55 protein-coding genes and 1 tRNA gene (1 of these 56 running past the window's edge) are annotated in these 57,671 nt (G+C 28.0%); 40 read left to right on the plus strand and 16 right to left on the minus strand.

Annotated elements, in window-relative coordinates:
* Positions 1-178: 178 nt before the first annotated feature.
* The 20 genes from Q0984_RS03820 to idsA all read left to right on the plus strand — a co-directional run bounded on the left by Q0984_RS03820 (position 179) and on the right by idsA (position 18,371).
* Entirely contained in the window at positions 179-5,539 is a 5,361-nt protein-coding gene (locus Q0984_RS03820) for an Ig-like domain repeat protein (RefSeq protein ID WP_299523832.1), read from the plus strand.
* Between the two features lie 207 nt (positions 5,540-5,746).
* Positions 5,747-5,831 (plus strand) — tRNA-Ser (locus tag Q0984_RS03825).
* Between the two features lie 196 nt (positions 5,832-6,027).
* On the plus strand, positions 6,028-6,471 hold the full coding sequence (locus tag Q0984_RS03830; RefSeq protein ID WP_019265279.1) for a 30S ribosomal protein S13: 444 nt from the start codon (positions 6,028-6,030) through the stop codon (positions 6,469-6,471).
* A gap of 92 nt (positions 6,472-6,563) precedes the next feature.
* A complete protein-coding gene (locus tag Q0984_RS03835; RefSeq protein ID WP_299523836.1) occupies positions 6,564-7,100 on the plus strand; it encodes a 30S ribosomal protein S4 in 537 nt (178 codons plus the stop codon).
* 11 nt (positions 7,101-7,111) lie between these two features.
* Positions 7,112-7,504 carry a 30S ribosomal protein S11 gene (locus Q0984_RS03840; RefSeq protein ID WP_299523839.1) on the plus strand — a complete coding sequence of 131 codons (393 nt, stop codon included), beginning with the start codon at positions 7,112-7,114 and terminating at the stop codon, positions 7,502-7,504.
* Positions 7,505-7,516: 12 nt separating this feature from the next.
* Positions 7,517-8,341: a DNA-directed RNA polymerase subunit D gene (locus tag Q0984_RS03845; protein WP_299523842.1), complete on the plus strand. Its 825-nt coding sequence runs from the start codon at positions 7,517-7,519 to the stop codon at positions 8,339-8,341.
* A complete protein-coding gene (locus tag Q0984_RS03850) occupies positions 8,341-8,706 on the plus strand; it encodes a 50S ribosomal protein L18e (RefSeq protein WP_299523845.1) in 366 nt (121 codons plus the stop codon). The genes Q0984_RS03845 and Q0984_RS03850 overlap by 1 nt, the downstream gene beginning before the upstream one ends.
* A gap of 18 nt (positions 8,707-8,724) precedes the next feature.
* Positions 8,725-9,147: a 50S ribosomal protein L13 gene (locus Q0984_RS03855; RefSeq protein WP_299523848.1), complete on the plus strand. Its 423-nt coding sequence runs from the start codon at positions 8,725-8,727 to the stop codon at positions 9,145-9,147.
* Between the two features lie 18 nt (positions 9,148-9,165).
* Positions 9,166-9,567, plus strand: coding sequence for a 30S ribosomal protein S9 (locus Q0984_RS03860; RefSeq protein WP_299523851.1), 402 nt, complete (start codon positions 9,166-9,168; stop codon positions 9,565-9,567).
* Between the two features lie 53 nt (positions 9,568-9,620).
* Positions 9,621-9,791, plus strand: coding sequence for a DNA-directed RNA polymerase subunit N (locus tag Q0984_RS03865; protein ID WP_299523854.1), 171 nt, complete (start codon positions 9,621-9,623; stop codon positions 9,789-9,791).
* 68 nt (positions 9,792-9,859) lie between these two features.
* Positions 9,860-10,057 (plus strand): DNA-directed RNA polymerase subunit K, encoded by a 198-nt coding sequence (locus Q0984_RS03870; RefSeq protein ID WP_299523857.1) that lies wholly within the window; start codon positions 9,860-9,862, stop codon positions 10,055-10,057.
* Between the two features lie 140 nt (positions 10,058-10,197).
* Positions 10,198-11,442, plus strand: coding sequence for a phosphopyruvate hydratase (eno, locus tag Q0984_RS03875; protein WP_299523859.1), 1,245 nt, complete (start codon positions 10,198-10,200; stop codon positions 11,440-11,442).
* Between the two features lie 27 nt (positions 11,443-11,469).
* A complete protein-coding gene (locus Q0984_RS03880; protein WP_299523862.1) occupies positions 11,470-11,664 on the plus strand; it encodes a 4Fe-4S dicluster domain-containing protein in 195 nt (64 codons plus the stop codon).
* Between the two features lie 53 nt (positions 11,665-11,717).
* Positions 11,718-12,314: a 30S ribosomal protein S2 gene (rpsB, locus tag Q0984_RS03885; RefSeq protein ID WP_299523864.1), complete on the plus strand. Its 597-nt coding sequence runs from the start codon at positions 11,718-11,720 to the stop codon at positions 12,312-12,314.
* Between the two features lie 13 nt (positions 12,315-12,327).
* A complete protein-coding gene (locus Q0984_RS03890) occupies positions 12,328-13,176 on the plus strand; it encodes an MEMO1 family protein (RefSeq protein ID WP_299523867.1) in 849 nt (282 codons plus the stop codon).
* An 11-nt stretch (positions 13,177-13,187) separates the two neighbouring features.
* Positions 13,188-14,150 (plus strand): mevalonate kinase, encoded by a 963-nt coding sequence (mvk, locus tag Q0984_RS03895; RefSeq protein WP_299523870.1) that lies wholly within the window; start codon positions 13,188-13,190, stop codon positions 14,148-14,150.
* A 5-nt stretch (positions 14,151-14,155) separates the two neighbouring features.
* Entirely contained in the window at positions 14,156-14,953 is a 798-nt protein-coding gene (locus Q0984_RS03900) for an isopentenyl phosphate kinase (RefSeq protein WP_299523873.1), read from the plus strand.
* A 6-nt stretch (positions 14,954-14,959) separates the two neighbouring features.
* Positions 14,960-16,006, plus strand: coding sequence for a type 2 isopentenyl-diphosphate Delta-isomerase (gene fni / locus Q0984_RS03905; RefSeq protein ID WP_299523876.1), 1,047 nt, complete (start codon positions 14,960-14,962; stop codon positions 16,004-16,006).
* Between the two features lie 6 nt (positions 16,007-16,012).
* Complete coding sequence (locus Q0984_RS03910) at positions 16,013-17,377, plus strand: RNase J family beta-CASP ribonuclease (RefSeq protein ID WP_299523879.1); 1,365 nt, start codon at positions 16,013-16,015, stop codon at positions 17,375-17,377.
* A gap of 1 nt (position 17,378) precedes the next feature.
* Positions 17,379-18,371 carry a short chain isoprenyl diphosphate synthase IdsA gene (idsA, locus tag Q0984_RS03915; RefSeq protein ID WP_299523882.1) on the plus strand — a complete coding sequence of 331 codons (993 nt, stop codon included), beginning with the start codon at positions 17,379-17,381 and terminating at the stop codon, positions 18,369-18,371.
* A 28-nt stretch (positions 18,372-18,399) separates the two neighbouring features.
* Here idsA and Q0984_RS03920 read toward each other — a convergent pair whose 3' ends face one another.
* Entirely contained in the window at positions 18,400-19,179 is a 780-nt protein-coding gene (locus Q0984_RS03920) for a TrmB family transcriptional regulator (RefSeq protein WP_299523885.1), read from the minus strand.
* A gap of 118 nt (positions 19,180-19,297) precedes the next feature.
* On the opposite strand from Q0984_RS03920, the gene hcp reads away from it, so the two are divergent.
* Positions 19,298-20,593, plus strand: a complete 1,296-nt coding sequence (gene hcp, locus Q0984_RS03925; protein ID WP_299523888.1) for a hydroxylamine reductase — start codon at positions 19,298-19,300, stop codon at positions 20,591-20,593.
* Positions 20,594-20,923 carry a cupin domain-containing protein gene (locus Q0984_RS03930; RefSeq protein WP_299523890.1) on the plus strand — a complete coding sequence of 110 codons (330 nt, stop codon included), beginning with the start codon at positions 20,594-20,596 and terminating at the stop codon, positions 20,921-20,923. It begins immediately after the preceding gene.
* A gap of 16 nt (positions 20,924-20,939) precedes the next feature.
* Here Q0984_RS03930 and Q0984_RS03935 read toward each other — a convergent pair whose 3' ends face one another.
* Genes Q0984_RS03935 through Q0984_RS03950 form a run of 4 tightly spaced genes read right to left on the minus strand, consistent with a single transcriptional unit; the run spans position 20,940 to position 24,913 of the window.
* Complete coding sequence (locus Q0984_RS03935; protein WP_299523893.1) at positions 20,940-21,758, minus strand: class I SAM-dependent methyltransferase; 819 nt, start codon at positions 21,756-21,758, stop codon at positions 20,940-20,942.
* Between the two features lie 11 nt (positions 21,759-21,769).
* Complete coding sequence (locus Q0984_RS03940; protein WP_299523896.1) at positions 21,770-22,855, minus strand: lipopolysaccharide assembly protein LapB; 1,086 nt, start codon at positions 22,853-22,855, stop codon at positions 21,770-21,772.
* Between the two features lie 15 nt (positions 22,856-22,870).
* Positions 22,871-23,899 (minus strand): aldo/keto reductase, encoded by a 1,029-nt coding sequence (locus Q0984_RS03945; protein WP_299523899.1) that lies wholly within the window; start codon positions 23,897-23,899, stop codon positions 22,871-22,873.
* A 9-nt stretch (positions 23,900-23,908) separates the two neighbouring features.
* Positions 23,909-24,913 carry a tetratricopeptide repeat protein gene (locus Q0984_RS03950; protein ID WP_299523902.1) on the minus strand — a complete coding sequence of 335 codons (1,005 nt, stop codon included), beginning with the start codon at positions 24,911-24,913 and terminating at the stop codon, positions 23,909-23,911.
* 127 nt (positions 24,914-25,040) lie between these two features.
* On the opposite strand from Q0984_RS03950, the gene Q0984_RS03955 reads away from it, so the two are divergent.
* Positions 25,041-26,708 (plus strand): glutamate--tRNA ligase, encoded by a 1,668-nt coding sequence (locus Q0984_RS03955; protein ID WP_299523905.1) that lies wholly within the window; start codon positions 25,041-25,043, stop codon positions 26,706-26,708.
* Between the two features lie 9 nt (positions 26,709-26,717).
* Positions 26,718-27,176: a hypothetical protein gene (locus Q0984_RS03960; RefSeq protein WP_299523908.1), complete on the plus strand. Its 459-nt coding sequence runs from the start codon at positions 26,718-26,720 to the stop codon at positions 27,174-27,176.
* 29 nt (positions 27,177-27,205) lie between these two features.
* Here the strand turns inward: Q0984_RS03960 and Q0984_RS03965 are convergent, their stop codons facing one another.
* Positions 27,206-28,933 (minus strand): ATPase, encoded by a 1,728-nt coding sequence (locus Q0984_RS03965; protein WP_299523911.1) that lies wholly within the window; start codon positions 28,931-28,933, stop codon positions 27,206-27,208.
* Positions 28,934-29,100: 167 nt separating this feature from the next.
* Here Q0984_RS03965 and Q0984_RS03970 point away from each other — a divergent pair, with 167 nt between their 5' ends.
* From Q0984_RS03970 to Q0984_RS03985, 4 genes are read left to right on the plus strand one after another with little or no spacing between them, the layout of a single operon-like run.
* Positions 29,101-30,336 carry an LL-diaminopimelate aminotransferase gene (locus tag Q0984_RS03970; RefSeq protein ID WP_299523914.1) on the plus strand — a complete coding sequence of 412 codons (1,236 nt, stop codon included), beginning with the start codon at positions 29,101-29,103 and terminating at the stop codon, positions 30,334-30,336.
* Between the two features lie 9 nt (positions 30,337-30,345).
* The gene (locus tag Q0984_RS03975; RefSeq protein ID WP_299523917.1) at positions 30,346-31,041 is read left to right on the plus strand and encodes a DUF6882 domain-containing protein; all 696 of its coding nucleotides are present in this window, start codon (positions 30,346-30,348) and stop codon (positions 31,039-31,041) included.
* Between the two features lie 5 nt (positions 31,042-31,046).
* On the plus strand, positions 31,047-31,631 hold the full coding sequence (locus Q0984_RS03980; RefSeq protein ID WP_299523920.1) for a DUF6891 domain-containing protein: 585 nt from the start codon (positions 31,047-31,049) through the stop codon (positions 31,629-31,631).
* Positions 31,632-31,640: 9 nt separating this feature from the next.
* Positions 31,641-32,225: a hypothetical protein gene (locus tag Q0984_RS03985; protein WP_299523923.1), complete on the plus strand. Its 585-nt coding sequence runs from the start codon at positions 31,641-31,643 to the stop codon at positions 32,223-32,225.
* A 101-nt stretch (positions 32,226-32,326) separates the two neighbouring features.
* Here Q0984_RS03985 and Q0984_RS03990 read toward each other — a convergent pair whose 3' ends face one another.
* From Q0984_RS03990 to Q0984_RS04010, 5 genes are all read right to left on the minus strand, one after another.
* Positions 32,327-33,709: an MFS transporter gene (locus Q0984_RS03990; RefSeq protein ID WP_299523926.1), complete on the minus strand. Its 1,383-nt coding sequence runs from the start codon at positions 33,707-33,709 to the stop codon at positions 32,327-32,329.
* A 32-nt stretch (positions 33,710-33,741) separates the two neighbouring features.
* Positions 33,742-35,133 carry an MFS transporter gene (locus Q0984_RS03995; protein WP_365907042.1) on the minus strand — a complete coding sequence of 464 codons (1,392 nt, stop codon included), beginning with the start codon at positions 35,131-35,133 and terminating at the stop codon, positions 33,742-33,744.
* 104 nt (positions 35,134-35,237) lie between these two features.
* Positions 35,238-35,840 (minus strand): hypothetical protein, encoded by a 603-nt coding sequence (locus Q0984_RS04000; RefSeq protein ID WP_299523932.1) that lies wholly within the window; start codon positions 35,838-35,840, stop codon positions 35,238-35,240.
* Between the two features lie 2 nt (positions 35,841-35,842).
* Positions 35,843-37,591, minus strand: coding sequence for a glycosyltransferase (locus tag Q0984_RS04005; protein WP_299523935.1), 1,749 nt, complete (start codon positions 37,589-37,591; stop codon positions 35,843-35,845).
* A 10-nt stretch (positions 37,592-37,601) separates the two neighbouring features.
* Positions 37,602-39,899, minus strand: coding sequence for a response regulator (locus Q0984_RS04010; protein WP_299523937.1), 2,298 nt, complete (start codon positions 39,897-39,899; stop codon positions 37,602-37,604).
* A 550-nt stretch (positions 39,900-40,449) separates the two neighbouring features.
* Here Q0984_RS04010 and Q0984_RS04015 point away from each other — a divergent pair.
* Both Q0984_RS04015 and Q0984_RS04020 read left to right on the plus strand, forming a co-directional pair.
* Positions 40,450-41,472, plus strand: a complete 1,023-nt coding sequence (locus tag Q0984_RS04015) for an adenylosuccinate synthetase (RefSeq protein ID WP_299523939.1) — start codon at positions 40,450-40,452, stop codon at positions 41,470-41,472.
* A gap of 120 nt (positions 41,473-41,592) precedes the next feature.
* Complete coding sequence (locus Q0984_RS04020) at positions 41,593-42,540, plus strand: ABC transporter substrate-binding protein (protein WP_299523941.1); 948 nt, start codon at positions 41,593-41,595, stop codon at positions 42,538-42,540.
* A 185-nt stretch (positions 42,541-42,725) separates the two neighbouring features.
* On the opposite strand, the gene Q0984_RS04025 is transcribed toward Q0984_RS04020, so the two are convergent.
* Together Q0984_RS04025 and acs are read right to left on the minus strand one after the other, a co-directional pair.
* Entirely contained in the window at positions 42,726-42,974 is a 249-nt protein-coding gene (locus tag Q0984_RS04025; protein WP_299523942.1) for a hypothetical protein, read from the minus strand.
* A 256-nt stretch (positions 42,975-43,230) separates the two neighbouring features.
* Entirely contained in the window at positions 43,231-45,327 is a 2,097-nt protein-coding gene (gene acs, locus Q0984_RS04030; RefSeq protein WP_299523943.1) for an acetate--CoA ligase alpha subunit, read from the minus strand.
* A gap of 355 nt (positions 45,328-45,682) precedes the next feature.
* On the opposite strand from acs, the gene Q0984_RS04035 reads away from it, so the two are divergent.
* Positions 45,683-46,603, plus strand: coding sequence for a DUF2121 domain-containing protein (locus tag Q0984_RS04035; protein ID WP_299523945.1), 921 nt, complete (start codon positions 45,683-45,685; stop codon positions 46,601-46,603).
* 14 nt (positions 46,604-46,617) lie between these two features.
* On the plus strand, positions 46,618-47,541 hold the full coding sequence (locus Q0984_RS04040) for an MBL fold metallo-hydrolase (protein ID WP_299523947.1): 924 nt from the start codon (positions 46,618-46,620) through the stop codon (positions 47,539-47,541).
* On the opposite strand, the gene aroC is transcribed toward Q0984_RS04040, so the two are convergent.
* Complete coding sequence (gene aroC / locus Q0984_RS04045; RefSeq protein ID WP_299523950.1) at positions 47,538-48,632, minus strand: chorismate synthase; 1,095 nt, start codon at positions 48,630-48,632, stop codon at positions 47,538-47,540. The genes Q0984_RS04040 and aroC overlap by 4 nt on opposite strands.
* A gap of 79 nt (positions 48,633-48,711) precedes the next feature.
* Here aroC and Q0984_RS04050 point away from each other — a divergent pair, with 79 nt between their 5' ends.
* The 5 genes from Q0984_RS04050 (at position 48,712) to xth (ending at position 53,768) form a co-directional block, all read left to right on the plus strand.
* Positions 48,712-49,422: an endonuclease III domain-containing protein gene (locus tag Q0984_RS04050; RefSeq protein ID WP_299523952.1), complete on the plus strand. Its 711-nt coding sequence runs from the start codon at positions 48,712-48,714 to the stop codon at positions 49,420-49,422.
* Positions 49,423-49,467: 45 nt separating this feature from the next.
* Positions 49,468-50,469 (plus strand): porphobilinogen synthase, encoded by a 1,002-nt coding sequence (gene hemB, locus Q0984_RS04055; protein WP_299523955.1) that lies wholly within the window; start codon positions 49,468-49,470, stop codon positions 50,467-50,469.
* 9 nt (positions 50,470-50,478) lie between these two features.
* Complete coding sequence (locus Q0984_RS04060; RefSeq protein ID WP_299523958.1) at positions 50,479-51,363, plus strand: triphosphoribosyl-dephospho-CoA synthase; 885 nt, start codon at positions 50,479-50,481, stop codon at positions 51,361-51,363.
* Positions 51,364-51,449: 86 nt separating this feature from the next.
* The gene (locus tag Q0984_RS04065; RefSeq protein ID WP_299523961.1) at positions 51,450-52,994 is read left to right on the plus strand and encodes a phenylalanine--tRNA ligase subunit alpha; all 1,545 of its coding nucleotides are present in this window, start codon (positions 51,450-51,452) and stop codon (positions 52,992-52,994) included.
* Complete coding sequence (gene xth, locus Q0984_RS04070) at positions 52,995-53,768, plus strand: exodeoxyribonuclease III (protein ID WP_299523964.1); 774 nt, start codon at positions 52,995-52,997, stop codon at positions 53,766-53,768. It abuts the gene before it with no gap.
* Here xth and Q0984_RS04075 read toward each other — a convergent pair.
* Complete coding sequence (locus Q0984_RS04075; protein WP_299523967.1) at positions 53,763-54,464, minus strand: TIGR02253 family HAD-type hydrolase; 702 nt, start codon at positions 54,462-54,464, stop codon at positions 53,763-53,765. The genes xth and Q0984_RS04075 overlap by 6 nt on opposite strands.
* 38 nt (positions 54,465-54,502) lie before the next feature.
* Complete coding sequence (locus Q0984_RS04080; RefSeq protein WP_299523969.1) at positions 54,503-55,186, minus strand: DNA polymerase domain-containing protein; 684 nt, start codon at positions 55,184-55,186, stop codon at positions 54,503-54,505.
* A 224-nt stretch (positions 55,187-55,410) separates the two neighbouring features.
* On the opposite strand from Q0984_RS04080, the gene Q0984_RS04085 reads away from it, so the two are divergent.
* The 3 genes from Q0984_RS04085 to Q0984_RS04095 all read left to right on the plus strand — a co-directional run.
* Entirely contained in the window at positions 55,411-55,758 is a 348-nt protein-coding gene (locus tag Q0984_RS04085) for a hypothetical protein (RefSeq protein ID WP_299523971.1), read from the plus strand.
* Between the two features lie 78 nt (positions 55,759-55,836).
* Positions 55,837-57,228: a hypothetical protein gene (locus Q0984_RS04090; protein ID WP_299523973.1), complete on the plus strand. Its 1,392-nt coding sequence runs from the start codon at positions 55,837-55,839 to the stop codon at positions 57,226-57,228.
* A 1-nt stretch (position 57,229) separates the two neighbouring features.
* Positions 57,230-57,671 carry the beginning of an ATP-binding cassette domain-containing protein gene (locus tag Q0984_RS04095; protein WP_299523975.1) on the plus strand. It continues 497 nt past the right edge of the window, so the window shows 442 of its 939 coding nt (coding positions 1-442); the start codon lies at positions 57,230-57,232; the stop codon falls past the right edge of the window.

Genomic DNA, 57,671 nt, shown 5'->3' on the forward strand with positions numbered 1-57,671 from the left:
TTTTTAGACTATCAAATGCAAAATTGGACCGAAAAACACATAAAAATCAAATAAGCCTATAAAATTTTACAGACTCTATTTAAATAATACTTATCTTGGTCATGTTGGATTTAACAATGGTGTAGCTATTGTAAGTGCTCCATTTACTGAAAATGGAAAATATGTTCTTTGGGGGTCATTGATTTCATCTGACATGATTCCTGTAAATGGAACTGTAATAATTGATTCAGATCCATTAAAAAATTATGATGTTTATGTTTCTGAAAATGGTAGTGATGAAAAAGGTGATGGTTCTTTAAATAATCCATTTGCTACTATATTGAAAGCATATAATTATGCACTTTCTAAGAATACAGTAACAATTTCCATTTATGTTCTTGGAACATTGAAAGGTACCGGAAATGTTAATTTAAATTTAAAATCTGACTGTAATGTTAATATTATTGGATATGACTCTGAAAATTCAAAAATAAAATTAGATGGAACTTCATTTTTAAGTATTAATGTAAATTTACTTAAATATTTTAAATTAATTAATTTAACTATATTTGGTAACAGTGATTCTGATAACTCTGTAATTTCTATTAATGGTTTTTCAACATATGTTGATAACTGTAAGTTTATTGGACTTGATAATGTTATTTTTGGATTAAGAACTTCTAAAATTATATTAAATAACTCTAAATTTTATAATAATGATGCTGCATTTATTAATTCTGATTTTAAAGAAGATATATTTATTTGTAATTCTGAATTTATAAACAATTCTTATTCTGATGCATCATTTATTTATGGTGGTAAAAATATCTATGTAGAAAATACCGTATTTGATAATAATGTTGGTGAAACTTTATTTGATGTTGGAAGGGGTAAATCTTTAAACTTTACTTTTATAAATACTATATTTTCTAATAATGACTTGCCAATGAATGTAGGTTATAATTCTAATTTATTAATTACAAATTCTTCATTTAGAAATAATGTAAGAGATATTTCAATTAATACTAAAAAATCAACTAATACATTATTAACTATAATAATAAATGACTCTAATTTCTACCAAAGTGGAGGATTTAAAATTGATAAAACATATGGAAAATCAGTAATAACTATTGATAATTCTTCATTTATAAAAATGACAGATGCAATTATATTAGATAATGATAATGTTAAAGTTACGAACTCCATATTTTTAGATGATATCTGTGGTGTTAATATAACTACTGGTAGTATATTTGCTTCTAGTTTTTATAATACTGAAGTAAATGCTATTTCAGGAAATATTACGTTAAATAATAATTATTGGAATAGTATTGAACCTTCAATTAATATTTTAAATGGTGCTAATGTGGAGTGTAATTCTTGGTATGTTCCACAATTAAATTATACTCAAATTGACTCTTTGTATAATATTACCTTAAAATTATATTATTTTGATGGTAAAAATTATTCATTAGCTGATTTAAACAATGTAAACTTGTTGGATGAATATGTTAGATTTACTTCTAATATTGGTAAATTATCACCAGAATATGTTAAATTTGATTCTAATATTATAAATTCAATATTTACTCCAAGTAAAGGTACTCAGGTTATAACTGCTACTTTTGATGATGGTTTAAAATTAAAAGTAGATATTCCATTTGAATTAGGTCCTAATGAAGTCATTGTTCATGATTGGGAAGAATTAAAAGAATACTGTGAAAGAACGGATAAAAATTGGATTATTTATTTAAATGATGGTGCATATACTCCAAGTGAATATATTGGAGATCAAATTGTATTTAAAAATAATGTAACTATTATTGGAAATCCTGGTTCTTATATTGGATGTCCTGATGGTAGTGAAGTTTTCCAAATTAATTATGTTCCTTTAATTAGTAAAATGGCTGATAATGTTGGTATTAAATTAATTGATGTTAACTTTAGAAATTTATATGTGTCTGTTGGTCCTGATGCAAAGATACTTGAAATGAGTAGTAATGTTCCTAATTTAATCCAAAATTGTACTGTTCGTGATGTTGTTAGTGATACAGGTCATGGATGTGTATTTTATCTTGAAACTGGTTATGTGGATGTGGTTGATTCTTCATTCTATAATTGTACTACTAACTTTGGTGTTTTAAGTAATTATAATCCGACTGATGTTTATAAAGTTCACATGAAAGTTATAAATTGTACTTTCTTAGATAATTATGCTACTGTAGAACCTGGTGCAATTAATAATTGTGGTCAATTAATTGTAATTAATTCAACATTTACTAATAACTCTGCATTCTGGTGGGCTGGTGCTATACATACTCATTCAGAAGCTAACTCTACTTTAATTAATTCTACATTTACCAATAATGTTGCAGGATGGAATGGTGGTGCATTATACACTTACAGTTACTTACAAATTTATAACTGTACTTTCACTGGGAATAATTGTACAACTAATAATGGTGGTGGAGCTATAGGTGCTTGTGATTATGGTTCAGCATATTATATTACAATCTATGATTCTGCATTTATAAACAATACTAATATTTGTTGGGAAAGAGGTGGAGACTCTCCTGATGGTGTAGGTAGAGGTGGAGCTATTTCTGTTATGGATGCGGGTAGTTTAAAAATATATAATACGTTATTTGTTGGAAATCTTGCAGCTATTGGTCAAGCAATATGTGCATATTATATAGCAGGATATGGAGATTCACCAGATATTGTATTAATTAATAATACATTTATTAATCATACAGGTACATCTGACACTGTAATTATTAGTTTAGGTCCAGATATATCTACAGGAGCTACTTTAATAAATAATACTTATATTAATGATCGTATATGTCTTAAAGACTTTAAAATAAGTTCTGAAATTAATGAAATTAATGTTGGGGAAGAAATTACAATTGATGTTTCACTTATTTTAGAAACTCCAAGACATTATGATAAAGATTTATTAGATAAAACTGTATTTTCAGTATATGTGAATAATAAGTTATATGCTACTATTCCAGCTAATTCAACTAAATTTACATTTAAATCTAATCAAGAAGGTAAATATGTAATTACAATAGTCCCAAGTTTCTATAATGGTACTTCTAATAATTTAACAGTTACAGTTACTAAATTACTTGATGAAATTTGGGTGGATGTAAATGGTAATGATAATAATAGGGGATCTGAAGATTCTCCATTTGCAACTATTGAAAAAGCATTAAAATTAGCTAATAAAAATGCAATTATTCATTTAAATCAAGGAATTCATAATATTAACAATCAATTGGTTATTAATAATGATGTAACTATTGTTGGTGAAAATAGTAATGTAATTATTAATTCAAATAGTAATGATATATTAATTGTTAATAAAGCTATTTTGAATTTAATTAATTTGACTTTTGAGAAAATTTCTTCTAGTGAATCTTTAATAAGGTCATATGGTGATTTGAATGTTGATAATTGTATTTTCACACATTTAAATGGTAAATCAATGATTGATATTAAAGGTGGTAAAGTAAATATTAAAAATACTGAAATTACTTATAATAAATATGTTGCATTATTTGATAATAGTGGTGATTTAAATGTATCTTACTCTAGTATTATTGAAAATAATGTTTTAGTTACTGTTATGTCTGTAGGTTCAAAACATTTAGATTATAATTGGTGGGGAACTAATAATCCTTCTGAAGAAGGTATTAATTATTGGGTTATAATGAATGTTGTTCCATCAAAAGATACATTATATATTGGAGAAATTATTACTCTAACTGTTGACTTTAAACATTATATGGATAAATTAGGAAATATTCATGAATTAAATAGTGGATTCGATGATTTTGTTAAATTTAAAGCTAGTAATGGTAATTTAAGTGATGATATTGTGTCTACAATTAATGGTAAAGTCATGGTGCAATATACTGGTGTTTTAGAAGGTATGGATACTATTTTAATATCTTCAAGAAATCAAACTTCTGTTGTAAATGTAAATGTTATTAAAACAGTTGGCACTGTAATTTCAATTATTTGTAGTGATATCACTGTTGGTGAACAAGAAGTAATTCTTGTTGTATTAAATGAAAATAATGCAACAGGAAATGTAACTTTGCTTATCAATGATGTGTTAAAAGTAGTTAATATTGTAAATGGTGTAGGTAAAGTAATAATTTCTAATTTAAGTTCTGGTACATATATAGTTAAAGCAACATACAATGGAGATTATAAATATTTACCATGTTCTAACAGTGTATCATTTAAAGTAAATAAAGTTTCAACTTCTGTTGATGTAAAAATTAGTGATATTATAGTTGGTGAAGATGAATTAATTAATATAATTTTACCTAATGATGTAAATGGTATAGCTACCGTTGATGTAAATGGTAGAAATTATAATGTTGCAGTTGTTAATGGTAAAGGGTTATTAACTATTTCTAATTTGCCTGCAGGTAATTATAATATTAAAGTTAAATATTTGGGGGATAATAAATATTATTTTTGTGAAAATACTGCTAAATTCAGTGTATCTAAAATTCAATCAGATATATTTATTGAAGTTGAAGATGTTATGATTGGTCAAAAAGCTATAATTAATGTTATTTTACCAGATTATGCTACAGGTAAAGTATCTATTACTGTTGATGGTAAAGAATATATTGTTAATTCTAGATATGGTGTAGCTACTTTAACATTAAACAATTTAAGTGTTGGTAAACATACTATTAAAGCAATTTATTTAGGTGACAATAAATATAATGTTGCTCAAAATACAACTACATTCACTGTTAAAGGTATGGAGATTAAATTAGTTGTTGATGATCTTATTAAATACTTTGGTGGATCTCAAAGGCTTATTGCTCATTTAGTTGATGATAATGGTAATCCATTAGCTAATGCAATTGTTGTATTTTATATTAATGGAAATTATTATAATAGAACTACTGATGCTAATGGTGATGCATCTATGGCTATTAATTTAGTTCCAGGAACTTATGATGTATCTACATCATATAAAGATATTACTGTTAAATCTAAGGTTAATGTTAAATCTACTATTATGGGTGAAGACACAACATTATACTTCCGTAATGGAACTCAATATGTAGCTAAATTCTTAGATTCAAATGGTAATCCATTAGTCAATAAAGAAGTTAAATTTAATATTAATGGAGTATTTTATTATAAAACTACTGATAAAGATGGTTTTGCTAGATTAAGAATTAATTTAGATCCTAATGAGTATATTATAACTGCATATAATCCAGTTACTGGTGAAGAAAAATCAAATAAAGTTACTGTATTAACTCGTTTAATAGCAAGTGATTTAAACATGAAATATCATGATGGAAGCAAGTTTAAAATTACTCTTGTAGATGGTCATGGTAAAGTGATTGTTGGTCAAAATGTAACATTTAATGTAAATGGTGTATTTTATCAAAGAACTACTGATGCTAATGGTGTAGCTAGTTTAAATATTAATTTAATAGCTGGAAAGTATATTATTACTTCTACATATGGTGATGCTTGGGCATCAAATAAAATTACAATATCTTCATAAGTAAATGATTATTAATCATTTACTTTTCTTTTTTTAGAAATTTTTATATAATTTAATTTAAATAACTACTATTTTCTTGAAAATTTAAAAATAAAATCAATACATTTATATAGGTGAAAAATTAGATATATGGTTATCATGTTGATTAGTGTTTAACATGATGGGCTAAGTATTTATTTTATACTTGGTGCTATTTTAAGCAATAATGCCGAGATAGTCTAGCCTGGTAAGGCGCGAGACTGGAAATCTCGTGGGAGCTTTTCCCTCCTGGGTTCAAATCCCAGTCTCGGCGTTTATTAGTTTTTAACATACGATTTTTTAATTATTTTTTTCCACAATTATTAAATTATTTGTTAAACTGATATTTTTGCACTCTTAGTTGAAATACTAAGTTTTAAATTGTTGAAAGAACTGTGTTTTGAAATCAAAACATTCGAATCTATTACTTTTGCGTCTCGTAGATTCGCTCTATAAATGGAGGTTATTTAATGGAAGACGACTTTAAGCACTTGGTGCGTATTTCTAGAAAGGATGTAGATGGTAATAAAACCATTGAACAAGCTTTAACCGAAATTAAAGGTGTTGGAATATCTTTATCCACAACTATGTGCCGTACTTTAGATTTAGATTCTGAAGCACAAATAGGTTATATTGCTGATGAAGATGTTTTAAAAATTGAAGAAATTTTAGAAAACCCACAAAAATTTAACATTCCTGATTGGATGTTAAATCGTAGGGAAGATTATGAAACTGGTAAAAATATTCATTTAATTGAATCTGATCTTGACATGACTTTAAGAGATGATTTGAACAGGATGAAGAAAACCAGAAGTTACAAAGGTAGAAGACACGAAGCAGGATTACCTGTTAGAGGTCAAAGAACTAAATCTACTTTCAGGAACAGTTCTTCAGTTGGTGTAAAACGTTCATAAGCATGAGAACTTTTTTTATAATTAATATTACTCAATAAATTTTTTCATAATGATAGTATTAATTTAATTATTTTTATAAAGGAGATGTTTTAATGGGACAACCTAGAAAATCAAGGAAAAAGTATAATACACCGCCACATCCTTGGAATGCAGAAAGAATCAAAAATGAAAATAAATTAATGACTAAATACGGCTTAAAAAATAAAAAAGAAATTTGGAAAGCTGATACATTAGTTAGAAGATACAGTAGGGAAGCAAGGTACCTACTTGGGTTCGATATGGACCAAATGCAAGATGAAAAATTAGAATTATTAGGACACTTAGCTAGAACCGGTGTTTTGCCTGAAGGTGCAGCACTTGAAGATGTTTTAAACTTAACTGTTGAAGATATCTTAAGAAGAAGGTTACAAACTATTGTTTATAAAAAAGGTTTAGCTCGTACTCCTAAAGAAGCTAGAATGTTTGTTGTACATGGTCACATAACTTTAAATGGTAAAAAAATTAACTCACCAAGTTATGTTGTATTAAAAGGCCAAGAAGATGAAATTGGATTTTATCACTCCTCTCCTGTAGCTAAACAGATTGAAGAGTACAACAAAAACAAAAATGAACAAGCTAGTGAGGAATAGAGGGTGTAATTATGGCAAAAGATGAAAAATGGGGTATAGCTAATATTTACTCATCATTCAATAACACTATTATTACTGTAACAGATATTACTGGTGCTGAAACCATTTCTCAATGGTCTGGTGGAAAAGTTGTTCGTGCAGATAGGCAACAAGCTTCACCTTTCGCAGCTATGGCTGCAGCAACTAGAATAGCTGATGATGCTAAAGAAAAAGGATTTGTTGGCTTACATATTAGGGTAAGAGCTCCTGGTGGAAATGGACCTAGAAGTCCAGGACCTGGTGCACAAGCTACTATTCGTGCTTTAGCAAGAGCTGGAATTAAAATTGGTAAAATAGAAGATATTACTCCTATTCCTCACGATGGTACTGGAAGACCTGGTGGTAAAAGAGGAAGAAGAGTCTAAGAAGGGTTTAATATGGAGATAGAAGTTAAAAGTCAAACAGATGATGAAATTGTTTTCATTGTCCGTGATGTAGAAGTACCTTTTATAAATGCTATTAGAAGATCTGCAATGGTAAATGTACCTAAAATAGCTATTGAAGATGTAAATATCATGAGAAATGATTCTGCTATGTTTAATGAGGTACTTGCTCATAGACTTGGTTTAACTCCTTTAGTTTCTAACATTGATGCAATTGAAGGTTTACCTTTACCTGGTGATGAAGATTACGAGGAAAATAATAGTGTCATGTTTTCTTTAGTGGAAGAAGGACCTAAAGTTGTTTATTCTAAGGATTTAATATCTTCAGACTCAAAAATTAAACCAGTATATGATACCATTCCTTTAGTAAAACTTAAAGAAGGAGAAAAACTTAATATTGAAGCAATTGCAAGAGTTGGTTATGGAAAAGAACATGCTAAATGGATGCCAACTACTGTTTGTGTTTATAAACAATATCCTGAAATTACTTTTAATGATGATATGGATATTGATTATGATTGTGCTAATGCATGCCCAAGAGGTGTTTTAAAATCTGATAAAAGATCTAAAGAAATTAAGATTTTAGACATTGAAAATTGTAGCATGTGTAAAAGTTGCGTAAGAGCTTCAATTAGAAATAGCCAATCTGAAGGAAAAGATGAAAGCTATATCAATGTAGGGTATCATGAAAATGATTTTATATTTAGAATAGAAACTGATGGATCAATGCCTCCTAAAGAAATTTTATTACAAGCTTGTGATAAATTAGGTGAAAAAGCAGATAAGTTTATCAGATTTAGTGAAGGAGGAAGTGAATAATGGTTAAGAAAATTATCAAAACAAATCCTAACCTTATTGAACTTATTAATAAACTTAATAAAAAATCAAAAACTGAAAATGCAGCTATTTGGAAAGATGTTGCTAATAGACTTGGAAGGTCTAACAGAAGAACAGCAGAAGTAAATTTATCAGATATTGCAAGGTATGCAAATGCTGATGAAACTGTTTTAGTACCTGGAAAAGTATTATCTAATGGTAATTTAACAGAAAAAGTAAATGTTGCAGCATTTAAATTCTCACAAAAAGCACAAGAAAAAATTGAAAGTGCTGGTGGAGAATGCATCTCAATTGATGATATAATGGAATCTAATCCAAAAGGAAGCAACATTAGAATCATGGAATAAGATGGATGTGTTGTTATTATGATTATTGACGGAGAAGGATGCGTTTTAGGAAGATTAGCTAGTATAACTAGTAAAAATCTCTTAGAAGGTGAAGAAGTAGTAATTCTTAATGCTGAAAAGATTATGATTACTGGTAATAAGGATTGGGCTTATGCAAAATATAAACAAAGAGTGGACAGAGCAAGTATTTCTAACCCTCGTGATTTAGGTCCTAAATATCCTAGAAGGCCAGATGATATATTCAGAAGAACTGTAAGAGGAATGTTACCTTATAAAAAATCTAAAGGTAGGGTTGCTTTCAAAGGTTTAAAAGCATATGTCGGAGTACCTGAAGAATATGCTGATGCTGATTTTGTTGCAGTTCCAGAAGCAGAATACAACAACCTTAAAAAAGGTATTGAATTAGGTGAAGTTTCTAAACTTTTAGGAGCTACCTTTTAGATAAACGGGTGTGTGATTATGGTTAAAGTTATTCATACAAGTGGAAAACGTAAAACAGCTATCGCAAGAGGTACTGTTCAAGAAGGAACTGGTAAAGTAAGAATAAACAGGATTCCTTTAGAACTTTATTCCCCAGAACTCGCTAACTTAAAATTACAAGAACCATTAAAATTAGCTGGAGATTTGGCTAATGAAGTGGACATCAACATTCATGTTGTTGGTGGTGGAGTAATGGGTCAATCTGAAGCTGCACGTATGGTAATTGCTAAAGGACTCGTTCAATGGTCTCAAGACATGAATTTAAAAGATAAATTCATACACTACGACAGAACTATGTTAGTAGGTGACCCAAGACGTTCTGAACCTAAAAAATATGGTGGTCCTGGAGCAAGAGCACGTAAACAAAAAAGTTACAGATAATTTTTTTCTGTACTTTTATAATTTTTATTTAAAAAATTAAAAAGATGATATAAATGATTCCTATAAGATGCTTAAGTTGTGGAAAACCAGTATCTGCTTACTTTGATGAATATAATAAAAGATTAGCAGATGGTGAAAAATCAAAAGATATTTTGGATGACTTAGGCTTAAACAGATATTGTTGTAGAAGAATGTTAATTTCTCATGTTGAAACATGGGAATAGGTTTTTACAAGTTGTAGGGATATATTTTTACTTATAAAATTAATCTTGGTAAACGGTAATACCTAAAAATGGAAGTAATATTCATGACTACAGAAAATTTAACAAGGTTTGAAAAAGCTAGACTTCTTGGAGCTAGAGCAATTCAGATTTCAATGGGTGCTAAACCTTTAGTAAAAATTGGTGACTCATTAGATCCTATTGATATAGCTTATGAAGAACTCAAGGCTGGAGTTTTACCATTAGATGTAATAAGATATGATGAATAAATAGTTTCATGCTATTTATTTCATTATTTAATTATTTAAAAAAAATAAAAAATACCAATATAACTCTATAAAGAAATTTACTAATTTTTTATGAGTATAGATTATATGGTAATAAATTAATTGACACTGAGGTGTTTTTTTTGGATAGTATAATAGAGGATGTCCAAGTTCGTAAGATTTTGGACAGCAGAGGAAACCCAACTGTTGAAGTAGATGTAATTACTTGGAACGGATTTGGTAGAGCTGCTGCACCAAGTGGGGCTAGTACTGGTTCAAGAGAAGTAGTTTCTTTCCCTGAAGGTGGAGTGGACGTAATTGTAAGTGAAATTGAAGATATAATTGCTTCTGAACTTATTGGAATGGATGCTGAAGATATTTCTACCATTGATGAAGTTTTAAGGGAAGTTGATGGAACTGATAATCTTTCAGCTATTGGTGGTAATACTACTGTAGCTGTTTCTATGGCTGTGGCTAAAGCTGCTGCTGCATCTTACAACATGCCATTATACAAATATTTGGGAGGAAATTTAGTAAATGAATTACCTTTCCCTCTTGGAAATATGATGAATGGTGGAGCACATGCAGGAGTTAATGCACCAGATATTCAAGAATTTTTAGTAGTTCCTGTTGGTGCAAAAAACATGGTTGAAGCTGTATTTGCAAATTCAAGTATTCATAAAAAATTAAAAGAATTAATCCAAACTAAAGACTCCAATTTCACTGGTGGAAAAGGAGATGAAGGTGGATGGGTACCTAACATTACTAATGATGCTGCTTTAGAAATTCAAGCTCAAGCATGTGAGGAAGTAGGTGATGAACTTGGTATTGAAATTAGACCTTCTTTAGATATGGCTGCTTCTGAATTATGGAATGCAGATGAACAAAAATATGTTTATGCTCAAGATGGTATCAAAAGAGATACTGGAGATCAAATTGACTTTGTAAAAGACATTATTGATACATATAACATGTTTTATGTAGAAGATCCATTTGATGAATCTGATTTTGATGGATTTGCTCAATTAACTTCTAAAGTTGGAGATAAATGTCTCATTTGTGGTGATGATTTATTTGTAACAAATAAGGAAATTTTAGCTAAAGGTATTGAAATGAATGCTGCTAATGCAATCATTATTAAACCTAATCAAATTGGTTCTTTATCTGAAACTTATGCTACTGTAAAATTAGCTAAAGAAAATGATATTGTACCTGTTGTTTCCCATAGGTCTGGTGAAACTACTGATGCAACTATTGCTCATTTAGCTGTAGGATTTGGTTCTCCTATGATTAAAACAGGAGCTATTGGTGGAGAAAGAATAGCTAAATTAAATGAGCTTATTCGTATAGAAGAAGAGCTTTCTAATCCAAAAATGGGTGAATTCTAAGAAAATACTGATTTTGGAGATGAAGTTATGCCTATTGTAACTATCGATTATGATAAATGTAAAGGTATTGATTGTGCAGAATGTGTTGACGTTTGCCCAATGGAAGTTTTAGTTCTTGAAGGGGACAAAGTTGAAATTGTAGATCAAGAAGACTGCAGTTTTTGTGAAGTCTGTATGGATGTTTGTCCTGAAGAATGTGTTAATGTTGAAGATGATGATTAAATTTATTTAAAAAAATTATTAAAAAATATATTATTAAATTAAGGTGAATAATTATGTCCGAACTTTTAATTGAATTAGATAACTACTTAGCAGCAGGTTTACATATTGGAACCCAACAAAAAACTAGTGATATGGAAAAATATATATTCAGAGTAAGATCTGATGGTTTATATGTTTTAGATATTCAAAAAACAGATGAAAGAATTAGACAAATAGCTAAACTCTTAGCTAAATACGACCCAGAAGATATTTTAGTAGTAGCTACCAGACAATATGGTCAAGCTCCTGTTAAAAAATTCGGTGAAGTTACTGGTGCAAAAACTATTCCTGGTAGATTTATTCCTGGAACTTTAACTAATCCAACTTATGCTAAATTCATCGAACCAAAAATTATTGTTGTAACTGACCCAAGATCTGATGCACAAGCAGTACTTGAATCCAAACAAAATGGAATTCCTGTAGTTGCATTATGTGATACTGAAAACTTACTTAGCTTTGTTGATATTGCAATCCCTGTAAACAACAAAGGTAGAAAAGCTATTGCTTTAGTTTATTGGTTACTTGCTAGACAAATATTAAGAGAAAGAGGTACCATTCCTGAAGATGGTGACTTAGATATTGAAGCTACTGACTTTGAACTTAAATTTTAAGTAAGTGAGTTTTATGTTAAGAAAACCTGCAGTTGCTGGTGTTTTTTATCCAGATAATTCTGATGAACTTTTAAAAGCTATTGAAAGTAGTTTTACTAATTCATTTGGTGTTGGGGAAATTCCAGATATTAATTCTTTTGAAGATATTGATTATCCTATTAATGTCATGGTTCCTCATGCAGGTTTTCAATATTCCGGAACAATAGCTTCTCATAGCTATTGTGAATTGGCTAAAAATGGTTTTCCTGAAGTTTTTATAATTATTGGTCCAAATCATACAGGTTTAGGTAGTGAAATTTCAGTTTTTAATGAAGGAGAATGGATTACTCCATTAGGAAATGTTCAAATTGATGCAGAGTTTGCAGATACTTTAATTTCATTTTCAGATTTTGCATCATCTGATTTTTCTGCTCATTTAAAAGAACACTGTATAGAAGTTCAACTTCCATTTTTACAATATTTTTCAAATGATTTTAAGATAGTTCCAATTGTAATGGGAACTCAAACAATAGCTAGTGCAAATGATTTAGCAACAGCTATTTTTAAAACTGCTGAAAAATTAGATAAATCTTATTGTGTTATTGCAAGCACGGATTTATCTCATTTCAATATACAAGAACGAGCAAATAAAGTGGATAACTTTATTTTAGAAGATATTGTGGATATGGATGAATTTAAACTTTTAGAAGAAATTATTCAATATAATATAACGATGTGTGGTTATGGTCCAGTTATGACTACAATAATACTTTCAAAGATGTGTGGAAAGAATACATCTGAAATATTGGCTTATAAAACTAGTGGGGATGTAACTGGTGATTTAAGTTCTGTTGTAGGTTATGCTTCAGGTATTTTTAAATAAGGTGTGTTTATATGAGGGCTTTAGCTTCTGCTCCAGCAAAAACTATTTTGTTTGGTGAACATTCTGTTGTTTATGATGAACCTGCGATTGCAGGAGCAGTTAATAAAAGGGCATATGTTGAAATTACAGAATCTAAGACAGATAAATCTATTTTAAAGTCTAATGATTTAAATTTTGAAGCTGAGTTAGATACTAAACATAAAAAATATAATTTAAAAAGAGGAAAGCCAGGTATTATTCGATATATTTTAGAGGCTCTTAATAAAGTTCATGATCATAGTCCTATAGTAATGAAGTTATCTTCAAATATTCCTATTGGTTCTGGATTAGGTTCTTCTGCAGCTGTTACAGTAGCTACATTAGCTGCTTTATATAGATTTCATAATATAAGATTTAATAAAAAATCATTGGCTCATGATGCTCATATGGTGGAACAAGCAGTTCAGGGAATAGCTAGTCCATTAGATACCTTAGTTTCTACTTATGGTGGTTTAGTTTATTTATCTAGAAATAAAAAAGTAGAACATTTTAAAGTTAACTTTAATGCTCCTTTTGTTGTAGGTTATACCAATAAACATGGTAATACTGGCAAAATGGTTAAAGATGTTAAACTTTTAAAAAATAGAAATCCAAAAATTATTAATCCTGTAATTAGTGCAATGGGTCAATTAACTAATTATGCTAAACAAGCTATATTAAAACGTGATTTTGATAAAATTGGTGAATTAATGAATTTAAATCATGGATTTTTAGATGTTTTAGGGGTTAATACTATGGAATTATCTAGAATGGTTTATACTGCTAGAGACTGTGGTGCTATTGGTTCTAAAATCACTGGAGCTGGTGGTGGTGGAAGTATCATAGCACTTTGTCCAAATAAAGTTGATGAAGTTGCTCGTGGAATTTCTATGGAAGATAATGTTCTAAAAATAAGATTTACTAGAAAAGGGGTTTCTTCAAGGATTTATAAGTGATTTGAATGATTATTTTAAAGATTGGGGGAAGTATCTTAACAAATAAAGATGCTGCTAAAAGTGAAATTGATGAGAAAAATTTATCAAGAATTGCAAATGAAATTAAATCTTCACTGGATAATAATTCTCAGGAATTAATTATTGTTCATGGTGCAGGATCATTTGGCCATCCTCCAGCTAAAGAATATAAAATTGGGGAACCTTTTAGCAAAGAAGAGTATCCTCAAAAAAGAATTGGATTTTCTAAAACACAAAATGCTGTTAAAAAATTAAATATGCTTATTTGTGAAGAATTTATAAAGGAAGATTTACCTATTGTAGCTATTCCAGCTTCAAGTTTCATGGTAGCTACTAATAAAAGAATAACTGAAGGAAATTTAGACAGTTTTAAACGTTATTTAAGTAAAGGATTTATTCCAGTTATTTATGGAGATGTTGTTTTAGATAATGATTTGGAAATTTGTGTTATTTCTGGTGATCAAATTATTCAATTCTTAGCTAAAAATCTCAACCCTGATAAAGTTATTTTGGGAACTGATGTTGATGGGGTTTATAATAAAAATCCTAAAATACATGAGGATGCTATTTTCTTTGACAAATTTTCTTCACTTGAGGATTTAGATTCTTTAGAAGGAACAACTAATGTTGATGTTACTGGTGGAATGGTTGGTAAGATTAAAGAGCTTTTATATTTAGCAGATTTGGGAATTGAATCTAAAATAATAAATGCTGAAATTGAAAACAATATTTTCAAAGCTTTAAGTAATAAACAAGTTAGGGGAACTGTTATTTCAAGGGGATAATAAAACATGATTTCAGATAGAAAATTAGAGCATTTATTAATTTGTAAAAATTATGATGTTGAATTTAAAAATAAAAAAACTGGTTTCGAAGATGTTGAATTAATCCATAAAGCACTTCCAGAAATTGATAAAAATGAAATTGATTTGTCAACTTCTGTTTTTGGTAAAAAATTAGATTCTCCTTTATTTATAACTGCTATTACTGGAGGTCATCCTTCTGCAAAAGCTATTAATAAACAATTAGCTATTGCTGCTGAAACTAAAAATATAGCTTTAGGTGTTGGTAGTCAAAGAGCAGCTATTGAACATCCTGAACTTGCAGATACTTACACGGTTGTTAGAAAAAATGCTCCTGATTGTTTACTTGTAGGTAATATTGGAGCACCTCAATTAGAATTAGCTGATAAGGCTGTTGAAATTTTAGATGCAGATATTTTGGCTATTCATTTAAATCCTCTTCAAGAATCAATACAACCTGAAGGGGATTTGGATGCAAGAGGTTATCTAGATTCAATAAGTAAAATAACTGAAAGTGTAGATATTCCTGTTATGGCTAAAGAAACGGGTTGTGGAATCTCTGCAGAATCAGCAAAAGAACTTGTTGATGCAGGTGTTAGTTATATTGATGTTGAAGGTGCAGGTGGAACTAGTTGGGCTGCTGTTGAAACTTACAGAGCTGAAGACAGATATTTGGGTGAAACATTTTGGGATTGGGGAATTCCAACAGCAATTAGTACCGTAGAAGTAACTAATGCTGTAAATGTTCCAATTGTTTCATCTGGAGGTATTAGATCAGGTCTTGAGGCAGCAAAAGCTATTGCTCTTGGAGCAGATAGTGTGGGAATGGCATTGCCATTTTTAAAATACTCTACTTCTCAAGAACAATTAGTTAAATTCATTGATAACTTTAATGACTCTTTAAGAATAGCTATGTTTTTAGTTGGTGCAAGTAATATCGAAGAACTTAAAAATTCAAACTTAGTTATAAGTGGAAAAACAAGAGAATGGCTTAATGAACGAGGAATTAACACAAAGAAATATTCAAGGAGATAAAAACATATGAGTGTTGAAGTAATCGCAATTGGCGGATATGAAGAAGTCGGGAAGAACATGACTGCTGTCAAAATTGGCGAAGATGTTATCATTTTTGATATGGGAATACACTTAGACAGAATCAATATCCATGAAGATACAGATATTGATAGAATGCATAGTCTAGATTTAATTGAAAGAGGTATTATTCCAGATGATACTTTAATGAAAGATGTAGATGGTAAAGTTAAAGGAATAATTTTCTCTCATGGTCACTTAGATCATATTGGTGCAGTAGCTAAATTAGCTCATAGATATGATGCTCCATTAATTGGAACTCCATATACTACTGCTTTAGTTGAAAAACAAATTAAAGGGGAACGTAAATTTAAAGTGAATAATCCAATTAGACCTTTAAACCCTGGAAGTAAAATGAAATTATCTAAAAATATTACTTTAGAATTTGTTCAATCAACACATAGTATTCCACAAGCTGTTTTCCCGGTTTTACATACTCCTGAAGGAATTATTGTTTATGCACTTGATTTCAAATTTGATAATCATCAAAAAGTATCTCCACCACCAGATTATAAAAGGTTAAGGGAATTAGGTAGGAAAGGAGTTCTTACTCTTATTGTGGAAACTACTAATGCAAAGAATACTGATGAAGTTAAAACTTATTCTGAAAGAATTGCAAGAAATATTTTGGAAGATGTCATGCATGGACCATTATATGAGAAAAAAGGTATGATTGTCACTACTTTTGCATCTCACATTGAAAGGGTTCAAGCTATAGCAGATATTGCTAAAAAAAGTCATAGGGAAATATATTTCCTTGGAAGATCAATGGAAAGATTCTGTGGTATTGCACAAAAACAAGGTATTTTAAAATTACCTAAAAATGCAAGTATATATGGAAGTCCAAAAGCAGTTAATAAAGCTTTAATGAGAGCTGATGAAGATAGAGAAAAATATTTACTTGTAACTACTGGACATCAAGGTGAACCAGATGCATTACTTCCTAGAATAGCTAGTAATAGAACTCCATTTAACATTAAAGAGGGAGATAATGTTATTATTTCTGCACCAATTATTCCAAATCCGACTAATGCTGCTAATAGGCATATTATGGAAAGTAAATTGAGATCAAAAGGTGCAAGAATTTATTCAAATGCCCATGTTTCTGGACATGCAGGAAGAGAAGACCACCGAGAATTCTTACGTATGTTAAAACCACAACATATTATTCCTGCTCACGGAGATTTATCAATGCTTTCAGCTTATGGGGAATTAGCTGAAGAAGAAGGTTATAGGATTGGCTATAATGTTCATATATTAAGAAATTCACAAGCACAAGTTTTTGAAAATGAACGTGCACATGGAGGAAATTAAAATGGATATAATAGGTGAATTAGGAAATTATTCTGCTGATATTAGTAGGACAATAGAAGAAGAATTATCTTGTATTGTTCCAAATAATCTTCAAGAAGCTTCAATTTATTTAACTAAAGCAGGTGGTAAAATGCTTAGACCTGCTTTAACATTAATTACTTCTGAGGCAGTTGGAGGATCTAGGGATAATTCATTAAAATCTGCTGCAGCTATTGAACTTATTCATACATTTTCACTTATTCATGATGATATCATGGATGATGATGATATGAGGAGGGGAAAACCTGCAGTACATAAGGTTTGGGATGAGAATGTAGCTATTTTAGCTGGAGATACTTTATTTTCAAAAGCTTTTGAAATAATTATGAATTCCAATCAAGAAAAAAATACTCCCTCTCAATTAAGTCAAACATTAGCTACTGTAGCTGATGCTTGTGTTAAAATTTGTGAGGGTCAAGCTTCTGACATGAGTTTTGAAGATAGATATGATGTATCTGAAGAGGAATATTTGGATATGATTTTCAAAAAAACTGGTGCATTAATAGCAGCAGCTTCTAAAGCTGGAGCTATTATGGGTGGAGCTAATCAAGACGTAATTGATGCAATGTATGATTATGGAAGATTAATTGGTCTTGCTTTCCAAATTCAAGATGATTATTTAGATTTAGCTAGTGATGAAGAAACATTAGGTAAACCTATTGGTAGTGATATAGCTAAAGGTAAAATGACTATTATTGCTGTTAAAGCATTAGATGCATCTGAAGGTGAAGATAATGAAAAATTATTAGAAATCTTAAAAGATGATAATAATTCACAAGATGATATACTCTTAGCAGTGGATTTATTCAATAAATATGGTGCTATTGAATATGCTAGAAATGTTGCTTTACAAAATGTGAATGATGCTAAAAAAGTACTTGAAATATTGCCTGATTCTGAAAGTAAACAGATGCTTTTTGCTCTTGCAGATTTCGTACTTGAAAGACATTCCTAATTTTTCTTCTTTTTTTTATTTTTTTTGATTAATTAAATATTGGTTTTAATTTTTTTATCTGATTTTCAAATCTTTCATTATAATTATTTGCTATTTCTTCATACTGGTTCCAAATGCCAATAGCTGTATTGGGAATTATTTCATATTTTTCTTTGGAAAATTTGGAATATATATGCATCATTTCTTTTGAATCGGAAATAATCATCTTAACAAATGGAACTTCTGTTTTGTAGATTGCTATATTATGTTTATTATATAATTTATTAACCGTTAATTGTTCAGATGTTGTATTGCAGTATGGTGAGATTATTATATTTATCGTAACTTTTTCAGATTTTAAAAGAAGTTCATAGATTAATTTAGATAGCTCTTCTTGAAGTAAAAATCCTATTCTCATATTTATTGTTTTTTTAGATCTTCTAATAATTTCTAATTCTTTATCAATTATATTTTCTATTCCACTTATTCTCCAAATTGGAGCTTCCACTTGGGAAATTTTTTGTTCATATAATCTATTTAAATTCTGACTAGTTTGAGATATTTTTTTATTAAAAATTTCTTTTTCTCTTTTTAATACATTTATTGGTGGTTTGACATGATATGTGAGAGGCCTACCACTTTCTATTTCTATGTATTCTTTTGAATTTAGTCTTTTTAAAACATCATATATTTTTGATCTAGGTATTTTTGATTTATCACTTATTTCATCAGCAGTTCCTTGAATTAATGAACTTAATGTAATATATGCTTTAGCTTCATAGCTAGTTAAGCCTAATTGTTTTAATAAATTGATGTCATCTTGATTCATAATATTGATTATTTATTTTTTATTTATAAAACTTACTTTTTACCCTTAAAAAGTTACAAAATATTTATAAATCATAAAATCAACGGTTATATTGATAATTATAATGGAGGTAGTTATTATGGTAGATATGTTTTGTTATCAATGTTCACAAACTGCAAAAGGTACTGGATGTACTGTACGTGGAGTTTGTGGTAAGCAACCAACAGTAGCTAGATTACAGGATAATTTAATTTATGCTATGAAGGGAATTAGTGCGTATAATTATAATGCAAATGTTTTAGGTGTTAAAGATTCTGATGTTGATGAATTCTTAACAAAAGGATTGTATTCTACTTTAACAAATGTTAATTTTGATGCAGAAGATTTAATTAATTTAGGTCTTGAAGCAGGTGAGGTTAATATTAAAGTCATGAAAATGCTTAAACAAGCTCATATTAATAATTATGGTGAACCTGAACCTGCCGAAGTTAAAGTAGGAGCACAAGAATGTCCTGCAATAATTGTTACGGGACATGATTTAAAAGCATTGGAAGAACTTTTAAAACAAACTGAAGGAACTGGAGTTAAAGTATATACTCATAGTGAAATGTTACCTGCTCATGGTTATCCAGAACTTAGAAAATATGAAAGTTTAGCAGGACAACTTGGTAAAGCATGGTTCGATCAAAAAGAAGTATTTTCTAAATATAATGTAGCTATTGTAGCAACAAGTAATTGTGTATTGCTTCCAAAAGATGAATATGCTGATAGAATATTCACTATGGATGTAGCTAAATTACCTGATACTCCAGTAATTGAAAATTATGATTTTAAACCAGTAATTGACAAAGCTATTGAACTTGGAGGACTAGAATCTGAAGAGTTAACTACAATTACTACTGGTTTTGGAGCATCTACAGTACTTTCACTTGCAGATAAAATTAAAGAATTAGTTGAAGCAGGTAAAATAAAAAGATTCTTCTTAGTTGGTGGATGTGATGGACCATTCCCTAAATCTAATTACTACAGAGAATTTGTTGAAAATTTACCTGAAAATACTATTGTATTGACATTAGCTTGTGGTAAATTTAAATTCAATGATTTAGATTTAGGTGACATTGAAGGCGTACCAAGACTTATTGATTTAGGTCAATGTAATGATGCAATTGTTGCAGTAGATATTGCAGTTGCATTATGTGGATTATTTGATGTTGAATTAAATGATTTACCTCTTACAATTGTTTTAAGTTGGATGGAACAAAAAGCAGCAGCTATTTTATGGAGTTTATTGTACTTAGGTAAAACAGACATGCTTATTGGACCAATGTTACCAGCATGGGCAAATGAAGATATAATTAATTACTTGGTAGAAACATATAATTTAACGCCAATTGGAAATCCAATTGAAGATATTAAAAAAATAATGGGTGAGTAAATGAGTGATGATATTAAAGCTAAATCTTTAAATATTGAGGATTTAGTAGATTACCAAGATGATACAGTAGTTAGTAGAGAAGTTATTAAAAAAGAGCTTGGAACAGTAACATTTTTTGCATTTGACAAAGGTCAAGGCTTAAGTGAACATTCAGCTCCATTTGATGCAATGGTTCAAGTAATTGATGGTGAAGCAGAAATAACTATTTCCGGTAATAAAAACATTGTTAAAAAAGGTGAAATGATTATAATGCCTGCTAATGAACCTCATGCTCTACAAGCTGTAAATAAACCTTATAAAATGATTTTAACTATGATTAAATCAGATTAAATCATTTTATTTTTTTTTATTTTTTCCACCAAATTAAAATCCAATCAGCTTTGTCTTTAGTATTGTATAATTTTCCTGTTTTGGGGTCTTTTTTAAGAATTTTTTTAAGATAGGCTTTTAATTGTTTTTTTTCATTATTATTAAGTAAATCTAATCTGAATTTACCATTATCCATAGCTTCTTCTATTGAGTCATATTCTCTATATGCTTTAATAGCTAATCTTTCAACATTGGCATAAATTCCCATGTTGTAAAGGATATTAAATAAATAATTATGTCCAGGGAACTGTTTATTTTCTTTTCCAATATAATCATTAAATTCTTTTTCTATTTTCCAATTTTCAGGTCCAAATAATGTAATAAAGACATATTTATTAGCTATTTTATTCATTGTTTTAAGAGTTTCTTCAATTGGAATAATTCCATTTAAAGATCTTGAAGCAAGTACAATATCATAATCTCCAATTTCTTCATAACTAATTTTTTCTAAAGGTTTTAAAATAGTATTTACATTATTTATTTCTTGTTTTTGAGCTCTTTTGTTTAATAATTCTAACATTTTAGTTGATGAATCGATTCCAGTTACATTTTTAACTTTTTTAGCTATGGGTAATGTAATTGATCCTTCACCACACCCTAAATCTAAAACACTATCATTTTCATCTAAAATTAGTTTTGAAAATAATAAATCATGATAATCATCTTTTTTAGCTTTTTTATGAAAATGAGGAGCAGCTTTATCCCAGTCTTTATTTTTGTCTTCTTTTTGCTTAAGTGATTCTTCCCAATATTGACTCCATTTAACTTCATTTGGATTATTTATAGTTTGTTTCATAATATCACTTATTAAATAAAATTATTTTCATAAATTTTTTTAGCTAATGAAGCTACAGCAGTAATTAAGAATAACATAACTACGATTAATTCAATTTTACTATTAACAGGTAAAAAACGAACTATAATAGCAAGAGCTAACATTATATAAACTAATTTATTCAAATCAAAGTTATGTTTACTATATTTAACATCTGCTATGCCCTGATTAAGTAGCTTTTGTTTTTCTTTTTCACAGTCCTTTAATAATTTTATTCCATTTTCATTTAAGTCATTATTAATTTCTATGCTGAGAATTATGTCCATAGTTCTGTTTAAACATTTCATAGCTTCATTATATTCTTGTAGTTGGATTAATGCAAGTGCTTTTTTGTGATACCATTCAAGAATAAGAGGCTCTTCAGTTTTGCTTAGCGCATTTATTCCCATATCAAAACATTGTATAGCCTTTTTATATTCTTTTAAATTAACATAAATATCTCCTTTTATAAGGAGTCCTTCTATTGTTTTTTCAATTTTTAAACATCTATTTATAATCTCTAAAGCTTCTTCATTATTTTCATTTTTCTCACATAATAATTTAGCTTTTGCTAATAATGTTAACATGTTATTTGGGTATTCTTTAAGAATTTCTTCCCCATAATTTAAAGCTTCTTCTTTTAACTCTTTTTCAAATAGGTAAATTAATTTAAGTTCACAAAGATTTTCTTTTGACTTACATGTAATTATTTCATCATTATATGGATTTTCATGGTAATTTTCAATGAGATTCTCAATTATTTGTTTAGATTCTTCTTCTTTTCCTTTTGCAGACAATGCAACTGCTTTTTGGAAACGAATAGATATTGAGTCAGGTCTTTTTTCTAAATATTTATTAAAGTATTTTTCTCCATAATCCTGATTATCATGAGTAATATCTTCAATTAAATAGTAATATCCTCTTAATGGAATTGCAGGGATATAATTTTCTTTTAAAAGTAGGTCATTGATTTCTAAAAAATCATTTAAATTCTTTTTTTGAAATAACCTAAATGAAAGTTTATTAGCTTTTTCATATTCTTTGTTATTAATTAACTCAATAGCTTTTTTATTTACCATATTTAAGTTCACCTATTAATCTACAACAGTTTTTCCAGTTAGGATATTATCATAATCTTCAACATTTTCCTTAAGTAATTTTGGAATATTTAGATTATATGGACATTTTTTAATACATTCACCACATTCATCACATTTTTTTGCCTGTTTCATTTTACTTTGGAAATCTTCATTTAAACTAGGTTGTGTAGGCATTCTTCTAATCCATAATGACATTCTAGCACAAATACTGATTTCAATTTTATTGTGACAGGGCATACAATATCCACAACCTCTACAAAAATCATTTCCTAACTCTTGTTTATCTTTATGAATAGCTAAGTTTAATGTATTATCTAAAATAGGGGAATTTTCTTGGTAAGATAAAAATTCATCTAATTCACTTTCTTTTTGAATACCCCAAATAGGTAACACATTATCATAGTTCATCATAAATGCATATGCTGCTTTAGAATTAGTAATTAACCCACCACCCATAGCTTTCATAGCTATGAATCCAATATCTAACTTTTTACATTTTTCAACTAAATTTAACTCTTGTTTATCTGTTAAATATGAAAATGGGAATTGTAATGTTTCATATAAACCACTATTAATTGCTTGTTTAGCTATTGTGAATTTATGGGAAGTAATTCCAATATGTTTTATTTTTCCTTCTTGTTTAGCATCTAGCATTGCTTCGTAAAGTCCACTTCCATCATTAGGTTTTGGGCAAAAAGGAAGATTGTGAAATTGATAAATATCGATATAATCAGTTTGAAGATTTTTAAGTGAAGTTTCTAAATCTTTCCAGAAGCCTTCAACATTTTCAGATCCTGTTTTTGTTGCAATGATAACATTTTCTCTTACTTCATTTAGACTCGCACCTAATTTTTCTTCACTATCTGTGTAAAAACGAGCAGTGTCATAAAAATTGATTCCATTATCATATGCTTTTTTTATGATTTCAATGGAATCTTTTTTATTTCTTCTTTGTATTGGAAGGGCTCCAAATCCATTTTTATTAACTTTATAATTTGTTTTTCCAAGTCTCACTATTTTCATTTAACATCACTAATATCCAATAATCTTTAGTATAATATATGCTATTATGATAATTAAAAGTGCAGTTATTGATGTTTTTGAAGAAAGGAATTTAAATTGACCAAAACGTTTGTCCTCTACATTATCTTTGTACATTAATTTGTCTTTTTCAAAGGAACATTTTTGATAGATGGCTTCAAGATCTTTATCTAATCTACCATAATCATTTAACATGTCAATGGTTTTATTTAAATATTTCATAGCTTCATCATATTTTCCAAGTTTAACATTACAAAATGCAGCTTTATAATTAAAATTAGTGATTAAGTCTAATTCATCTTTTGCATCTTTTTCATGAGTGATGCATGAATTATATGCATTCAATGCTTCATCATATTTTCCTAGTTCATATAATGCATTTCCCTTTGAATTTAAAGCGATAATTGTATGTTCTTCATCTAAACTTTTATTTAGGTATTCTAAAGCTTTTTTGTATTCTCCAGTTCTTTCAAGAAGTTGGCCTTTATAAAAAATTTCTTTTTTATTTTCTCCAAATTTTTTTTCATATTTATTTATTTCACTTAATGCTTTTTGATTTTGATTATCTTTCATTAAAAGTTCGATTTTACCCATTCTAACTTCTTCATGTGAAATTCTAGGTTCTTCTTTTTGAGAATATACTTCATAATTTTTAAATGCTTTATCCATATATTCAATAGCTTCTTTTAGTTTATTTTTATTAGATAAAGACATTGCCTTATCACAAAGTCCATTAATTGACTGAGGTTCTATTTCCAAATACATGTCAAAGTATTTTTCTCCATAATCTCCATTATCATGATTTGAATCATAATATTGGTGATAATGACCTCTTTCTTCAATTGCAGGCAAATAATCTTTTTGAATTAATAAATCTAAAATAGTTAAATATTCATCTATTTTATCTCTACCATGTCTTTTTTTAGCTATATCAAGAGCTTTTTTATATTCTTCATTTTTTATTAAATCTTTTGCTTGTTCAAGCTTATCGCTCATTGTATCGCACCTAATTTCTATTTAGCTCCGTAAAAATAAATAACTACTCTTAGTGAATATTTATATATTTTCAGGTAAATAAATTATAGTGTTAATTAACTATTTTTATATAAATTGTGATGATTTTATGAATGATTTAGAAGAAATTGTCTATAAACATGCTTTATTAAATGCTGCTAAACATAAAGGAAGTGCAAATCCGGGAGCAGTTATTGGTTCAATCATGAGTCAAGAACAGGATTTGAGAAGTAAAGCAAAAGAAATTGGTCCAATAGCTGGAAAAATTGTAGCTCAAGTTAATAATTTGAGTATTGAAGATCAGGAAGCTGAAATGGCAAAATATCATGTTGAAGTTAAAGAAAAAAAACAAAAAAAAGAAGAAGGACTTCAAGAACTTCCTGGATCTCATGATAATGTAGTAATGAGATTTGCTCCAAATCCAAGTGGTCCATTACATATAGGTCATGCTCGTGCTGCAGTTCCAAATGCAGAATATGCTAAACGATATAATGGTAAAATTATATTAAGAATAGAAGATACTGATCCTAAGAGGGTTTTTGAACCAGCATATGATTTAATTCCTCAGGATTTGAAATGGTTAGGAATAACTCCTGATGAAGTTTATTATCAAAGTGATAGGTTTGAAATTTATTATGATTATGCCCGTCAATTAATTGAGAAAGGTGCAGCTTATATGTGTACCTGTGATGGTGCTACTTTTAAAGAACTTAAAGATAATTGTCAGCCATGTCCATGTAGGGATAATACTGTTGAAAAAAATCTTGAATTGTGGGATAAATTTGACAAAATGCATGCTGGAGAAGCTGTTTTAAGAGTAAAAACAGATATTAATCATAAAAATCCAGCTATTCGTGATTGGGTTGCTATGCGTATTGTCGAAGAAACTCATCCTCGTTTAGGAAATAAATATAGGGTTTATCCAATGATGAATTTTTCAGTAGCTGTTGATGATCATTTAATGGGTATGAGTCATGTACTTAGAGGAAAAGACCATTTGGCAAATAGTGAAAAACAAAAATATTTATATGATCACATGGGTTGGGATGTTCCTGAATTTATTCATTATGGTAGATTAAAAATGGAGGATATTGCATTAAGTACTTCTAAAGCTTTAGAGGGAATTAATTCTGGAAAATATTCCGGATGGGATGATCCAAGATTAGGTACTTTAAAAGCAATAGCTAGGAGAGGAATTCAACCTCAAACAATTTATAACTTAATTACTGAAATAGGTGTTAAAATGTCTGATTCAGCGATTAGTTGGAAAAAAATTTATGGTTTAAACCGTAATTTTTTAGAACCAATAGCTAATCGTTATTTCTTTGTAGAAAATCCTGTTGAAATAAATGTTGAACAGTATGAAGATGGTGCTGTTGATATTGAAAGACCATTACATGCTGATCATGAAGATAGAGGAAATAGAATATTGCCATTTGCAGGAAAAGCATATTTGGCTAATGAAGATATTAATGATGGAATAGCTAGATTGATGGATGCAGTTAATGTAGATATTAATGGAGATGAAATTGTTTATAATTCAACTTCTTTTGAGGAAGCTAGAGATCTAAAAGCTAAAATTATTCAATGGGTTCCTGTTGAGGATAATATTAATGTAACTATTGTTATGGATGATGCATCTACAAAAACTGGACTTGGAGAAGGAGCTTTAAGAGATTTAACTGTTGGAGATGTTGTACAATTTGAAAGAGTTGGATTTGCTCGTTTAGATGAAATTAAAGATGATGAGTTAATATTTTATTATGCTCATAAGTAGGAGGGCAATATGACATTATTTACTAATGGGTATATTACTCTTTCAATTCCTGAAGGATTTCAAAGTGTAAGCAATTTTAATGAATTTGTTGAGTTATATTTGGTTGATTCAACAAAACCTATGACTATTAAAGTATCTGTCAGTCCAACTATTGCAGGTTTAGTTGATATAAAAGAAAACATTGAAAATAATTTTGAAAAAGGAAAGGGAGAATTAATATTCTCCGATTTTGTTCCTGTTAATGAAGATATTTATTATGCAGCTATTTCAACTATTGATGATGGAAAAATAACAGCTCGTTGTAATGAATTTTTATTTGTTAAAGATGATAATTTGTATTCCTTTGAATTTGCATATCCTTATGCAGATGCTGAATTAGATGATTTTTATTTGAATATAATCCGTTCATTAAAAATAGGAAAACCAAAATATATAGTAGAAAAAGAAAGTTATAGGTTAAATGAATAAAAAAAGAATAAGAAAAATATTTTTTCTTATTAATATATTTTTTTAATGTCTTTGGAACTAATATCTATTTTTTTACCTCTGTATTTTACAGATATGTCAGTGCCTCTAATTCCATAGACTTTACTGGAATAAGATTCTCCATCATGATTAAATATGATTTCATCACCTTTATGGAGAACTACTTCTTCATTGTTTATTTTTATTTTTATATTGCTTTTTGCTGGTTTTTCTTTTATTTTAATATCTTCAATGCCGGGTGTTTCATTTATTCCATGGGATTTGGATGATTTTTCTGCATCAGTATTTTTCATCATGTTAAATACTTTACGAGTATTTTCTTGTCTAATTAATTGTTCTTGTGTTGGTTCTTCATAATCATAGTCACTAGGGTACTCTTCATGTCTTTCATTAATAATAGGTTCATATTCTGGGAATTCTTCTTTTTCATATGTACTTACGTTTCTTAAGTACATTTCATCTGCAACATGATCTTTTTCACTTATGTGTTGTTCTGGAGTAAGTTTTTCTTTTACTTCATTAAATATTTTGGAATTTTTAATAGTGTTTGTTATTTTAGCTAAATCTTTCCTATAATCTAAGTCGCTTAATTCATTTTCAACTTCTTCTTTTTCTTCTTTAAATATTTCAGATTCTTCTAAAGGTGCTCCAAATTCATAGTCTTCTTCAATAGGTGAAATAACACTTATATCATTTTCTTCCTGGATTTTAGTTGGAGTTTTTAAACTTGGTGTTTTTATGTCTGCACTGTTTAAAGCATCTGCAACAGTTTCTTCTTTTTCTTCAGTTAAAACATTTTCAACAGTTTCTTCTTTAGGTGTTTCATTGGTTTTCAATGTTTCTTCTGTTTCATCATTTATGTCTGATTTAATTGCATCAGTTATACTTAAACTGTTATTTTCTTTTGTTTTTTTTGTAGTTTTGTTTTCTGTTTTATTATTGTGAATGGTGTCGTAGAAACTAATTTTTTCTTTTGGTTCTACTTCAACTTCAGTTATTGAATTGTTTTCTTTTTTAGTTTCGGTTATTGGTTCTACTTCAACTTCAGTTATAAGATTTTCTTCTTTTTTACCTTCTTTCATCTGCTTGATACTTTCTTTAATTTCAGTAGTATCTTCTTTTTCTTTTTTAATAGTCTTAGATTCTTTTTCTCTTTCATTATCTTTTCTTTTTGACTCTTTAATTAATTCATCAATACTGAATAAGTCTTTTAACTCATGTTTTGGTTTTTCTTCCAAAGAAATATTATTTTCATTTTCTTTTATATTGGTTTTTTTAGTTTTACTCATAATATCCATCTGGCTTTCATTGATTGGTTCTTGAAACTTATGAACTTTTGTTTCATAATTAAAATTGATTGGTTTTTCTATTTTTTCTTCATCTTTATATGTTATTTTGTTGTTGAAGTTGTGTTCATGAGTTTCAGGAGATACATAACTATTAAAGTTGTCTTTTGGTATTTGTCCTTTTTTTCTTAAAGAAGTGCCTTGAGGTTGATTTTGTTTAGAGAAGTATGTTGAAACACTAGATTTAGTTGGTGTGGTTTTAGATAAACTATTTTGATTACTCTTTAATTTACTTTTACCAGAATTAATTATTTCATTTAAATTATCTGTAGGTAATAAAGATGTATCATCGTTTTTCATTTCGTCTTTTCTAAAGTATAATTTTACAATAATTATAGCAATTATACCTATTATTGCAATATTTATCCACACTAATATTGTAGTTTCATTCATTTTTCTCCACTTCCTAATTAATTAAGATTTTATATCTTATAATTATATATCAGTTATTTATTATTATATAGTTTTAGCTTTTTTATAAATATTTAAAAAACAGTTAGTTTATATATTCTGATAGCTAAAATATAAATTATATTAATAATTAATTATGAGGTTCAATAATGGTCGTTAAAATTAATGAAAACTATCTTAAATTAAAAAGTAGTTATCTTTTTGTTGAAGTAGCAAGAAGAGAAGTAGAATTCCAAAAAAATAATCCTGATGCAGACATTATTAAAATGGGTATTGGAGATGTTACAAAACCATTAGCTCCAGCTATTATTAAAGCATTCCAAGGTGCTGTAGATGAAATGGGGGATGCTGAAACATTTAGAGGATATGGTCCTGAACAAGGTTATGATTTTTTAGCTGAAAAAATTATTGAAAATGATTTTAAACCATTTGGAGTTTCCCTTGAGAGTGATGAAGTATTCATTAGTGATGGTGCTAAATGTGATACTGGTAATATTCAGGAAATTTTTGATTTAGGTAATAAAATTGCTGTTACTGATCCGGTTTATACTGTATATGTTGATACTAATGTAATGGCTGGAAGAACTGGTGAAATGAAAGATGATGGTATGTATGAAGGTTTAACTTACTTAAAATGCAATGCTGAAAATGGATTCATTCCAGAACTTCCAAAAGAAGATGTAGATATTATTTATTTATGTTATCCAAACAATCCAACTGGTACTACTCTCACCCATGATCAATTAAATGTATTTGTTGATTATGCAATAGAAAATAAAGCACTTATTTTATTTGATGCAGCATATGAATGTTTTATTAATGAAGATGATGTGCCTCATACTATTTATGAAATTGAAGGAGCTAAACAAGTAGCTATTGAATTTAGAAGCTTTTCTAAAATGGCTGGTTTTACAGGTACTCGTTGTGCTTACACTGTTGTTCCTAAAGAAGTAATGGGTTATGATAGTGAAGGTAATGAAGTTCAATTAAATCAATTATGGAATAGAAGACAAACTACAAAATTCAATGGAGTATCTTATCCAGTACAAGTTGCAGCATCTGCAGTTTACTCTGATGAAGGTAAAAAAGAAATTAAAGAGATAATTGATTATTATATGGAAAATGCAAAAGTAATTAGATCTAGCTTAGAGGATTTAGGTCTTGAAGTTTATGGTGGAATTAACTCTCCTTATATATGGGTTAAAACTCCGAATAATATGGATTCATGGGCATTCTTTGATTTATTATTAAATGAAGCTAATGTAGTTGGAACTCCTGGTTCCGGATTTGGTCCAAGTGGTGAAGGTTATTTAAGACTTACTGCATTTAATACTTTAGAAAATACTAAAGAAGCAATGAGCAGAATTTCTAAATTAGATTTTTAGGTGTTTTTTGTGAGAAAAATTGAAAAACCAGTTGAAATTGAACAAAATGATTCTTTTAAAGTTATATTGTCTAAATATGGTGCTTTAGGTTTAGATAAACAAGAAAACTTATCAGAATTAATTGGAGATTTAGAGGGGCAATTGGATCTTGAAAAAGGTGTTTTAAAATTTAGTGATGATATTTTATTTGATATTCAAATTTTAGGATTCTTTAATGAACAGTCAAAACAATGGGCTTGGGCTTGGGATAATGAAAATATTGGATTTGATGAAAAGCTAATTAAATCAGCTAATGAAATTCATGATATTGGTTTAAAATATGATATCCCTCAATTTACAACTCCTGAATTTGAAACTACATTTAATGATTGTCATATATGGGCTATGGTAGCTACAGCTATTCTAAAAATGGATGGATATTATGGAGTTAATATGGATGGTTTAGATATTTTTGTAGCTATTAAATCTGATTTAATAACTGAAAATAATACTGTTCTTAAATTTAGAGATACATTTTATACTTTCCAAAAGAACTTTGAGATTTTCCCAAAAATAGCTTTTGAATCATATACTAAACTTAAAGGTTATCCTTTCAAACAAAAAGAGGAATTTGCAGTTGCTAAACTCGGTGAAAGTCGTATTATTGTAAGTTTCACTGAAAGAGGAAATGTAACTCATATTCAAATGCTTTTAGAAGATGAGTGATTTTCATGAATCAAGAATTAGTTGATGAAATAGATTATGTAAAAGGATTATTAGCTAATTCTGGTTTTTTCAACAAAGAAGATATTATAGAAATATTGGAAGAACAATTTATTGAGGAAGATATTGATTTTTCCAATATTGAAATTTCTTTTAATCAAGTGGATAATTCTAATTTTAAATGTCTAGAAGATGTTTTTATTAATTTAACTGGTAAAAATATTATATCTATTCATAACTGTGGTTATGATATTGAAGAAGGAGTAGCTGATGCCTTTGAATTATTTGTTCATTTAAAAAATAATAATCATACTCCGATTGGATTTTGTTTTTATACTTTTGAGGATGTTGAAGAAGCTATTGAAGATAGTAAATTAAAAATTACATTTGGAGATTTTGAAAATAATCCAAATAAAGCTTTAGAAATTGGAAAAATTATATTCAATGATTTAAAAGAAGCTAATTTTAGTGTTAATTGGGATGAAACAGTTAATAACCAAATTGAAATTTCTATAGTTTGGGATAAAACCTTTGATGAAAATAAGGAATATGAAATTGAAGGTGCTTTTGAAGAATATATAAATAATAATTAGGTGTTTTAAATGAACTCAAAATCATTAGAATTAATTGAGGATGTTATAACTCCTTTTGGAATTTGGGATTCTTTAGAAATAGTTCAAGATTCAATATATCTGGAATTTAGTGATGTTGAATTAGGTAATCCAAAATATGATGATAGTTTAAATTTATCTTTCAGATTTTCAGATAAATCTTTCATTGTCTTTTTTTATAATAATATTTGGGATGCTGATTTTTTAGCTAATTTTGATTTTAAAAATCATTTTATAAATGAAGATTTTGTTTTAAAGGTTAAAAAAATTAAATTTTTAGATTTTGAATATCTTAATACTTTTTTTTATAATTATGCTAAAAATAAAGTTATTTCTCTAGATGAAACTTTTGATATTCACAATATTAGAAATGATTTCTTTGTTTTATTGGAAACTGAAGAATTAGCTATTGCTATGGGTGGAGATAAAATGGATTTCTTTTTCAATGATGAAAAATTAGATGATGATACTCTAAAAAAAGCGTCTAATCAATGGGTTCTCTACTTTTTAAAATATCGTTTAAAAAGAAACATTGTTATGAAAGATCCAATGTGTGAACATAATACATTGATTTAAGTTGATGTGTTTAGAATACTCTTTTTTTTAAATAAGTTTAATAGCTGTTTATTTTAGGTGAATCATAAACAGCTATCATTTTAATTCAATATTTTTTTAATTTAAAGATATAATTTATCTTTTGATTTATAACCTATGTAACAAACAACAAAACAAATAGCACTAATTATAGTTATTATTATCAATGTTATTTGTGAGCAAAATATTAATTGAGGGTAGTTTGATGGTTGAATCAGTACATTTCCCATTAATATTGCAAATATTACAGTTAATATTCCTGTACTTATTGTTTGACCTATTATTCTCATAGTAGCTACTGCACTTGATGCCATAGGAGTATCTTTTGGTGGGACACTGCTCATTATAGTATTTGTATTTGGACTTGCAAATAATCCGTATCCTATACCTTGCAAAGATAATGAGATTAATATTAATATAATTGAAGTGTCTTTATTTAAAGGAACTATTAATATTAAACCAATAGTTACAATTATCATACCAATAGTTGCAATTTTTTGAGGATCTATTTTATCAGACAATTTTCCAGCACTTGGAGCCACAATAGCCATTAATAATGGGAATGTAATTAAAATTAAACCAGAAATTTGTGAATCAAACCCTTTTATATATTGTAAATTGTAATTAACAATGGTTGTTACTACAAAAGTAGCTATATAACTCAATACACTAGCTATGTTACTTGATAAAAATTTTTTATTTTTATATAATTTTATATCATAAGCAGGATGTTTGGTTTTTAATTCGATTTTACAGAATATAATTAATAAAATAATACCTAGTAACGTTATTACAAGTCCAATTAATGTATTTAATATGGAAAATCCATAAATAAGTAATAAAATACCAATTGCAAATATTAAGGATCCTTTCAAGTCAAATTTTTCATTTTGGTATTTGAACCATTCGTTATCTATCATGAAAAGTAATATTAAATTTAATATTATAAATGGAACCATTACCCAGAATATTGATTCCCATCCAAAATTATAAGTTAAACTTCCTCCAAGCACAGGAGCTAATGCAATTCCAATATAAGTAAGACTTATATTCATTCCTAATGCCTGACCTCTTGATTCAGGACTTATTGCTTCAGCAATTATTAACATAGAATCTACACAAAGACCAGCACCACCAATTCCTTGAATTACTCTAAAAAATAACAATCCTGAAACTGTATTGGAAAGAGGAGTTCCAATAGTTCCAATTAACATTAAAATTACTGAGCAAATAAATGTTTTTTTAACACCATATTTACTGCAAAGTTTTCCTAAAGGAATAGCTAACACGGCCATTGTTAATAAATATGTGTTTGTAATCCAATTCTGCATAATATTACTTAATTTAAAAATTTCAGCTATTTGTGGTAATGCAACAGGAGTTACATTACCCATATATGCACCATAAAATGAAGCTAAGGAAGCTACAATTATAATAATTATATTTCTTTTTTTAGTAGAATTCATAAAATTTCACTCTCTTTTTTGTCATGTAAAATTTATCTTTGTTGTGTGTTTAATTTATCATTGGAATTCATTCCTACAAGAGAAGCCAAAACACTTATTGCTCCAAGTATTGTAGAACATATTAATGCTATATGACAACTTTCATTAAGTTGAGGATAAACTGAAGGGGTTATATTCACATTACCCATTACAAATGCAAAAATTACAGTTAATATCCCAATACTTAATGTTTGACCAATAACTCTCATTGTAGCTACTGCTGCTGATGCCATAGTAGTTTCATTTGATGGAACACTACTCATCATAGTATTTGTATTCGGACTGCTAAACAATCCATATCCAATACCACCTATCATTAGTGCAATTATTATTGTATAAATTGATGTAGAATCATTTAATGTAGTTAATATTAATATAGCTATTGTTGCAAGCCCCATTCCTAAAGCTGAAAGCTTTTGAGGATTTATCAAATCTGATAATTTTCCTGATTGTGGTGTTACAATTGCTTGCATAAGAGGCATACTAATTAATATCAATCCAGTCATCTGTGCATTCCATCCTAAAATATACTGGAAATGATAGTTTATGATGGTAGATAAGCTAAAAATAGATATATAACTTATTACACTGGCTATGTTACTTGATAAAAATTTGTGGTTTTTATATAATTTTACATCGAATATAGGATATTTTTGTTTTAATTCATAATATATGAATGTTATTAAGAAAATTACTCCAATTCCAGTAATTATTTGTCCAGTTATTGTGTGTAGTTCAGTAAACCCATACATAAATGCTGAAATTCCAATAGTATAAAATATAATTCCAATTATATCAATAGGATCATTATTATTCACTTGCCATTCTTCTTTAATTTTTAAATAAGTGAGTATTATTACAATGAAACTCATTGGAAGAGTTATTGCAAAAATACTTTCCCATCCAAAGTTATATGTTAAAGTACCACCTAATACTGGGGCTAATGATAATCCTATGTAAACAGATGATATATTTATTCCTAAAGCTTTTCCACGTTGATTATTGGGTACAGCTTTCACAATCATACTTACTGATGATACAAAAATTGCAGCAGAACCTATTGCTTGAATAAATCTAAAAAATAATAACATTTCTGTATTGATAGATAATATTATTCCAATAGTTCCTAAAAAGAATATTAATGCTCCATAAAAGAATGATTTTTTTAATCCTTTTTGTGCACAATATTTTCCAAAAGGGACACTTAATACTGCCATAGTCAATAAATAAAGATTGATTGTCCAGTTTTGTAAGATGTTGCTTAAATGAAATACTCTTGCAAGTTCTGGTAATGCCATAGTTACTGCATTAGATGTATATGCTGCCATAAAACTAGCTAATGATCCAACAATAACAACATAAAATGCAGTTGTTTTTTTAGTCATCATGTTTTATCCCTCCTTAGTTTAGTATTATATTAAAGGGACAACATAAATTTTTGGTTAAAAAAAATAAAATGTAATTTTTCATCTAAAAATTAACTTGTAATTTAATGAGAGTATAACTTTTGAATTCCTGAAATAAATCCATTGTAATTTTTATTATGTATATTTCCAATAATATCTTCTATACGATCATCTAACTCTTTAAGGTAAGTTTTATTATTATAATCCTGTGTTGTAAAGTAATGAACTTCTATACTGTAATTTGTATCTTCTTTTTGGAAAACATAAGTTACTCCAATATGATCCCATTGATGTTCATTATCTCTTGAAGGATTTGAAAAATACTCTTTAGAAACATTCAATCCTCCTAAATTGATTTTTTCAGTTTTCAATATATTAAAATTACCATTTTCCAATGATGAGAATTTTGAATTAGAAATACTTGTTATATTAGATTCTGGCCAATCTTCCCAAATATCAATAATTGTATAATTATTTGTAATAGCATTATCTGTTTTTGCTTGGTTACTTATATTTAATTCATCAGTAGTGTTCCATGCTTCAGGCACTACGATAGTACTGTGTTCTAATTCTATTGTTTTATCTGTTTGAACACTTAAAAAACTATTTATAGAACTCATATTAACTATAAAAAATATTATAACTATAATAATAATGATATTAAGCCCAATATCTCTTTTTTTCATAATTATCCCTTATGCTTTGTTTTATCCCATTTTCTTTCTTTTCTAATAATCATTTTAAACATAGTTTCAAAGAATAATGGTATTAAATGGAAACAGTATAACCAATATCCAATTAAATCTTTTATAAATTCAGTTATACTTGGCTTGTCACGTAAAAGAGCTACTGTAATTCCTGGTAAAAATGCAATTGTTGAAATTATTCCAACAATAAGTGGAGCATCCATTCTAATGATTGTCACACCATTGAATATAAACCATGAGATAACATTGATTATAGTAACAATAAATCCAAAAAATATGAATAAATTAAATGCATAAAATGATATATGTTCAATAATACCATATTTTTTTGAAAGACTTATTTTTGATTTTAAAATTTTAGGTAAGTAAATAAAAATTGTTTCAAAGTTACCTATAGCCCATCTTGTTCTTTGTTTAAAAAAAGATTTCCAGTCTGTAACTGCTTCTTGATATACTGCAGTTTCACCACAATATCTAATTTTTCCACCATTAAGTAATATTTTAACAGACAAGTTTAAATCTTCAGTTACTGCAAATCCATCCCATTTTCCACTTTCAATAATAGCTTGTTTTTTAACAAATTGCCCATTTCCTCCTAAAAATCCACTGTTTCCTAAATTATCTTTAGCTACTAAAGTATTTCCAAAACTTTTAAATTCAACATGTTGCATATTAGCAAGGAAGTTTTCAGTTTTGTTATACATTTTAACTCTACTTTGGACTCCATCAACTTTCGGATTATTTAAATAAGGGATTATAATATTTAGATATTCTTTTTCAACATGCGTATCAGCATCAAAAACACCTATAATTTCTCCTTTAGATAAACTTAAAGCATCATTTAAAACAAATCCTTTACCACGTCCGGATTTGGGAGGTTTCCTAGTAATTATTCTTAGTGTAGATATTTCTTTTTTTAAATCAGATAATATTTTGCCAGTATTGTCTGTGGAACCATCATTAGCAACGATAATTTCAAAATTATCGTCATTGTTTAATTTATAATTAATTTCACTAATACTTTTAACTGTATTGGCTATTGTTTGTTCTTCATTATGTGCTGGAATAATTATTGTAACAAATGGAGGTACTTCATAAGGAACCGGAGTTTCTTGTTTTTTTAAACTAATAATTGAAAGAAAAATCATGGTTAATGTAGGGATAAGAAGTAACCATTGAAGCCAAGTAACATTTCTAGCTAGTATTCCAGAAATAATTAATATGGTACATGTTGATAAAAGAAATATTGAATTTGACTTTTCAATAGTAAGTTCATTGTTTTTTTCATTTATCCTATTTTTTGCTGTTATTACTTGTAATGCATTTATATTGTGTTTTTTAACTGCAACATCAATATTTCTTTTTAATTCATCTTTATCTATGGGTTTAATTAAATATCCAAATGGTGATCCTTGTATGATTGTGTCTATGGAGTCTTCTTCATTGATGAGGGCAATATGTGGTAAATTCAGTTTGTTTGATTCTGTTGCTATTTCAATATAACTTGATTCATTGATGTTAGTATCTAATATAAGAACATTGGGCGAATGTTTATTTATGTCTTTTATAATGTTTTGCCCATTTGAATCAAAACCAATTAATTCATAATCATAAGAGTTTATAAACTTTTTAACTTTTGTTGTGAATTCTTCATCTGCACTTCCTAAGTATATTGTTGGTTTGTAATTTACTGAAGTAGCTATCTGTTGGATATTATTGTTTTGCGTCATAGTTATCTTATCACTTTGTAAATCCGTGTGCTTCATTTATTTTACTGGATTCCATTTTTGATTTTGCAATAGCTATTTTTAGAGTTTTATTTAATTTTTCCAGGTTATATGGTTTTGAAATAAAACCGTAGGATCCTTTCATATTTGATCTTTCAAATGTTTCTTGGTCTGTATTTGCTGTTAAATAAACACTAGGTATGCCTAATTCTGAAATAATGTTACTTGCTTCAATTCCGTCAATTTCACCTTTTAATTTAATGTCCATTAATACAACATCAGGTAAATATTCTGCAGCTATATCAATAGCATCCTGACCATTATTTACAGTATCTATTACTTCATATCCTAAGTCTTCTAATCCATACTTCAAGTCTAAAGCGATAATTGATTCATCTTCTACAATTAATATTTTTCCATTACTCATATAAATGCACCTTTTTTTAATTATATCCATATATTCCTGATTAATAGGGAAAGTTATTTTAAATTCAGCTCCATTTTCAACATTTCTTTCTAATTCACCACTAATTTGATTTACTAATGATTCTACAATAGTTGATCCTAAACTCCTTTTTATCTTTTTAATATCTTTAATTCCACAACCATTATCTTTAAATATAAATTCACAAGTTTCTTCATCAATTAATTTAATACTTTTGTAGATTATTTTATCTTTTTTTGTTTCTTTAAATGCATATTTTGCAGAATTTGTAGATAATTCATTTATAATTAACATTATTGGAGTTATTAATGAAATTGGTAAACGTAAATCTGGATCAATTTCTGAAATAAATTGAATATCTCTTTTTTTACTTAATAGTATACTTAATGATTCATCTTGTTTATCAATAACTTTTTTTAAGTTCAATATTTCAAAATTTGAACTATCATAAGTTTGAGCATGTAATATTGCTAATGAATTTATTCTATTTTGCATATTTTCTATGATTAACATAGGATTATCTGAGTGTGCTCTTTTTTCAAGATTTATAAAACTATTTAAAATTTGAAGATTATTTTTTATCCTATGGTGAACTTCTTTAATTATTATTTTCTGTTTTTCAACAAGTTTTGTTTGTTCTATTTTTCCAATATCGCTAGTTATATCTACTAAAAATCCCATTGAATGAATTTTATTATTTATTTTAAAATTTTCAATTATTAATTCACAAATTTTTGCATTGTCTTTTGACCCATTTACATAATAAGTTAATGTTTCTTCAAATTTGTTTATTTCGCCAGTAGCTACTTTTTTAAGTTTTTCAACAATATCTTTTTCAGCTATATTTTTATAAATATCATAAGAGTGTTTATACTCTTTTTTATTTACATTAATTATATTATAAAATCCTTCACTAAATGAATAAGCTTTATCAAAGGGTTCTATTAATAAAGCTATTTTTTCATTATACATAAACCCATTTAGCAAGTAATCTATGGGACGTGTGGTGTTACTTTCATTTAAATCACTACTAATGTCTTTGAAAAATCCGTAAGTTCCTACAAACTCTGTAAATTGGTCATATTTGGGATATAAATAACATTCAATATATTTTATACTTCCATATTCTGTTTTAATTCTAATGGTTTCTTTGGCTTTTGTGGAAGTTGAATTAAATTCATCTAATAGTTTTTTAACTTTAGGTTTATCTTCATCGATTACTAAGTTAAAAATGATATTGTAATATTTGTCAGTTTCTCTTTTTGATCTATTTAAGATACTATAAATTCCTGGAGTCCAAGTATATCTATTTTTGTATTTGTATACACTACCACTTTGTGAAATGTATTCCATTAAATGTAATCTTTCTTGGTCATAATTACTAGATTGTGGTTTTTGAAGATTGCTTTCGAGTAAGTTATCTGAATAGTTATTGATAATGTATATTTTATCGTGGTCAGACATAATAATTACATTTATAATTAGTTGTAATTTGGTTTCTTTGAAGTACATTAATCTTAATTTTTCTTCTTTTTTAGTTTTTAACATGTTAATAACATGTTCTTTAAATAATTCATAGTAAAATGGTATAGTTTTACTGAGAAGTCTGCCTTCAATGTCTTCAATATCTATTTTAAATCTTTTTAAGAATATTTTTCCAAGTCTTACAATTATTAAATCTTTTTTATCATCGCTAAGTAAAAATATATTAACATCTGAAGTAATTCTTTCTAATATATTTTCATATTCGCTTTGATAAGTATCTTTTACTTTAGGGCTTTGATGATATTCTAATTTTTCACTCAAATCATGAATTTTTATTTCAGTGATTTTTTCTGAAGGCAAATATTTTCTTTCAATATACATTTTTCACCACTTTAATAATTGTATTTTTCAAATATTAATCAATAAAATTATTTTTCAGATAATATATAAACCATGTTTATTTTTTAATAGAATTTTGTTCATTTAATAGAAATATGTTAATTGTTAGTGTTGATTTTTTTTCAATTTTAGTTAGGTTTTTAGTGATTTTTATAATAATCTTAATTTTTATTATTAGTTTATAGATTATTTATTAACCATTATATATATATATATATATTTGTTGGTTTTTTGAAATTTTTGGGCTTGAAAGTTTAATAATTTATAGACTTTTAAAGATTTCAATAAGAAATCAGAAGAAAATTTCGAGTTATTTGATTTCACTTATGATTAAAGAACATTATTTTAAAAATTATATCAAAATTAAACTATGGGAACACAAAAATTGAAAAATAAAAAGATTATACAAGTTTTTTAAAAGAGTTATAAAACTCCTTTTTTGGAAAAGTTTTTAAAAGAGTACTAACAAAGTATTTTAGTGTTGTGAAAATTTTTATTTTCATGTTTTTAATATTATGAAAGGAGTTATTAAATGACTTGTAGTATTTTAGTTGGCGGAGCATGGGGTGATGAAGGTAAAGGTAAATGTATCACTTATCTTTGTGGTAATGATAAACCTGAAATTATTGCTCGTGCAGGTGTAGGTCCTAATGCAGGACACTCTGTGGAGTTTAATGGTGAAAAATATGGTTTAAGACTCATCCCTTCTGGTTTTGTACATACTGATGCTAAACTCATGATTGGTGCTGGAGTATTAGTAGATAAAGATGTATTATTCAAAGAATTTGAAGACTTAAAAAAGTATAATGTAAAAGAAAGAACTTTTGTAGATCCTAGATGTGCTATTATCACTGAAGATCATAGACAAAGAGATAAAAAATCAGAACATTTATCTAAAAAAATAGGAAGTACTGGATCTGGTTGTGGACCAGCTAATTCTGATAGAGTATTAAGAACTGTTAAATTAGCTAAAGATGTTCCTGAACTTGAAGATTATTTGGCTGATGTTTCTTTAGAAACTAATAATGTTTTAGAGAATGGTGGGGATGTATTTATTGAAGGTTCTCAAGGATTTGCATTGTCTCTTTATTATGGAACTTATCCATTTGTAACTAGTAAAGACACTACTGCAAGTACATTTGCTGCAGATGTAGGTGTAGGTCCAACTAAAGTTGATGAAGTTATTAATGTATTTAAAGCTTATATTACTCGTGTTGGAGAAGGTCCTTTCCCAACTGAAATTTCACAAGAAGAAGCTGAAAGTAAAAACATTGAAGAATATGGTGTTGTAACTGGACGTAGGCGTCGTGTGGGTTTATTTGATATGGAGCTTGCAAAAGAATCTTGTAGAATAAATGGTGCAACTCAAATAGCTTTAACTTGTGTAGATAGATTATATCCTGATTGCGCTAGAACACAAAATTATGATGATTTATCTGTTGAAACTAAGAAATTTGTTGAAGAAATTCAAGCTGAAACTGGTGTTCCAGTAACTATTATTTCAACTGGTCCAGATTTAAAAGATACTATTGATTTAAGAAAAGAATTATTATAATTACTTAATTCCTTTCACTTTTTTTAATTTCTATTGTGCATTGTCATGAATTTTATTTTATTAGAAACTTTTATATACATTAATTATTAATAAGTAATACTGTAATTTAATGGTGATTATATGAATAGAAAATCAATTATAACTATTGTTATAATCGTTGCTATTATCATTATTGCGGCTGGAGCATATATGTTTTACTCCGGTCAAAATGATGATACTGTAACTATAGGTTATCTTCCTAGTGATCATGATGCTGCATTATTTGTAGCTGATGCTCAAGATATGTATCAAAAGGAAGGTATTAATACTAAATTAGTGCAATTTAATAATGGTGGAGACTTAATGACTGCTATGGCTAGTGGTGATGTTGATGTTGGTTATGTTGGAATAACTCCGGTACTCTCTTCAATTGAAAAAGGAGTGCCTGTGAAAGTTATTTCTGGTGTTCAAACTGAAGGTAGTGGAATTATTGTAGGTAATGATTCTGGAATTAATTCTGCTCAAGATTTAGCAGGTAAATCTATTGCTACTCCAGGTGATGCTTCTATCCAAGCTATGCTACTTAAATATTATTTAAAACAAAATAATGTTGATATTAATGATGTAAAAGTTTCTGCAATGAAAGTTCCTTCAATGAATGATGCTTTAAAATCTGGTAAAATTGATGGTATGTTAACTTATGAACCATTTGTAACTACAGCAGTTGAAAATGGTAATACTGAGTTAGTTGATTCTTCTGAAATTTTACCTGGACATCCATGTTGTGTAATTGCAGCATCTGATGATTTCTTAAAAGAACATCCTGATGAAGCTAAAAAACTTGTAGATATTAATGGTAATGCTACTAAGTATATTGATGAACATCCTGATGATGCAGTATCTCAATTACCTAAGGATATAGTATCTAATCCTGATATTGAGAAAAAATCTTTAACTGGAATTAATTTCATTTCTGGATTAAATGATACTTATAAACAGAGTGTAATGGATTTTGTAAATGTGGAAGTTGATTTAGGTGTTTTAAAAGGTAAAATATCTGAAGATAAAATATTTTGGGATGGAAATTAATTAATATTTTTTTAGAATGTAATTTTAAATATTACATTCTATCTATTTTTATAAATTTTAATTATAAAATAAAAAGAATTAGATATGATTATATTTAAAATATTTTTTTAAAGTACTATATTATAGATTGTATTTTTAATTTTAATGATTTTGATAATATAATTTTTTAGTATATTTTGATTAATCTATATGTTACTAGCTATTTTTAATAAATTTCCAAATATGTTTACAATTTCTATAATTTCCACATCTAAATTTTCAATAGCTAATTCTAATTGGGAGTTTTTAATACATATATTCTTTAAATTATCAATACTTTTTATGAGACTTTCTTGATACTGTGGAAATATTTGTTGTATATATTTAAAAAATGGTTCATATTCATCGTAATTAACTTCGTCTTGATTTAAAGAATTTACAATATCTAAATACATTTTTTTAAAGTCTTTGGCACTATTTTTAAAAGAAGGAGTTATATTTTTGATTTCATCTATTAATATGCCTATAGCTTCAGGATTATTATTTTGTAATTCTTTAGCATTTTTTTGAATGATATTACCTATATTTTGAAATCCATTATTTAAACGGGTTATAGCAATAGTATATAATTCTAAATCAATTTCATTAGTTATAGTATAACCTCCAACTAATGTTTTAAATAAAAAAAGAAGTAATTTCTCAAAAGAGAAATTATAATTTAATTTTTATATCAAGAGCACTTGATCCATTTTCATATACGAAAATTGGATTAATATCTAACTCAGATATTTCTGGGAAGTCTAAAGTTAATCTAGCTACTCTTTTAATAGCTTCTTTTACTTCATCTATATCACAAGGAGCTTCTCCTCTGTAACCTTTAAGTAATTCACTAACTTTAGTATTATTTATTTGTTCATCAATTTCTTGGCTACTCATACCGTTAGCTAATTTAAATGATACATCTTCAATAAGGTTAACATAGATTCCACCCATACCAAATGCAACCATTGGTCCGAATTGTTTGTCTTTAATCATACCTACAATTACTTCTTGACCGGATTCCATCATTTTTTGAACTTCTACACCATCAGGGATAATGTCTGGATGTGCTTTTTTAGCATTAGCTATAATTTCGTCGAATGTTGCTTTAGCTTCTTCTTCGCTTTCAATTCCTACTTTTACTCCACCAATGTCTGATTTGTGGAGTATTTTGTCAGAAGCGATTTTAAGTACAACTGGGAATTCCATATCTGCTGCTAATTGGCTTGCTTCATCAGCAGATGTAGCTAATTTAATTGGTGCTGCAGAGATTCCATAAGCTTCAGCCACTGAATATGCTTCACTACCAAGTAAAGTGTCTCTACCGTCAGCTTTTACTTTGGCAAATATTTCTTCTACAATATCTTTGTTTATATTGTCTAATTCATCAATACAGTCATCATAATCTCTGCTTTCTAATTCTGCATAATGGGTCATAGCTGCAAGTGAATCTACTGCATTTTCAGGGAAAACATATGTTGGTACATTATGTGCTCTTAATGCATCGTTTGCTGCTTCGAAACTTGGTCCACCCATGTTTACAACAAATATTGGTTTTCCGAATTTTTCTCTTTCTTCTAAGATTGCTGCAGCTATTCCGTCAGGGTCTGCTGATGCAGTAGGACAAACCATAATAATTAAACTGTCTACTTGTTCATCTTTTAAAACAATATCTAATGTTTCTTTGTATCTTTGTACTGGTGCATCTCCTAAAACATCAATAGGGTTGTTTACACTACCCTCATCAGGGATACATTTTTTTAAGTTTTCTTTAGTTTCATCATCAAATTGAACAAGTTCTAATCCTTTTCTTTCCATTTCATCAACAGTAAGAACTCCTCCACCACCAGCATTGGTAATAATAGCTACATTGTTTCCTTGTGGGAGAGGTGCTTTGGAAAATGCTAATCCAATATCAAATAATTCTGCCATGCTACTTACACGAAGAATTCCTGATTGTTCAAATGCAGTATCAAATGCTAAATCACTACCTGCTAAAGCACCAGTATGGGAAGATGCTGCTTGTGCACCTGCATTACTTGAACCAGATTTAAGTACAACAATTGGTTTTTTAGCAGTGGTTTTTCTCATAGCTTTAACAAAGTTATCATCATCAGTTATTGATTCTAAGTAACAGATAATAACTGCGGTTTCAGGATCTTCAGCTAAGTAATCAAATAGTTCTGTTTCACTTACACCAGCTTTGTTTCCAAGACTGATTACTTTACTAAATCCAATTCCTGAAGTAAGACTCCAGTCAAGTAGTGCTACCATCATAGCTCCACTTTGAGAAATAAATGCAATATTTCCTTTTGGAGGCATCATCTGTGCAAATGAAGAATTTAATGGTGTGTGGGAATCTGTGATTCCTAAACTATTTGGTCCAATAATATTTATGCCATATTTTTTACTAAGTGCAACTAATTCTTCTTCTAATTTTGCACCTTCTTCTCCAATTTCTTTGAAACCAGCACTGATAACTACCATATTTTCTACGCCAGCTTCACCACAGTCTTTCACTGATTCATTTACAAAAGCTGCAGGAATGGACATGATTACTAAGTCCACTTTTTCAGGGATGTCTTTAATATTTTTATATGCTTCTAATCCTTGGATTTCTCCACCTTTTGGGTTGATTGGGTATACTTTTCCTTTATATCCACCAGAGATGATATTATCTATGATAATATAACCTACTTTACCTGGGGTGTTTGAAGCTCCGATTACAGCAACTGAATCAGGTTTAAACATTTTATTAAGATCTTTCATAGGTTTTTTCTCCTAGTTCTTTATTATTCATCATTATTCACAATCATATTTTTCATGACATTATAATTTATAATGATAAATAATTAAAAATTATTATACTAATATTTTATGTTCTATTGTTATATAAACATTGTTGTTTGGACAGTTCTGTACCTTTTTAATAATATTTATAGTATTATTTGATACTTTGGTTAGAATTATAACGAATTATTTTCTTTATTTTTAATGAATAATATTTTTGAGCTTGGTTTTTTGGAGTTATGTTAATGAAAATATATAACTTATAATGAATATATATTAATATTAACTTAAATTAATTAAAATTAATTTCATTATTTACTTAGGGGTTTATGATATGAGTTTAATTATTGCTTACATTGGAAAAAAAGGATGTGTGATGGCTAGTGATAAAAGAAGAATTGGTTATTTTGGAAATAAAGAGCAATTAAATATATTGGAAGATGAATTATATAGTGGTAAAATAAAAACTGATGATGAGTTTAAAACAAAAGCTGAGGAATATGGTATTTCAATTAAAATAACTGAAGATGCTACTAAAATAACAACTGTAGGAAACTGTGTAAGGGGAGAAGTAACTACTAAAAAAGTTTTTGAAACATACAGAAAAAGAATTTATGGAACTACAATGGGTTATCAAATAGTTGAATTATCTGGTTCTGAAACTATTTCTCGTGAAGCTGGTGAAAAAGCAATTATTGTGTTTGGTAATAAATTTGCTAAACAAGAAGCAGAAAAATTAATTAATAAAAAATGGAAATCATCATTAAGCTTAAAATATATGGGAGATATTTTTGAAGAAATACTGACTGAAATTTCTAGAAAAACACCAACTATTGGAAACACATTTGATGTTTTAATTAAACAACCAAAATTCGACAAATCTGAAGCTCAAAGACATCTTAATGTAAGTATTGATAAAGATGTTAAAGTTTTATCAAAATTCAGACAAAAATTACAAGAAGATTTAGTTCAAAAAAATAAAGAAATAGCTCTTGCTGATAAGATTATTAACAAAGGAGACATTGGTAAAGTTGTTTCTACTGATGGAAAAATGTTAATTATTAAATTAAATAATAAAACACAAGCATTTGATGGTAATTGGAAACAAATAGCTAAACCAAATGAAAATGTGATCATGTTTAGTGATAGTAGTAATGTTGAGCTTGGAGATAAAGTAGTTATTGAAAATGAAACTTTATGTCTTAAAAAAGATAAATCTAATCTTAAGTGTGATATAATTTTATGTAGTTTATAAGGAGATTTTTTAAAATGAAAATAACATTTTTAGGCACAGGAGGTGGAAGATTCTCAGCTATCAGTCAAAGAAGAATGACTGGTGGTTTTAGGATTGATAATTTAAACGGAAAAAATTATCATGTTGACCCAGGTCCTGGAGCACTTGTTAGAACTTATCAATTTGGATTTGATCCAAGAAATTTAGATGGAGTATTTATTTCTCATGCACACACTGATCATTATAATGATGCAGAAATTCTCATTGAAGCAATGACTCGTGGAATGACTAAAGAATATGGTGTTATCTTAGGTAATAAAAGTGTTCTTGATGGATTTGAAAGATGGGGGCCAGCTATCTCAAAATATCATCAAAGCCACTCTAAAAAATATGTTTTAGAGGAAAATAAATCTGAAAATATTGGTGGTTTTTCAATTAAAGGTACTAAAACAATTCATGGTGATCCAAAAGGTATAGGTTTTCAAATTGATTATAAAGGTTTTAAAATATCTTATACTTCTGATACAGGATATTTTGAAGATTTGCCTAAATATCATGAAGGTGCAGATATTTTAATAGCTAGTGTTCTTAGGCCCGGAAATAAATCTATAAAAGGTCATTTGTGTTCACGTAATTTTATAGAATTGTTAAAAAATGTAAAACCAAAATTAGCTATAATGACTCATTTTGGACTTAAAATGTTAAGTATTGATCCAATTGATGAAGCAAAAAGAATAACTCGAGAAAGTGGTGTAAAAACATTAGCTGCTTTTGATGGAATGTCTTTTGAAGTTAACACTCAAAATCCTGTAAGAACTCGTATTAAAACTTTAAAAGATGTTAATTCTCAAATTCATAGTTCAAATATTGATTTAAATAAAAGAGAAAGAAAAAATACTTATCAGTCTTCATTAAGAAATGGTGAAACTGATGAACTTACTATTGGAAAAAATGATTAAATTTTTAGATTTGATGGATTAATGTATCCTGATCGAATCATGTGGTCTGCAAGAACAATAGCTACACTTGATTGTGCTACAACAGTAGCTCTAGGGCAAATACAAGGATCATGTCTTCCTTTAATGGTTATTTCTTCTTCTTTCATTTTTTCTAAATTCACTGATTTTTGGCATTTTGATATTGATGGAGTTGGTTTAACTGCAATTCTTGAAATTATTGGCATGCCGTTACTTATTCCACCAATAATTCCACCAGAACTATTTGTTGATGTGTAAATTTTATTATTTTCAATGTAATATTCATCGTTAATTTCTGATGCACAGCTGGTAGCTACATCAAAACCAAATCCAATTTCCACACCTTTTACTCCATTTATATTCATTAGGATTTTAGCTAAATCTCCATCAAGTCTTTCAAATACAGGTTCACCAAGGCCTGAAGGAACTCCAACAGCTACTGTTTCTACAATACCTCCAATTGAGTCTCCTTCTTGTTTTTTAGTTAAAATTAATTCTTCCATAGCTTTTGCAGCTTCTAAATCTCCACAACGCACAGAATTTTTTTCAACATTTTCTTTTACAGTTTTAAAATCCTTACTATGAGCCATTATATTTCCAATTTGAACAACATGAGATATAATCTCAATATTTTTTGTTTTTAAAAGCTTTTGAGCTATTGCACCTGCAATCACGTGACCTATTGTGATTCGTCCACTTCCTCTGCCACCACCATTATAGTCATAGTTGCCGTATTTTTTCATCCAACCATAATCGCCATGTGATGGTCTTGGGGTGTTTTTAAACATAGAATAATCTTTTGAATGTTGATTGTTATTGTAAACAACTCCAGTAATTGGTGTTCCATCTGTTTTACCTTCAAAAATTCCAGATAAAATTTGAACTTCATCAGATTCTTTACGGGGAGTTGTCACACTACTTGTTCCAGGTTTTCTTTTATCTAATTCCTTTTGAATATCTTCTTGACTTAATTCAAGATTAGCAGGACAACCGTCAATAACTGCTCCAACTGCTTTTCCATGACTGGTACCAAAACTAGTCACTGAAAACATTTTTCCAATAGTATTTGCCATTAATTATTTCCTCCATAATAAAAATCTTATATTCAATAATAATATAATATAAATCTAATAAATGTTTTGTTGATTTTTTATGTCTGAAAATAATATAAATTTAATCTATAATAAATTACTTGAAAAATATTCTTATCAGGGTTGGTGGCCTCTTTTAAGTTATCAGGGAATTAATCCTACTAAAACTGGGGCTATTGAAGGTTATCATCCAAAAGATTATAGTTTTCCAAAAAATTCAAATGAACAATTTGAAATTATAATGGGATCTATTTTAACTCAAAATACTTCTTGGCCTTCAGTTGAAAAGGCATTAAAAAATTTAAGTATTTTAACAGAATTTTCACCTAAAAGTATTCTTAAATTAGCTAATTCAAATGAAAATGAATTTAAACAAGCTATTAAGGTAGCAGGATATTTCAATCAAAAATTTAATTATCTTAAAAATATTGCAGAATTTTATATTTCCTTAGAGGGCAGAGTTCCATCTAGAAAGGAAATATTGAAAGTCAAAGGTGTTGGTAATGAAACAGCAGATTCTATTTTACTTTTTGCATATAAACAAAAAGAATTTAAAGTTGATGCTTATACTAAACGAATATTTTCATATTTGGGTTATTTTGATGAAAAAGAAAAATATATGTATATTAAAAAATTATTTGAAGATAATTTTAAAGGTACTGTTAATGAATATCAGGAGTATCATGCTTTAATTGTAGAACATGCAAAACATTACTATTTAAAAAAGCCTTATGGTGTTGAAGATAAACTTTTAGATGAATTTAAAATATAATAAATATTAAGTGTAATATTTTACTAATTATTATATGGTGAAAAAATGGTATTTCCAGTTACAAGAATGAGAAGATATAGAAAAAACTCTAAAATTAGGAATATTGTACGTGAAACTAAATTAAATAAAGAAGATTTAATTTATCCTATTTTTTTCAAAGAAGAACTTAAAGATGATGAAAAAGAACCTATTGAATCTATGCCTGGGGAATATAGATATTCTTTAGATGCAGGAGTTAAATTTGCAAAACAATTAGAAGAAAAAGGCTTAAAATCCATAATTGTTTTTGGAGTTCCGTTACCTGAAACTAAAGATGAAGTAGCTACTCCAGATTATTCATCCACTGGAATAGTTCAAAAAGCAATTCGTGAACTTAAAAAACAAACTAATTTAGTTATAATTGGTGATGTATGTTTATGTCAATATACTTCTCATGGACATTGTGGTTTAATTAAAGAAAATAATGATAATGATGATGGAATTGAAATATTAAATGATGAATCATTAAAATATATTGCTAAGGTTGCTGTTTCTTATGCTGAAGCAGGTGCAGATATTGTAGCTCCTTCTGATATGATGGATGGTAGAGTTGATGCTATTAGAACAGCATTAGATGAAAATGGATTTTACAATGTTATGATTATGTCATATTCTGCAAAATATGCTTCTGCGTTTTATGAACCATTTAGAGCAGCTGCAGACTCTTCACCAAGTCATGGAAATCGTAAAAGTTATCAAATGGATCCTGCAAATGCACTTGAAGCAATTAGGGAATGTGAACTTGATGTAATTGAAGGTGCTGACTTTTTAATGGTTAAACCTGCTTTACCTTATTTGGATATTATTAAAACAGTTAGAGAAGAATTTACTTTACCTTTAGTTAGTTATAATGTAAGTGGAGAATATTCTATGATTATGGCAGCTATTGAAAAAGGATTTTTAACTGAAAATGCAATTTTAGAATCATTACTTTCAATTAAAAGAGCAGGATCTGATTTAATAATTACTAATTTTGCATCATATGTACTTTTAAATGATTTACTTTAAGTTGATAATATGAATTCAAAAACAATAGCTAAGATAGCTCAAATTGCATCAGCATTAGAAGTAAGTGGATATCCAAAACCAGGTAATGTTCATAGAACTCGTGATTTTGAAGATATGGAATTTGAAGATTTTATAATAAGTGGAATTGTAATTGGGGATACTATTGAAGAAGCAACTTCTAAAGTCGATGAAAATAATCTTCAAAATGCAAAATTGGGTAAATATATCTTAAATGCTGTTAAAGAGACTGACAAATGGGTAGCTAATAATACAAATCTTGGAATTGTGATGATGTTAACTCCAATAGCGTGTGGAGCAGCTATTAGTGATAATTTCTCTCAACTTAGACAGAATATGATTAAATTAATGGAAGCAACAACTGTTGAGGATGCAGTTGATTTATATGATGCAATTAATATTGCAGATGCTGGAGGAATGGGTGATCAAGAAGAATATGATGTAGCTAGCGAAAACGCAAAAGAAGAGTTGAGGATAAATAAACAAACTATGTTTGATGTTTTAAAAATTTCAGCACCATGGGATAGATTAGCTAATGAAATGACTAGTGGAATGCCAGTTGTTTTTGAGATTGGTTATCCAACATATGATGATTTAAAAAGAAGCACAACATCTAACAAAGCATGTGTTTTAACATTTTTAACAATTCTTAGTGAAATTCCAGATACTTTAATTTCAAGAAAATATGGTGATGATAAAGCAAGTGAAGTATCTAGTCAAGCAAAAGAATTACTTAGCTTTAAAGATGATGTTGATTTTGAAAATAAATTAAATGAATTTGATGAATATTTATATAAAAATAAGTTAAATCCTGGAACTACTGCAGATTTAACTGCTGCTTCTATTTTTGTTAGCTATTTAAAATTAAATTTTTAAATTTATTTTTTAAATATTAATTTAGCTAACATTTATAAATTCTATTTACATATATTATAATATTATTTATTATTTAAGGTGTTTAAATGAGTGGGGATATTAAAAAAACCATTAGTGAATTACATATTTATGAAAAAAAACTTTTAAAAGAATTAGAAAATAATCCTAATGCAACTCCAGAAGAAATAGCTAAGACTACAGGCATGGATGTTAAATCTGTTATGAGTGCAGCAGGTTCTCTTGCATCAAAAGATATTATTGAAGTAGATAAAGATGTTGAAGAAATTATTTCTTTAACTACTGATGGAAATGAATATGCAAATGAAGGACTTCCGGAACGTAAAATTCTCAGAGTATTATCTTCTAAAAAAGAAATGAATATGGGTGAGTTAGCTAAAGATGCTGATATTGATAAAAAAGAAACTAATATTGCTATTGGTTGGTTAGTTCGTAAAAATTGGGCTAAAATCAATAAAGGTATTGTAACTATAACTGATCATGGTCAAGAATCTTTTAAAAACTTAGGAACTGATGAAAAATTATTAAAACACTTGGAAGAAGCTAAAAATTCTATTAAAAGTAATTTACCTCCTGAATTATTAGATGGATTTAAAAAACTTAATGATAGGAAAAATATTTTAAATATTAAGAAAAACACCTCACACTCTTTTAAAATATTAAATAAAGGTGAAGCTATATTAAAAGAAGGTTTCACTATTCGCGAACAAGCTACTCAGTTAACACACCAACAATTAAAAGATGGGCAATGGAAAGAATTGGAATATCGTCCTTATGATATTAATGCAGAGGCTCCTAAATTTTTCCCAGGTAAAAAACATCCTTTAAGAGAAATCATTGATGAAATCAGAGAAATTTTCTTAAATATGGGGTTCAGCGAAGAAAATGGATCTATTGTTGCTTCTGCATTCTGGAACTTTGATTCTTTATTCCAGCCTCAAGATCATGCGGCACGTGAAATGCAAGATACTTTCTATGTTAAAAATCCATTGACTTGTGATTTGCCTGATCAAACATTAGTTGATGAAACTGCTGAAGTTCATAATACTGGTGGAGATACTGGTTCTACTGGTTGGCAATATGATTGGGATGAAGATGTTGCAAAACAAACAGTTCTAAGAACACATACTACTGGAATTTCAACAAGATATTTATATGAACATGAAGCTCCATTTAAAATGTTTTCAGTAGGTAGGGTATTTAGAAGAGAAACTATTACTTATAAACATTTACCTGAATTCCATCAAGTTGAAGGACTTGTTGGTGGTGAAGGTGTCAATTATCAAAATTTAATGGGCTTTTTAAAAGAATTCTATAAAAAATTAGGTTTTGAAGTTAGATTTAGACCAGCGTACTTCCCATATACTTATTTATCTACTGAATGTGAAGTTTACTTAGAAGATAAAGAAAGTTGGATTGAACTTGGAGGTTCTGGAATGTTTAGACCAGAAGTTCTCAAACCTTTAGGTGTAAATGTCCCTGTTCTTGCTTTTGGTTTAGGTATTGAAAGATTAGCTATGATTAGATATGATATTTCTGATATTCGTATGCTTTATAAAAGTGATATTAATTGGCTTCGTGAGTTACCTATTACAAATGGAGTTAGATTATAAATGTCTATTAAGCTAGTTTCATGGAATGTTAATGGTATTAGAGCAGTTAGCAAAAAAACAGAGTTTTGGGATTGGTTTGATAACACTACTGCAGATATCATTAACTTTCAGGAAGTTAGAGCTACTCAAGAAAATATTCCTGAAAAACTAGCTAATGTAAATGGTTTTAATTTATATATTAATGAAGCTCAAAAAAAGGGATATAGTGGTGTTAGTACTTACTCTAAAATTAAACCTATGAATGTTGTCAGAGGTTTGGGAGTGGAAGAACTAGATAAAGAAGGTCGTGTACTAAGGCTTGAATATCCTGATTTTACTCTTTTTAATATTTATTTTCCAAATAGTGGGATGAAAGCTAAGAGATTGGATTATAAATTAGATTTTTGTAATGCTTTATTGGATTTACTTAAAGATTTAAAAAATCAAGGTCAAAATTTAATTGTCACTGGTGATGTTAATATAGCTCATAATCCTATTGATGTTTATAATCCTGATAATTGTGAAGGTAAATCTGGTTATCTTATTGAAGAAAGAGAATGGTTGGATGAATTATTGTCTAATGGGTTTGTAGATACTTTTAGGATGTTTGATGAATCTGGTGATAATTTTACCTGGTGGAGTTATAGGACTCGTGCTAGAGACCGTAATGCTGGTTGGAGATTGGATTATTTCTTTGTAAATGAAGAATTTAAAAATAAAGTAAAATCAGCAACCATAAAAAATAATGTTTTTGGTTCTGATCATTGTCCAGTTACTTTAGAATTAGATTTATAATATTGTGTTAACATCACCAATATTTTCAATAATAGTAATGTCTAATTGTTCTTTTCTGATATACATTCTATCTTCTTCAGTAACATCAGAATTAACAAGTATTGCACTCATTCCTGCATTTACTGCTCCAAGTGCATCTTCTTTAAATTTATTTCCAATCATTATTGATTTTTCAGGATCTCCATTCATTTTTCTTAATGCAACATCAAATATTAATTTATCTGGTTTTTTCTTTCCAACTTCTTCGGAGGTTATTACAGCATCAAAAAATGAATAAACATTAAGTCTTACTAATTTTTCCCATTGTTTTATTGTAATTCCATTGGAAATCACACCTAAGCGATATCCTTGACTTTTAAGATAAATTAATGTGTCAATAGTTTCGGCAAATGGTCTTAAAAGAGCTATTTTGACATTATGGTATGTAATCATTCCTAAAGCTACAAGCATGGGATCTTCATGGCCTAGAACTACTTCTGTTAATATGTTAAAGTGTTTACCGTAATTTGAACCTTTTTGTCTTATGATTGTTTTTAAAACACCGTAAGCTTCATCTTTATCTAAAGGTAATCCATTATCTACCATTAATTCAATAGCTGCTTTTCTTGCAGTTTGTGCAAATGTTGAAGTGTCAAGTAATGTATCATCAACATCGAAAAATACAACACGGTCGTCATCAGGGTTATTGTGCATCATTATATCTACTTTATATTTTATTGTTATTTAAAGTTTTATTAGAAGAATGCATCTAAACTTGTTTGTTTTTCTCCTTTTGCTAAATCTTCTAAATCTTGTTTTGTATAACCTAAAGAGTACATTATTCTTCCAACAGCAGGAATCATCTGATTGTTGATATAATAATCTCTATCATATTCTAATCCTTCACTGTATTCGTAAGGGACTGCTCTTTGGCTAATTGACCCTTTTCCTTTTGTAATTATATATTGGATTATCGTTCCTTTACTTACTTTAATTCCATGTTCTTCCATTTTTTTAGCTGCAATTACGTGTGGACCAATTTGTTTATAATCAGTTAAAGGTTTTGTAATCTGTGTATGGATTATTAGTTCTTTACCTTCAATTTTCCCAGATTTAAGTCTTTTTAAAACTTCTTTAACAGTATTGATGGCTTTTTTTGTATTACCTTCTTTTAAAATATCCATTAATATGTTTTCTTGTGTTTGTTTTACAATTGGTGCCCAGTCTCTTCTAACTAACTCCAAACCTTTTGCTATAATTTCTCCATCTTCTATAACTGCATATCTTTTTTTACTTACAAAAAATCCTCGTCTATAGAATCCTTCATACTCTAATTCCATTATATCTGGGAGTGTTGCATTAAGTTGAGTTATGAATTTTTGAGCTTGACTTTTAATTTCAGCTTCTAATTCTTGTTGTTCTTTTGTTTCTTCTGGCAATTTTTTAACACCAAATTTATTTTTACTTAATTTATTATTATGGTTTTGATAATTTAAATTATTATGCCTTTGAAAAATTTATCTAGTTTAAAATTGTTTATTTATTAAAAATTGCTTTCAAAATTAGTTATTTACTTAAAAAATATTTTTAAATTATTATCAAATGCTCTTAGTGATTAATTATTTATTTCATGGAATTATAACAATATGTGAGGCGATATGTTATGAAAACTCAAAGATTAATTTCTAGCTATGATGAAATAAATGATATTTTTTATGGGAAAATCGACGGTAAAAATGGTTATTTTGCAAATTATGCTGTAAATAAAGGTATTTTTATAAATATTGATAAAAATGGATTTCCAGTGTCCTTTTTTATAAATCATGCATCTAATGTCTTACATATAAGTAAGGAAATTTTGGAAGAATCTAATGTTAAAGTGGGAATTGATTGTGATAATATTTCAATAATATTTAATATATTTATAAACAATGTAAAAATTTATAATGGTAAATTTGAAAATAATTATAAAATTCCTGCTTTTAATTTCATGTTAGATACAAACTATTAAAGGAAATATTTTTTCCTTTTTTAATTATTCCAATATATTTATTATTTATTTTTAATAGACTAATAAATAGTGATGAGGATGAATAAAAAATTAATGTTTGTTTTGTGTTTGCTTTTATTATTTATTATTCCAGCAGCATCAGCGAATAATACAACTGATATAGAAGTAGATACAACATTTGATAATGAATTACAAAATGTAAATTCTTCAATTGTTGAAGATAACTATGAAGGTGAACAAGCTGTTTTATCAGTTCCTGATGTTGATATGTATTATCATGATGGCACTAAATTAGTAATTAATTTAAGTGATGCAAATGGTAATCCATTAGCTAATAAATCAGTAAGTGTCTTAATTAATGGGGTAAACATGGTTCGTAATACTGCTGAAAATGGTACTATAGCTATTTCTATTAATTTGGAAAGCAATATTTACAATATCACTACATGTTATAAAGAGGATAATATTACAGTTAATTCAATTGTAAATGTTAAATCAACTATTGAAAGCTATGATATTGTTAAAATATTTAGAAATCAAACTCAATTTCATGTTACATTTGTAGATAATGTTGGAAACTTGATTAATAATGCTGATGTAAGATTTAATATTAATGGAGTATTTTATACTAAAAAAACTAATAAATCTGGTGTAGCTACTTTAAATATCAATTTAAATCCAGGAACATATATTATTACAACTACAAATCCAATTACTGGTGAACAAAAAGGAAATAATATTACAGTTAAACCAAATATTGTTGATAATAAAAATCTTATAAAATACTTTAGAAATGATTCTCAATATCATGTTAAAATACTTGATGGTATGGGAAATACTGTTGGAAGTGGTGTAAATGTCACATTCAATATAAATGGAGTATTTTATACAAGAACAACTAATGCTAGTGGAATAGCTACTTTAGCTATTAATTTAAATCCTGGAAATTATATTATAACTGCCATATATAATGAGTGTATGGTTTCTAATAATATAAGTGTTTTACAAACAATACTTTCTTATGATGGAAATATAACTCAAGGGCATTGTTTTTATGTAACTACTCTTGATAATCAAGGTAAAATATTACCTAATCAAAATGTTACCTTTAATATAAATGGAGTGTTTTATGAAAAAATATCAAATGATAAAGGAATAGCTAAGTTAACTATTAATTTAAATCTTGGTGAGTATATTATAACTTCTGAATATAATGGTTGTTTTGTATCTAATATTATAGTTGTTAATAAGTCACAAATCCATCCAAATCCTGGGGATAATAGCCATGCAAGTAGCAGTATATCTGCACCGAATTTTAATTTAAAAGATTTAGTTCAAGATGGATATTATGCAGGAACTCCTGTTTATGATGGAAATTATTATCATGTACCTATTTATGATGAAAATGGAACTTTAGTAGATTCTGTTATAATTAATCCATATAATGGTGAAGTTTTAGGAAGAGGTTAAAATGACTGAAACTGTAATTGAATTGCAAAATATTGTTAAAAAATACAATGATGTTGCAGTTGTAGATGATTTGTCTTTAAAAGTCAAAAAAGGTGAAATATTAGGTTTTTTAGGACCAAATGGTGCTGGAAAAAGTACGTCTATTAACATGATGGTTGGACTGTTAAAACCAACAAGTGGAACTATCTTATTCAATGGAAAAGATTCATCAAATCTTGATAAAAAAGAAATTGGAATCTGTCCACAGGATATTGTGCTATGGAATACTTTAACATGTTTTGAAAATCTTTATATGATGGGAAAAATGTATAATGTTCCAAAAAAAGTATTAAAAGATAGAATTTTGGAAATTCTTGAGAAATTACACTTAATTGATAAAAAAAATGAATTAATATCTTCTTTATCTGGAGGGATGAAACGTAGGATGAATATAGCTATGGCTA

The organism is uncultured Methanobrevibacter sp. (assembly GCF_934746965.1).
Classification (GTDB): domain Archaea; phylum Methanobacteriota; class Methanobacteria; order Methanobacteriales; family Methanobacteriaceae; genus Methanocatella.

Coding starts and splice junctions, on each gene's coding strand:
- Q0984_RS03830 (WP_019265279.1), top strand. CDS start 6,028: ATGGAAGACGACTTTAAGCACTTGGTGCGTATTTCTAGAAAGGATGTA.
- Q0984_RS03835 (WP_299523836.1), top strand. CDS start 6,564: ATGGGACAACCTAGAAAATCAAGGAAAAAGTATAATACACCGCCACAT.
- Q0984_RS03840 (WP_299523839.1), top strand. CDS start 7,112: ATGGCAAAAGATGAAAAATGGGGTATAGCTAATATTTACTCATCATTC.
- Q0984_RS03845 (WP_299523842.1), top strand. CDS start 7,517: ATGGAGATAGAAGTTAAAAGTCAAACAGATGATGAAATTGTTTTCATT.
- Q0984_RS03850 (WP_299523845.1), top strand. CDS start 8,341: ATGGTTAAGAAAATTATCAAAACAAATCCTAACCTTATTGAACTTATT.
- Q0984_RS03855 (WP_299523848.1), top strand. CDS start 8,725: ATGATTATTGACGGAGAAGGATGCGTTTTAGGAAGATTAGCTAGTATA.
- Q0984_RS03860 (WP_299523851.1), top strand. CDS start 9,166: ATGGTTAAAGTTATTCATACAAGTGGAAAACGTAAAACAGCTATCGCA.
- Q0984_RS03865 (WP_299523854.1), top strand. CDS start 9,621: ATGATTCCTATAAGATGCTTAAGTTGTGGAAAACCAGTATCTGCTTAC.
- Q0984_RS03870 (WP_299523857.1), top strand. CDS start 9,860: ATGGAAGTAATATTCATGACTACAGAAAATTTAACAAGGTTTGAAAAA.
- Q0984_RS03880 (WP_299523862.1), top strand. CDS start 11,470: ATGCCTATTGTAACTATCGATTATGATAAATGTAAAGGTATTGATTGT.
- rpsB (WP_299523864.1), top strand. CDS start 11,718: ATGTCCGAACTTTTAATTGAATTAGATAACTACTTAGCAGCAGGTTTA.
- Q0984_RS03890 (WP_299523867.1), top strand. CDS start 12,328: ATGTTAAGAAAACCTGCAGTTGCTGGTGTTTTTTATCCAGATAATTCT.
- mvk (WP_299523870.1), top strand. CDS start 13,188: ATGAGGGCTTTAGCTTCTGCTCCAGCAAAAACTATTTTGTTTGGTGAA.
- Q0984_RS03900 (WP_299523873.1), top strand. CDS start 14,156: ATGATTATTTTAAAGATTGGGGGAAGTATCTTAACAAATAAAGATGCT.
- fni (WP_299523876.1), top strand. CDS start 14,960: ATGATTTCAGATAGAAAATTAGAGCATTTATTAATTTGTAAAAATTAT.
- Q0984_RS03910 (WP_299523879.1), top strand. CDS start 16,013: ATGAGTGTTGAAGTAATCGCAATTGGCGGATATGAAGAAGTCGGGAAG.
- idsA (WP_299523882.1), top strand. CDS start 17,379: ATGGATATAATAGGTGAATTAGGAAATTATTCTGCTGATATTAGTAGG.
- Q0984_RS03920 (WP_299523885.1), bottom strand. CDS start 19,179: ATGAATCAAGATGACATCAATTTATTAAAACAATTAGGCTTAACTAGC.
- hcp (WP_299523888.1), top strand. CDS start 19,298: ATGGTAGATATGTTTTGTTATCAATGTTCACAAACTGCAAAAGGTACT.
- Q0984_RS03930 (WP_299523890.1), top strand. CDS start 20,594: ATGAGTGATGATATTAAAGCTAAATCTTTAAATATTGAGGATTTAGTA.
- Q0984_RS03935 (WP_299523893.1), bottom strand. CDS start 21,758: ATGAAACAAACTATAAATAATCCAAATGAAGTTAAATGGAGTCAATAT.
- Q0984_RS03940 (WP_299523896.1), bottom strand. CDS start 22,855: ATGGTAAATAAAAAAGCTATTGAGTTAATTAATAACAAAGAATATGAA.
- Q0984_RS03945 (WP_299523899.1), bottom strand. CDS start 23,899: ATGAAAATAGTGAGACTTGGAAAAACAAATTATAAAGTTAATAAAAAT.
- Q0984_RS03950 (WP_299523902.1), bottom strand. CDS start 24,913: ATGAGCGATAAGCTTGAACAAGCAAAAGATTTAATAAAAAATGAAGAA.
- Q0984_RS03955 (WP_299523905.1), top strand. CDS start 25,041: ATGAATGATTTAGAAGAAATTGTCTATAAACATGCTTTATTAAATGCT.
- Q0984_RS03960 (WP_299523908.1), top strand. CDS start 26,718: ATGACATTATTTACTAATGGGTATATTACTCTTTCAATTCCTGAAGGA.
- Q0984_RS03965 (WP_299523911.1), bottom strand. CDS start 28,933: ATGAATGAAACTACAATATTAGTGTGGATAAATATTGCAATAATAGGT.
- Q0984_RS03970 (WP_299523914.1), top strand. CDS start 29,101: ATGGTCGTTAAAATTAATGAAAACTATCTTAAATTAAAAAGTAGTTAT.
- Q0984_RS03980 (WP_299523920.1), top strand. CDS start 31,047: ATGAATCAAGAATTAGTTGATGAAATAGATTATGTAAAAGGATTATTA.
- Q0984_RS03985 (WP_299523923.1), top strand. CDS start 31,641: ATGAACTCAAAATCATTAGAATTAATTGAGGATGTTATAACTCCTTTT.
- Q0984_RS03990 (WP_299523926.1), bottom strand. CDS start 33,709: ATGAATTCTACTAAAAAAAGAAATATAATTATTATAATTGTAGCTTCC.
- Q0984_RS03995 (WP_365907042.1), bottom strand. CDS start 35,133: ATGACTAAAAAAACAACTGCATTTTATGTTGTTATTGTTGGATCATTA.
- Q0984_RS04000 (WP_299523932.1), bottom strand. CDS start 35,840: ATGAAAAAAAGAGATATTGGGCTTAATATCATTATTATTATAGTTATA.
- Q0984_RS04005 (WP_299523935.1), bottom strand. CDS start 37,591: ATGACGCAAAACAATAATATCCAACAGATAGCTACTTCAGTAAATTAC.
- Q0984_RS04010 (WP_299523937.1), bottom strand. CDS start 39,899: ATGTATATTGAAAGAAAATATTTGCCTTCAGAAAAAATCACTGAAATA.
- Q0984_RS04015 (WP_299523939.1), top strand. CDS start 40,450: ATGACTTGTAGTATTTTAGTTGGCGGAGCATGGGGTGATGAAGGTAAA.
- Q0984_RS04020 (WP_299523941.1), top strand. CDS start 41,593: ATGAATAGAAAATCAATTATAACTATTGTTATAATCGTTGCTATTATC.
- Q0984_RS04025 (WP_299523942.1), bottom strand. CDS start 42,974: ATGTATTTAGATATTGTAAATTCTTTAAATCAAGACGAAGTTAATTAC.
- acs (WP_299523943.1), bottom strand. CDS start 45,327: ATGAAAGATCTTAATAAAATGTTTAAACCTGATTCAGTTGCTGTAATC.
- Q0984_RS04035 (WP_299523945.1), top strand. CDS start 45,683: ATGAGTTTAATTATTGCTTACATTGGAAAAAAAGGATGTGTGATGGCT.
- Q0984_RS04040 (WP_299523947.1), top strand. CDS start 46,618: ATGAAAATAACATTTTTAGGCACAGGAGGTGGAAGATTCTCAGCTATC.
- aroC (WP_299523950.1), bottom strand. CDS start 48,632: ATGGCAAATACTATTGGAAAAATGTTTTCAGTGACTAGTTTTGGTACC.
- Q0984_RS04050 (WP_299523952.1), top strand. CDS start 48,712: ATGTCTGAAAATAATATAAATTTAATCTATAATAAATTACTTGAAAAA.
- hemB (WP_299523955.1), top strand. CDS start 49,468: ATGGTATTTCCAGTTACAAGAATGAGAAGATATAGAAAAAACTCTAAA.
- Q0984_RS04060 (WP_299523958.1), top strand. CDS start 50,479: ATGAATTCAAAAACAATAGCTAAGATAGCTCAAATTGCATCAGCATTA.
- Q0984_RS04065 (WP_299523961.1), top strand. CDS start 51,450: ATGAGTGGGGATATTAAAAAAACCATTAGTGAATTACATATTTATGAA.
- xth (WP_299523964.1), top strand. CDS start 52,995: ATGTCTATTAAGCTAGTTTCATGGAATGTTAATGGTATTAGAGCAGTT.
- Q0984_RS04075 (WP_299523967.1), bottom strand. CDS start 54,464: ATGATGCACAATAACCCTGATGACGACCGTGTTGTATTTTTCGATGTT.
- Q0984_RS04085 (WP_299523971.1), top strand. CDS start 55,411: ATGAAAACTCAAAGATTAATTTCTAGCTATGATGAAATAAATGATATT.
- Q0984_RS04090 (WP_299523973.1), top strand. CDS start 55,837: ATGAATAAAAAATTAATGTTTGTTTTGTGTTTGCTTTTATTATTTATT.